The following is a 57,671-nucleotide window of genomic DNA, read 5'->3' as shown; positions in this document are numbered from 1 at the left end:
CGTTCAAGAGCGGAAGCTGAAACGAAAGCAGGGTGACGTGATGCAGGGTGAGGCGAGGGATGTGAAGCGGCTGTTGTCGGACGATGCTGTCGCGATGTTCGACGCGCTGGCCCAGTCGACCCGGCTCGACGCCTTCCGCCTGTTGCTGCGCTACGCGCCCTTCGGGTTGAATGCGGGGGATGTCGCCCGCCTGCTGGCGGTCCCGCACAACACGATGTCGACCCATCTGGCTCAATTGGAGCGGGCGGGACTGGTGGCCTCACGCCGCGAAGGGCGGTCGATCATCTATTCGGCCAGAGCCGGGCGGGCGGCGTCGATTCTTGATCTGCTGCTTGGGGAATTGCCGAGGTCGGCGGACGAAGGGGCGGGATTTCCGCGCTTGCGACCGGGCGAGCCGGCGGAGCGGCGCTACAATGTGCTTCTGGTGTGCTCGCATAATTCGGCGCGCTCGATCATGGCGGAGGCGGTGCTAAACCGCGAGGGACGCGGGCGTTTCCGTGCTTTCTCCGCGGGCAGCGTCCCACGCGGCGCGCCGCATCCGCTGGCGCTCGATCTGCTGCGCTCGCTCGGCTACACGACCGAGGATCTGCGTTCGAAGGGCTGGGACGAGTTCGCCGGCGGCGCCGTCGAGCCGATGGATTTCGTGATCACTGTCTGTGACGCGGCCGCCGGTGAAAGCTGTCCGGTTTTTCCCGGCCATCCGCTGACGGCACATTGGGGTCTTGCCGATCCCACCGCATCGGGCGGCACCGAGGCGCAATTGCGTGCCGCGTTCCTGGCCACCTATCGGCAGATCGCGGCCCGCATGTCCGCCTTCGTCAATCTTCCCCTGGACACCCTTGATCTCACCGCCCTGAAGGCCCGCCTCAGCGATATTTCGGTGATGGAAGGCGCCACCGAGATGACATTGGCTGCGCGTGGGACCTAAGCGCAGCGACCGGTAAAAACTCGGCCCTGTTGGCATCTACAGAGTGTCGCCATCGAAGATGCTTGATCCGTGTCCATATGTCGGATATCGTCGACATATGGACACGGATCAAGCTCTCATAGCCTTCGCGGCACTCGCGCAGTCGACTCGGCTCGATGTTTTCCGGCTGCTCATCGCGCATGAGCCCGAAGGCATGCCGGCCGGCGAGATCGCGCGTCGGCTTGATGTGCCGCACAACACGCTCTCCGCCCATTTCGGCATTCTCGCCCGCGCCGGTCTGATCGTCGCGGAGCGCCGGAGCCGCCTCATCATCTACCGCGCTCGACTGGACGCGGTGCGTCATCTCGCATCCTTCATCCTGAAGGATTGTTGCGGCGGAAAGCCGGACATCTGTGCCCCGCTGATCGCCGATCTTCAGCCCTGCTGCCTGGCAGGAGCCAATGCCGCCAAGGAGGCGTGCCATGTCTGACACGACGTCGCTCGGTCACATCTACAACGTCCTGTTTCTCTGCACCGGCAATTCCGCCCGTTCGCTGATGGCGGAATCAATCCTCGCCAAGGACGGCCACGGCCGCTTCCGGGCTTTCTCCGCCGGCAGCCAGCCCAGGGGCAGCGTGCACCCGCTGACACTGACGACGCTGCGCAGCCTGGATTATCCGGCCGATGGTCTGCGCTCCAAGGGCTGGGATGAATTTGCCGCCCCCGACGCGCCTGTGATGGATTTCGTCTTCACCGTCTGCGACAGCGCGGCGGGCGAGACCTGCCCGGTCTGGCCCGGCCAGCCGATGACCGCGCATTGGGGTATCGAGGACCCCGCCGCCGCTGAAGGTACCGAGATCGAGAAGGAGGCCGCCTTCGCCCGCACCTTCCGCTATCTCAAGAACCGGATCTCCGCCTTCACCGCCCTGCCGATCCGCAGTCTCGATACACTGACACTGGGAGCTCGGCTGCACGAAATCGGTCGCGGCGAGGGCGCCACCAGTCCCCGGCGCGATGTCGCCTGAGGGGGCGTGCCATGTCACCTGAGAGTGCCGACGTCACGATCTATCACAACCCCGCCTGCGGCACGTCACGCAACGTGCTGGGGCTCATTCGCAATGCCGGCCTCACTCCGACGGTGATCGAATATCTGAAGACCCCGCCGAGCCGCGCGGACTTGGTGTCGCTGATCGCCCGCATGAGCATTCCCGTGCGCGCTCTGCTGCGGGAAAAAGGCACGCCTTATGCCGAACTGGGGCTCGGCGACCCCGCACTCAGCGAGGAAACGCTGCTCGACGCGATGATGGCGCATCCGATCCTGATCAACCGTCCTATCGTTGTCACCGCGCGCGGCGTTCGGCTCTGCCGGCCGTCGGAGACCGTGCTCGACCTGCTCGACGCCCCCCAGCGCGGCGAGTTCCGCAAGGAAGACGGCCAGTTGGTCGTCGACTCCCACGGCACGCGCGCCGCCTGAAACCGAACTGGAGCCCTCATGTCACAGACCCTGGCGATCACGCCCCGGCTGGCCGCACGGCTGTCCTTCCTCGACCGTTATCTCACCGTGTGGATCTTCGCGGCGATGGCGCTCGGCGTCGTGCTGGGCACGGTGTTCACGGGCCTGCCGGAGGCGCTGAACACACTGGCGGTCGGCTCCACCAATATTCCGATCGCCATCGGCCTGATCCTGATGATGTACCCGCCGCTCGCCAAGGTGCGGTACGAGGAACTGCACCGGGTGTTCGCCGACAAGCGCGTGCTGGTGCTCTCGCTGGTGCAGAACTGGCTGATCGGCCCGACGCTGATGTTCGCGCTGGCCGTGATCTTCCTGCGCGACCACCCGGAATACATGACCGGGCTGATCCTGATCGGGCTGGCGCGCTGCATCGCCATGGTGCTGGTGTGGAACCAGCTGGCCAAGGGCGACAACCAGTATGTCGCCGGGCTGGTGGCGTTCAACTCGATCTTCCAGATCCTGTTCTTTTCAACCTATGCTTGGCTGTTCCTCACCGTGCTGCCGCCGCTGTTCGGGCTGGAGGGCAGCGTGGTCGATGTCAGCTTCTGGACCATCACCGAGGCGGTGCTGATCTATCTCGGCATTCCGTTCCTCGCCGGCTTCCTTACCCGCCGCATCCTCATCGCTCGGAAGGGTGCGGACTGGTACGAGAACGTCTTTCTGCCGAAGATCAGCCCGATCACGCTCGGCGCGCTTCTGTTCACCATCGTCGCGATGTTCAGCCTGAAGGGCGGCGATCTCGTGCGCCTGCCGATGGACGCGGTGATCATCGCCATTCCGCTGACGATCTATTTCATCGTCCAGTTCCTGATCAGCTTCGCCATGGGCAAGCTGATCGAGGCGGATTATCCGCGCACCACGGCGATTGCCTTCACTGCCGCCGGCAATAATTTCGAGCTGGCAATCGCGGTGGCCATCGCCGCCTTCGGCCTCGCCTCGCCGGTGGCGTTCGCCGCGGTCATCGGTCCGCTGGTCGAGGTGCCCGTGCTGATCTTGCTGGTACATGTCGCCCTGCGGCTCGGCAAAAAATGGTTCCCCGCGACGGCGCCCTCAGGCGCGGGTTCGTGAGTGGGTTCGATCCGGCGCCCGGGGCGCTGCGGCCTGAATTTCGACAATTGTCGAAATAGGGATTGACCGTTGGCCGGAGCGGCCTTTATCGTATTTCCATGAATCTCGAAATAGCCTCTCGCCAGCTCGAAGCACTGGGCAATCCGACCCGTCTGCAGATCTACCGGACGCTGGTCCGGGCGGGGCCTGCCGGCCTGCCGGTCGGGGGCTTGCAGGAGCGGATCGGCATCGCCGCCTCGACGCTGTCGCATCATCTGAAACGCCTTGTCGAGACCGGGCTGGTGACGCAGGAGCGCCACGCCACGACCCTGATCTGCCGCGCGCATTATCCGGCGATGAATGCCCTGATCGGCTATCTCGCGGACGAATGCTGTGCCGACGCGGGATGCGTCACGGCCGATGCCGCCGCCGGCGGAGTATCGACGTGAGCGAGAATTTCCTTCTGTCCGGCGCGCGCGAACATCGCCCGCCTGGCGCGCGCAGCCTGTTCGTCACCGGCCTGGGTATCGGGCAGGTCTGCTCCTGGGGCTCGCTTTATTACAGTTTCCCGCTGATCGCCGAGGCTATGGGACATGAGCTCGGCTGGTCGAAAAGCGTGCTTTATGGTGCTGCGACGCTCGGCCTCGCTCTGGCAGGTGTGGCGGCCTATCCGATCGGCGCCGCCATCGACCGTGGCCATGGCCGCGCGATCATGACCATTGGCTCGGTGCTGGCCGGCTTGCTGCTCGTGCTGTGGTCGCAGGCCGAGAGCATGGCGCTGTTCTATGTCGCGGTGGCCGGCATCGGCGCGCTGCAGGCGGCGACGCTTTACGATCCGGCCTTTGCCGTCATCGCCCGCCGCTCCGGTCCCTCCCATGCGCGGGCCGGGATCACAGCCCTGACATTATGGGGCGGCTTCGCCTCGACCGTGTTCATCCCTCTGGTGCAGGTGCTGCTCGATACGATTGGCTGGCGCGACGCGCTGATGGTGCTGGCGGCGATCAACATCCTGATTTGTGCCGGCTGCTATTGGTCGGTGATCGACCCCGCCGCCGATGCGCCGATGCATCGCGGTTCAAGCGGCCTGCCGGCGCTGAGCGGGAGGGCAGCGGTGGCCTGGGCGGCGCGCCAGCCGGTGTTCTGGGCGCTGGCGGTGGCTTTCACCGCCTATTCGGCGGCGTTCTCGGCGTTCACCTTCCATCTCTATCCCCTGCTGGTGGAGAAGGGGTTCGAGGTATCTTCCGTGGTCGCGGCCATGACGCTGATCGGCCCGGCGCAGGTGGCGGGACGCATCGCCATCTGGCTGTTCGCGCCGCGCGCGCCGGTGCGGGTGATCGGCTCGGTCACGGTGGCGGTGTTCCCGCTGGCGCTGGTCGCGCTCGATGTGCTGCCACCAAGCTTCCTGCTGATCGCCGTCGTGGCGCTGCTCTACGGTGCGGCGAACGGCATCACCACCATCGTGCGTGGCCTGTCCGTGCCGGAAATGCTCACCCGCGAGGCCTATGGCGCGGTGAACGGAGCCATGTCGGCGCCCAGCACGATTTCGCGCGCGGTGGCGCCGCTGGGCGCGGCGGTGATCTGGTCGATGTCGGGCTCCTATGATGGCGTGCTGCTCGCCATCATCGTGCTGACGCTGCTGCTGGCGTGCGGCTTCTGGCTCGCCGCTTTCCTGTCACGCCAGGCCGCACTCTCCGCAAACTGAGGCTCCCACCGACTCGCTCGCCCAGTCGGGATGCGCGAGCTGCGGAAGGCGTCTGGGACGGCGCAGAATCTCTCTGCGTCGAATAGTCTCGAAATAATGACGATTTGGAGTGCCAGTCGGATGATGTGCTCGACGCATGCCTGCGGCGTCGTTGCTGTGTCTGCACGTTGCTGTGCTCCCGGAGGGGGAGGCTGCCCGGAGAGTATGCGTCGAAAAATGTCACTGAAGTGTCATTCAAGCCTGTTACCGGCGGCTGGTGAGTGTCGCGCTGGATAGCAGCGCCCCATGACGAGACAGGCGCGGCTCGGATGAAGCCGTTGCGTTGCGCCCCGCAGCCTTAGGAGCAGGACGGATGAGAGTCGGCATTAGCGGCATGGGGCGGATCGGGCGGCTGGCGCTGCGGGCGGCGATGGGGGCTGCCGAACGGCAGTCCAGCGATCCGCGTGCCGGCAACCGGCTCGACGTGATCCACTTCAACGAGATCAAGGGCGGTGCTGCGGCCACCGCGCATCTGCTCGAGTTCGACAGCGTGCAGGGCCGCTGGCGCGCTCAGATCGAGACCGCCGGGGAAGATGCCGTCATGATCGACGGCAAGCGCATTTCCTTTTCCGCCCATGCCGCGCCGGCCGATATCCCGTGGGGCGATCTGGGCGTCGATGTCGTGCTGGAATGCACGGGCAAGTTCCTGACCCCGGCCGTCCTGCAGGGGCATCTTGACCGCGGCGCCAAGCGGGTCATCGTCGCCGCGCCGGTGAAGGACCCTTCGGTCCTCAATGTCGTCGTCGGCGTCAACGAGCACCTCTACGATCCGGCTGTGCATCCTATCGTGACGGCGGCGTCCTGCACCACCAACTGCCTCGCCCCCGTGGTGAAGGTGGTGCATGAGGCGATCGGCATCCGCCACGGGCAGATCACCACGATCCACAACCCGACCAATACCAATGTCGTGGTCGACGCACCCCACAAGGATCTGCGCCGCGCCCGCTCCGCCATGCTGTCGCTTCAGCCGACTACGACGGGCAGCGCCACCGCCATTGCGCTGATCTATCCGGAACTGAAAGGCAAGCTCAACGGCCATGCGGTGCGCGTGCCCGTGCTCAACGCCTCGCTCACCGATGCGGTGTTCGAGATGCAGCGCCCGACCACGGTCGAGGAGGTGAACGAGCTGTACCGTATCGCCGCCGAAGGCCCGCTCGCCGGCATTCTCGGCTACGAGCCGCGCCCGCTGGTCTCCGCCGACTATGCCCGCGACACCCGGTCCTCGATCGTCGACGGCCTGTCGACCATGGTCACTGATGAGACGCTGCTCAAGGTCTATGCCTGGTACGACAACGAGATGGGTTATGCCTGCCGGATGGTCGATCTCGCCTGCCACATGAACGAAGTCGGGATCTGAACATGGCGGGCTCATCGGCCGGCGGGCTGCGCAACTACGCCATCGTGACGGCGGCCTATTGGGGGTTCACCCTCACCGATGGCGCCCTGCGCATGCTGGTGCTGTTCACCTTTTTCCAGCTTGGCTACTCGCCGTTCACGCTCGCCTTCCTGTTCCTGCTCTATGAGGCGGCGGGCATCGGCGCGAACTTCATCGGTGGCTGGCTGGCGGCGCGCTACGGCATAACCCGCATGCTGACCGTCGGGCTGGTCACGCAGATCGCCGGCTTCCTGCTGCTGTCCGCCGCCTCTCCCGAATGGGGTAGCACGCTGCTGGTGACCTGGGTGCTACTGGCACAGGGCGTGTGTGGCGTCGCCAAGGACCTCACCAAGACCGCCTCCAAGTCGGCGATCAAGATCACGGAATCGCAGGCTTCCGGCGAGGCGGAGGGCCGGCTGTTCAAATGGGTGGCCTGGTTCACCGGCTCGAAGAACGCGATGAAGGGCGTCGGCTTCTTCCTTGGCGGGCTGCTGCTGCAACTCGTCGGCTTCCGCTATGGGCTGTGGCTGATGGCGGGCGCTCTGTTCCTGGTGATGCTCGGCGTGGTGTTCTCGCTGCCGGCGATGATGGGCAAGGCCAAGGCCAGCCGCAGCGCGCGCGAGCTGTTCGCCAAGTCCAAAGGCATCAATCTTCTGGCCGCCGCGCGCGTCGCCCTGTTCGGCGCGCGGGACGTATGGTTCGTTGTCGGCGTGCCGGTGTTCCTCTATGCCAATGGCTGGACCTTCACGATGGTCGGCGCCTTCCTGGCGCTGTGGACCATCGGTTACGGGCTGGTGCAGGCGGCGGCGCCCTCGCTCGTTGCCCGCAGTGCCGACGGGCTGTCGCGCGAGGTGCCGGCCGCGCGCTGGTGGTCGCTGGCGCTGGCCGTCGTGCCCGTGCTGATCGCTGCGGCGCTGGTGCTGGCCCCGCCTGACCCGACCCTGGTGCTGGTCGTCGGGCTCGCGGTGTTCGGTATCGCCTTCGCGGTGAATTCTTCGGTGCATTCCTATCTGGTGCTCGCCTATGCGGGCTCGGAGAAGGCGGCGGAGGATGTCGGCTTCTATTATGCGGCCAACGCCGCGGGGCGCTTCATCGGCATTCTCGCCTCCGGCTTCCTCTACCAGTTCGGCGGCATCTATGCCTGCCTCATCGGTTCGGCGGTGATGCTGTTCATCTGCTGGTTCGTGACGCTGGCGCTGCCGACGCGGGCTGATACGTCATCGACGGTTCGCACCGTCGGGTGACGCTGTATCGGCGGATGCCGGTTCAATCCGCGGCAGCGGGGCAATTGGAGGCGGCGGGCTGACCCGAGAAGCGGTCCGTCAGCCACTTCACGGCCATGTCGGCGCCACGGCGCGCGGCGGTCCCGTGGTCGACGCCGGCCATCTCGACATAGGTGACACGCCGGCCGCTCTCGCACAGCCGCTTGACGTAGCGCCGTGTGATGGGCGCCTCGACGATCTGGTCGACGCCGCCCTGAAGGATCAGGAGCGGCACATCGCGTGGCGTCTCGGGGGCGCTGTTCTTCGCGATCAGGCGGCCCCAGATGGTGGAATCGCTGGGTTCGGATTTCAGGAAGCCGCTATGCGGGAAGGCCAGGCTGTCGAGCCCAAGCTGAAGATTTTCGAGCGCATTGAGGCTGCAGACCCGCGCAACGCCGTCGATGACCGACATCGTCTTCGCATCAGCAATCTCCGCGACAGGGGCCCCGTAAAAACGCTGCCACGACCAGATGGCATAGGCGGCGATGACACGCCCCGCCGGAGTTTGCGCGTCGGCCCGGAGCAGACGGCGCAGTTGCGTGGGCGCGGAGGCGGCGGCGCTGCCTACCAGGGTCAGTTCCGGGGCGTAGCTTTTGGCGATCGACGCGACGAACAACGCGCCGTGACCGCCCTGCGAGAACCCCCAGGCCGCATAGCGGGAGCCCGCATGGGCCCGCGCCAACTGCCGCACGGCACGCACCGCGTCGATCATCGCACGGGCGGCGCTGATGCCGTCCAGATAGGGGTGGACGCCGGGCGAACCGAGGCCGGGATAATCGGTGGAGACCACCACATAACCCTCCCGCAGCAACGGCTTGAGGCCAAGCGTCTCGCCCATCGCCCTGTCTGCGTTCAGGGATGGCGCGCAGTCATTGGCGACCCCGGTCGTGCCATGGCCCCATGAAACGACGGGCCGTCCCGCCGCCGGGGCCGGTCCATCCGGGATCATGACGAGACCGGAGACGATGACCGGCGTGTTCCGCGATGTGCTCGAGCGATAAAGGATACGGTAGACCGACCCATATCGGCCGGCGCCCGGAATTTCCGTCGCCTGGAGGAGCGCGCCGCGCCGCCCGCCGCCCGGGCCGGACGCGGAGGCAGGTATGGACATGAGCACGGCGAGCACCGCCGCCGCGCACAGCCGCAAGTACCATTTCCAGTTCATTGTGTGCTCTCGCTTGCCGTGCCGCTGATCCAAATCGGGATAGGAACCCGCGTCAGGAGCCGGTATTCCCGCCATAGGCGCCGGCCTCATGCCGTGTCTTGCCGCGGAAGACCCAATAGGCATGGGCCTGATAGGCCAGCACGATCGGGATGATCACTGCGATGCCGACCGAGACGAAGGCCAACGATTGCGGGTCGGACATGCCGTCCCACACCGTGACGTGGCGGGGCACGAGATAGGGCCAGAGACTGACGATCAGCCCGATCAGCCCGAGCGCAAACAGCGACAGGGCCAGCAGGAAAGTGCGGGGCTGCGCGCCCTCCCAGATGCCGCGCCAGATCGCGGCGATGACGGCGAGCGTCGCCAGCGGCACGGGGGCGAGCATCAGCAGATTGGGAAGGGCGAACCAGCGCGCCGCCACTTCCGGTACACTCCATGCACTCCATGCGCTGACCAGAGCCATCATCGCGCCCGTGAGGATGAGCGCGGCATGGGCGATCTCGCGGGCGAAGACCTGCGTCGCGCCGTCGGTTTTCCAGATCAGCCAGCCCGCGCCGATCAGCGCATAGCCGCCGACGAGGCCAGCCCCGCACATAATGCCGAGCAGGCTGAGGAAGCTGAACGGCCCGCCCGCAAACATACCGTTCTCGACCGGCACGCCATTGATCAGCCCACCCAGGATCAACCCCTGGCAGAAGGTCGCCAGCACCGAGCCAGCAAAGAAGGCGATATCCCACACCAGACGGAAGCGCGCCGCCTGCAGGCGGAAGCCGAATGCCACGCCCCGGAAGATCAGCGCGAACAGCATGAACATGATCGGCAGATAGAAGGCCGGCAGCAGGATGTAGTAGCCGGCGGGAAAGGCGGCGAACAGCAGCGTGCCGCCCATCACCAGCCAGGTCTCGTTGCCGTCCCATACCGGCTCGATCGAGGCCATCATCAGGTCGCGGTCGGCGTCGCGCGGGGCGGCGAGGAACAGGATGCCGACGCCCAGATCCAGCCCGTCGGCCAGCACATAGACCGTGACGCAGAACACCGCGACGGCGGCGAAGATCAGCGGGATATAGTCCGCCTGCATAAGCTCGGTCATGGTCAGGCCCTCGCTTGTTCGATGCCGCGCGCGGGCGACGGGATGGGGGACGTGGCAAAGGCGTCGAGCGTGCTGCGCTCGATACCGGGGCGCTCACGGGTCGGCGGCGAGCTGTCGATCGGCCCCTTCAGAGCGACGCGCCCGGCAAACCAGACGAAGGCCAGCAGCAGTACATTGTAGACGGCGAAGAAGATGAGCAGGCTGGTCGTCACCGCGCCGGCCGTGACCGGCGCCGCCGCATCGGCGGTGCGAAGCGCGCCATAGATAATCCAGGGCTGCCGCCCAGCCTCGGTCACGGTCCAGCCAGCCAACACGGCAAGGAAGCCGAGCGGGGTTGTCGCCATGGTGACGAACTGGAACCAGCGCGTAGTGAATAGCTTTCCCCGCAGCCGCAGGACGAAGCCGGTGATCGCGGTCGCCAGCAGAACCACGCCGATGCCGGCCATGATGCGGAAGGCGAAGAACACGATTGGCACATTGGGCTGGTCGGCTTCCGGCACGGCCTTGAGGCCCTGCACCTCTCCGTCCCAGCTATGGGTCAGGTACAGGCTGGCAAGATGAGGAATCTCGATGGCAAAGAGGTTCTTCTGCGCTTCCATGTCCGGCCAGGCGATCACCGTCATGGCGGGGCCCTTGGTGGTCTCCCACAGGCCTTCCATGGCGGCGAGCTTGGTCGGCTGTTCGACCATCGTGTTGCGGCCGTGCATGTCGCCGATGAAGATCTGCAGCGGCGCCAGAATGAGCGCCAGCCCCAGCGCCATGGAGAAGGCCTTGCGGGAGGCGGCGACATGCTGGCCGCGCCAGATATGGAAGGACGAGACCCCGGCGATCACGAAGGAGCAGGTCAGGAAGCTGGCGCACACCATGTGCGCGAGGCGATACGGGAAGGACGCGGTGAAGATGACGTCCCACCAGCTCGCCACATGATAGATGCCCTCGGCATCCGCCACCGCACCGGCCGGCGTCTGCATCCAGCTATTGGCGGCGATGATCCAGGTGGAGGAGATCAGCGCGCCGGTCGCCACCATCAGGCAGGCGAAGAAGTGCGCGCCCTTGGATACCCGGCCCTCACCGAACAGCATGATGCCGATGAAGCCGGCCTCCAGGAAGAAGGCGGTCATGGTCTCATAGGCGAAGAGCGGCCCGAGCACATTGGCAACGGAGCGCGAGAAGCCGGCCCAGTTGGTGCCGATCTCGTAGCTCAGCACGATGCCGGTGACGACGCCCATGCCGAAGCCCAATGCGAACAGCCGCATCCAGAAGCGCATCAGGTCGCGATAGACCGTGTTACCGGTGCGCCACCACAGCGCGCTCAGCACCGTGACGAACCAGGCGGTGCCGATGGTCAGAGTCGGCCACAGGATGTGAAAGCCGATGGTGAAGGCGAATTGCAGGCGGGAGAGGGCGACCGCGTCCATGTCAGTTGGCTCCCTGCACGGTGGAGGACTTCACGAGGCGGACCGGCACGGCCTTCGACGAGGGGGTGAAGCTCTGCGGGTCATGCGCGTAGAGCGGCACGAGCGGGTTGGTCTCGGGGTAGTAGGCGGCGCAGCCACCATCCGGGAAGCTGTAGGGCACCACCTTGAAGCCGCGCACGGCGCGCTCGATGCCGTCCTGCGACAGGGTCACGATGTCGACCCGGTCATCCGCCTTCAGACCGCGCTTTGCCATTTCCTGCGGGTTGAGGAAGATCACATCGCGCTGGCCATAGACGCCGCGATAGCGGTCGGAGAGTGAGTACAGTGTGGTGTTGTACTGGTCATGGCTGCGCACGGTGGTCAGCCACAGCGCCTCGGGATCCGTGACGCTGGGATCCTCGCAGAGCCCTTCACAGACCAGCAGGTTCGCCTTGCCGGAAGGGGTAGCCCAGATCCGCTCGCGGGCGAGCGAGGTGAGGTGGAAGCCGCCGGGCTCCTCGATCCGGGCATTGTAGCCCTGGAAGATCGGGAACACCGCCTCGATGTCCTCGCGGATCAGTGCGTAGTCGGCGGTCAGCTTCTCCCAGTCGACCTTGGAGCGCGCGCCGAGCGTTGCGCGCGCCATGCCCGCGATGATGGCGGGTTCGCTCTTGAGGTGCTCCGAGGCCGGCTTGTTGTGGCCGCGCGAGGCATGCACCATCGACATGGAGTCTTCCACCGTCACCGCCTGCGGGCCGCCGGCCTGCTCATCCAGCTCGGTACGGCCGAGGCACGGCAGGATCAGCGCCTCGCGGCCATGGACGATGTGGCTGCGGTTCAGCTTGGTGGCGATGTGAACGGTGAGGTCGAGCCGGCGCATCGCCGCCTGGGTCTGCTCCCAATCGGGAATGGCGGCGGAGAAATTGCCGCCCAGCCCGATGAAGACCTTGGCATCGCCGCGCACCATGGCTTCCAGCGCGGTGACGACGTTGTGGCCGGGCGCGTGGGGAGGCGCGAAGCCGAAGCGCGCCTCAAGCGCGTTGAGTAGCGCGTCGCTGGGAACTTCGGTGATGCCGACAGTGCGATCGCCCTGCACGTTGGAATGACCGCGCACCGGGCAGATGCCGGCGCCCTCGCGGCCGATATTGCCGCGCAGCAGCGCGAGGTTGGCGAGCTGCTGAACGTTCTGTGTGCCATGGCGATGCTGGGTGATGCCCATACCGAAAACGATGATCGCCCGCTCGGCTTTCATGTAAGCGTCGGCGGCGACCGCGATATCGACGCGCGCGATGCCGGATTTGCGCTCGATATCGGCCCACTGCGTCGCCTTCAGATCGGCGATCAGCGCCTCAACGCCCGCCGTGTGGCCGTGGATGAAGTCCCAGTCGAGTACCGGGGCGCCCCCGTCGCGACGGGACGCCTCATCAGCCTCGACCATCAGCTTCATGATACCCTTGATGAGCGCGACATCGCCGCCGACCTTGACCTGAAACAGGCGCGAGGAGATCGGCGTGGAGGTGAGCGTCGCCATCTCCACCGGGTTCTGCGGGGCCTGGAAACGTTCCAGTGCCCGCTCGCGGAACGGGTTGAACGACATGATGGTGGCACCGCGCCGCGAGGCGTTGCGCAAATCCGTCATCATCCGCGGCGAATTGGTGCCGGGGTTCTGACCGAAGATGAAGATGCAGTCGGCCTTCTCGAAATCCTCCAGCAGCACCGTGCCCTTGCCGACGCCGAGCGACTGCGGCAGCCCGACGCTGGTGGCCTCGTGGCACATGTTGGAGCAGTCGGGGAAATTGTTGGTGCCGTATTCGCGGGCGAACAGCTGGTAGAGGAAAGCGGCCTCATTGGAGGCGCGGCCCGAAGTGTAGAAGTCCGCCATATTGGGATTGGGCAGCACGTTGAGATGCCGCGCCACGATGGCGAAGGCTTCCTCCCAGCTCACCGGCACATAGCGGTCGCTGTAGGAGTCGTAACGCATCGGGTGCGTCAGCCGTCCCTGCATCTCCAGCTCGAAATCGGTGAAGGCTTCAAGCTCGCTCACCGTGAAGGAGGCGAAGAACTCCGGCGTGCACCGTTTCGTCGTGGCCTCCCAGGCCACCGCCTTGCCGCCATTCTCGCAATACTCGAATGGCGAGGGATTCTTCGGGTCGGCCCAGCCGCAGCCGGGGCAATCGAACCCGCCGTGCTGGTTCATGCGCGACAAGGTGGCCATGCCGGAAATGGCAATGTCCTGCTCGGCGAGGGCCGTGCCCATCGCCTTGAGCGCCCCCCAGCCGCCGGCTGGCTCGTGATAGGGGCGGATGGTCTTGACGATGCCCATGGCGGTCTCCTGTCGCGAGAAGCTCGAGAGGCCGGCCATTGCAGAATTGGCCGGTTGGGAGCCGCCGCATTGGAGAAAAACGCCGGATCACCCGACGGGATTTAACGTCGAGGTCAGGCTTCAGATAAATGATCTGCCCATATGCGCTGGACATACATAGGTATGCGGACCGGCAATCTCTTGCGGAGCATGATGCGTGAAGATCCCGAGGGGCTTAAAATTGACCCTGGCAGCTTCATTCGTTGTCCGTGTGAACGGTTTGATCTGACGTGTTTAGTCTTGAATTTTTATAATATAAAAGCGTATTTTGGTGCCGTTGGGCGTGCCTATACTATGGAGCATTTGACCGTGGTCGATGGGATGGCGTAAGCGGGTGCGGGGAGCCTTCGGAAGGCTCCCGTCGTCAGGAGGCACCGCTTGAACCCGCCGCTCATGTCACCGCTGGCCGCTGCGATCGATGAGGTCGCCGCGCCGCTGTTCGATCTCGACAGCGTCTCCTTTGCCGTGCCCGGGCGGGTGCTTCTCGAACCGCTGACCCTGTCGCTTCCGGCTGGTCGAGTCATCGGACTGATCGGGCATAATGGCTCGGGCAAGTCGACGCTGCTGAAGATTCTCGCGCGGCAGCAGCCAGCCTCGGCGGGCGTGGTGCGATTTGGCGGCCGCTCCCTTGGTGACTGGAATGATCGCGGTTTCGCCCGCAAGCTCGCCTATCTGCCACAGGCCACGCCTCCGGCGGCGGGATTGCTGGTGCGCGAGCTGGTGGCGCTCGGGCGCTATCCCTGGCACGGCGCGCTTGGCCGCTTTTCCGACATTGACCGGCGCAAGGTGGAGGAAGCCATCGAGCTGACCCGGATCGCGCCCTTCGCTGATCGCCTGGTCGACACGCTCTCCGGCGGCGAGCGCCAGCGGGCCTGGCTCGCCATGCTGGTGGCGCAGGACGCCGAATGCCTGTTGCTCGATGAGCCAACCTCGGCGCTCGATATCGCCCATCAATTGGAGGTGCTGACGCTGGTGCGGCAGCTTTCCCATGTCAAGAAACTGAGCGTTGTCGCGGTTCTGCACGACATCAACATGGCTTCGCGCTTCTGCGATGAGATCCTCGCCCTGAGCGGAGGGCGCCTCGTAGCGCGCGGTGCACCCGACGATATTCTCACGCCGCCCCAGTTGGAGGCGATCTATGGCGTGCGGATGGAGGTGTTGAGCCGAGTGGGCGGAGGCCGGTTCGCCGCGCCTCTTTAACGATAGCCTGCGCTCGCTTATCGCGCGTTCCGAAGGTCGTACGCACAGTCGCTGATGTGCCCTCAATCTTGTCGCCCGGCGAGGCTTTCTGCCGTCGGGTTTGGCCTGTCGCTCGCCCGTGCAGTGCGTCACGCGCGAGCGGTGCGCCGACAGCGGCGGCAGTATCGTTTTTCTCCCTCATTTCACCAAGAGAGACGTGGGCTTCATGGGTCGGCGTCGCCGCAATGCGGTCATGTTTTGTTGCGTTGCATCTAAACGAAAGTTCGATTCTTTCGGAATTTCCGCTATTGCCCACCCTTTGGCTTTCATATAGCGTTTATGTGAAGATAAAAACGAAAGTGCTCCTGACCAAAAGGAGCCGTCATTGGGAGGCGCCGCGTGGACGCTCGCACGCTCGATCCGCTTTACGATCTTGCCGTCATCGGCGGCGGGATCAATGGCTGTGGCATTGCCCGCGACGCCGCAGGGCGTGGCGCGTCCGTCGTCCTGTTCGAGCAGGGCGATTTTGCCGGTGCTACCTCTTCGGCCTCGACCAAGCTGATTCATGGCGGTCTGCGTTACCTCGAACATTACGAGTTCCGGCTGGTGCGTGAGGCGCTGATGGAGCGCGAGGTGCTTTGGCGCATCGCACCCCACATCATCTGGCCGCTGCGTTTCGTTCTGCCCCATCACAAGGGATTGCGGCCCGCCTGGCTGCTTCGGCTTGGCCTGTTCCTTTATGACCATCTCGGCGGGCGCAAGCTGCTGCCGGCGACGCGCACGCTGGACCTCACTCGCGACGAGACGGGCAAGCCGCTGCGCGACGGCTATAGCCGCGGCTTTGAATATTCCGACTGCTGGGTCGAGGACAGCCGCCTCGTCGTGCTGAACGCGCTTGATGCCGCCGAGCGCGGGGCGGACATTCGCCCGCGCTGTCGCGTCCTCGGGGCGAGCCGAGTTGGCGATCACTGGCAGATCGATGTCGAGCAGGATGGCGAGCGCGCGAGCGTTCGGGCGCGTGTTCTGGTCAACGCCGCCGGCCCCTGGGTGCATGAGGTGCTGGCGCAGGTGGTGCGGGTCAATTCTCCCGCCAATGTCCGTCTCGTGCAGGGCAGCCACATTGTGGTTCCCAAGCTGTATGACCATGACCGGGCTTACATCTTCCAGAACGCGGATGGGCGGATCATCTTCGCCATCCCCTACGAGCACGACTTCACGCTGATTGGTACGACCGATCGCGATTTCGGCCAGACCCCCGGTCGCCCGGTCGCCAGTGCCGAGGAAATCGCCTATCTCTGCACTGCCGCGAGCGAGTATTTCCGCTCGCCGGTGACGCCCGAGCAGGTCGTCTGGACCTATTCCGGCGTGCGGCCGCTCTATGATGATGGCGCGTCCAAGGCTCAGGAAGCCACGCGCGACTATGTGCTGGAGATGGAGGAAGGAGAGGGGCGCCCGCCGCTGCTCTCGGTCTTCGGCGGCAAGATCACCACCTATCGCCGCCTTGCGGAACACGCGCTGGAGAAGCTCGGAGCTTTCCTGCCCTCGGCGTCGAAGGTGTCCTGGACAGGCAAGGAACCGCTGCCGGGCGGTGATTTTCCGGTCGGCGAGCCGGTGCGTATCGTCGCTCAGTTGAAGCGCGCCCATCTCTGGCTCGACGAGGCTTTGGCCCGTCGCCTCGTCATGGCCTATGGCACGCGCGCTCTCCGGCTGCTCGATGGCGCGCGCAGCGCCGCCGATCTCGGCCGGGTGTTCGGCGCCGATCTAACCGAAGCGGAGGTGCTTTATCTCATGCGCGAGGAATGGGCCCGCACGGCCGAAGATGTGCTCTGGCGCCGCTCGAAGCTCGGTCTGCGTTTCTCGGCCGAGCAGATCGAGGCGCTCGACATGTTCATGCGGGAGAAGGTGCAGCTGCGTCCCATGCCGGCAGTGGTTCAGGGAGGCGCAGCGTGACGCTCGAGCTTGAAAAAGTCAGCCGTGCTGTCGCCGGCGTCACCCATATCCACGACGTGTCGCTGCGTCTGGAGCGCGGCAGTCTCAACGTGCTGCTCGGCGCCACCCTGGCCGGTAAGACCAGTCTGATGCGCCTGATGGCCGGCCTCGATGCCCCGACCTCCGGCCGGGTGCTGGTGGACGGGAAAGATGTCACCGGCTTCACGGTGAAGAAACGCTCGGTGGCGATGGTCTACCAGCAGTTCATCAATTACCCCGCGCTGACGGTCTACGAGAACATCGCCTCGCCCTTGCGCGTGGCGGGTCTGCCCCGATCCGAGATCGAGGCCCGCGTCGCGGAGGCGGCACGACTGCTCAAACTCACCCCTTATCTTCAGCGCCGGCCGCTGGAAATGTCCGGTGGCCAGCAGCAGCGTTGCGCCATCGCCCGCGCCTTGGTGAAGCGGGCTGATCTGGTGCTGCTCGACGAGCCGCTGGCCAACCTCGACTACAAGCTGCGTGAGGAACTGCGCGAGGAACTGCCGCGCATCTTCGCCTCCACCGGCGCGGTATTCGTCTATGCGACCACCGAGCCGATGGAAGCCCTGCTGCTCGGCGGCAGCACGGCAACGCTGCGCGAAGGCCGCCTGACCCAGTTCGGGCCGACGGCGGAGGTCTATCGCCGTCCGGGCGATCTCGCCACCGCCCGCGTCTTCTCCGATCCGCCGCTCAACACGCTTCAGGCCACCAAATCAGGCGGCACGGTGCGGCTGCAAGCCGGCGGATCCATTCCGGTGGCGGGTGCCTTCGCCAGCGTGCCGGATGGCAGCTACACGATCGGCGTGCGCGCGCATCACCTCCAGGTGGAAGCCGGTGAAGGGCATGAGGCGGCGCCATCGATCAATGGTGTGTTCCGCCTGCGGGCCAGCGTCACGGTCGCCGAAATCACCGGCTCCGAGACCTATCTGCATATGGAAGCTGGTGAAACGCCGCTGATCGCGCTGCTGCCGGGTATTCGCGGCCTCGAGCCGGGGACGGCGGTCGATGTGCTGGTTGATCCCGGCCAGATCCTTCTGTTCGATTCTGCCGGCGCGCGCGCCGGCCGCGCGCTCGACGCGGCAGCCTGACGGAGACGCGCGATGGCCAGCATCACCCTCGATCATCTCGCCCATGCCTATCGGCCCAATCCGCAGGGTCCGCAGGATTATGCGCTGAAGGAAATCAACCATGTCTGGCGGCAGGGCGGCGCCTATGCGCTGCTCGGGCCGTCCGGTTGCGGCAAGACCACGCTGCTCAACATCATTTCCGGGCTGGTCATACCGACCAATGGCCGCATCCTGTTCGACGGCCGCGACGTTACCCATCTGCCGACGGAAGCACGCAATATCGCGCAGGTGTTCCAGTTCCCGGTCGTCTACGACACGATGACCGTCCGTCAGAACCTCGCCTTCCCGCTGAAGAACCGGGGGGTGCCGCGCGAAGATATTGATCGCCGCGTCGAGGAGATTGCTGGACGGCTCGACATGAGTGCGGTGCTGGACCGCAAGGCGCAGAACCTCACCGCCGATGCCAAGCAGAAGATCTCGCTCGGGCGGGGCCTCGTGCGTTCGGACGTCGCCGCCATCCTGTTTGACGAGCCGCTGACCGTCATCGACCCGCATCTGAAATGGCAGTTGCGCTCCTCGCTGAAAGAGCTGCACCGCTCGCTTGACCTGACGATGATCTACGTCACCCACGACCAGACCGAGGCGCTCACCTTCGCCGACACGGTGGTGGTGATGCATGACGGCGCCGTGGTGCAGACCGGAACGCCCGAGGAACTCTTCGTGCGACCGGCCCACACCTTTGTCGGCCATTTCATCGGCTCGCCGGGCATGAATGTGCTGCCGGCCTCGGTGGAAGGGCGCACCGCTCACGTCGGAGGCGCGGGCGGCGTCGCCATTCAGCTCGCGCGTGGTTATTCCGCCCTGCCGGCCGGCGCCCGTATCGAACTCGGCGTACGGCCCGAATTCGCCCAGCTGGCACCGGCCGGCGCCGGCGTGCCGGTCGTGGTGAAGCGGATCGACGATCTTGGTCGCACCCGCATCGCCCGGATCGAGATTGCCGGCCATCCGGCTTCTGCCCTTGTTCCGGAGGGCGTTCATCTGAATGGTGACCAGGCCGGGCTCATGCTCGATCCGCAGCAGATCCATATCTACGCCGACGGCGCTCTCGTCGCGGGCCAAGGGGGCGCATGATGGAAAAGCCGCTGAACAATCGGGCCTGGCTGCTCGTTGCGCCGGTGTTCCTCATCGTCGCCTTCTCGGCCATCCTGCCGATCATGACGGTCGTGAATTATTCGGTTCAGGACACGTTCGGGAACAACCAGTTCTTCTGGAACGGCCTCGGCTGGTTCCAGGAATTGCTCGATCCCTCGACCGAGCTCGGCGGGCGGTTCTTCGACGCGCTGTGGCGCAACCTGATGTTCTCCGCGATCATTCTCGCCATCGAGGTGCCGCTCGGCATCCTCGTGGCCCTGTCCATGCCGCGCGACGGCTGGAAGGTGGCGGCGACGCTGGTGCTCATGGCGCTGCCGCTGCTGATCCCGTGGAACGTCGTCGGCACCATCTGGCAGGTCTTCGCCCGCGCCGATATCGGCCTCGCAGGCTGGGCACTGAACGCGCTGGGCATTCCCTATAACTACACCGGCGACGTCATCTCGGCCTGGGTCACCATCGTGGTGATGGATGTCTGGCACTGGACCAGCCTTGTCGCGCTGCTGTGCTATGCGGGCCTCAAATCGATCCCTGACGCCTATTATCAGGCCGCGCGGATCGATGGCGCCTCGCGCTGGGCAATCTTCACCACCATCCAACTGCCGAAGATGAAGCGCGTGCTGCTGATCGCCGTGCTGCTGCGCTTCATGGACAGCTTCATGATCTACACCGAGCCCTTCGTGCTCACCGGTGGTGGCCCCGGCAATGCCACCACCTTCCTCTCCATCGACCTCGTCAAGCTTGCTCTGGGGCAGTTCGACCTCGGCAAGGCGGCGGCGATGTCCCTCGTCTACAACCTCATCGTGCTCGCCGTGTGCTGGGTCTTCTACACCGTGATGACCCACGCCGGCACCGAGCGCCCGGTCCGGGAGATCGCGTCGTGAACTCCTCCTCGCGCGGCGGCACCTTCGTCATGGTGCTCTATCTCGTCTTCCTGATGCTGCCGATCTACTGGCTCGTGAATATGAGCCTGAAGACGAATTTCGAGATCAACACCACGGTCTCGCTGTGGCCCCGTGACATCACCTTCGAGCACTACATCAAGATTTTCACCGATTCGAGCTGGTATTCGGGCTATATCAACTCGCTGACCTATGTGGTGCTCAACACCATCATCTCGATCAGCCTGGCGCTGCCGGCGGCCTACGCCTTCTCGCGCTACACCTTCGTGGGCGACAAGCACCTGTTCTTCTGGCTGCTGTCGAACCGCATGGCCCCGCCGGCGGTGTTCGCGCTGCCCTTCTTCAATCTCTATTCCGCTATCGGCCTGTTCGATACGCCCTGGGCCGTGGCGCTGGCGCATTGCCTGTTCAACGTGCCGCTCGCGGTCTGGATCCTGGAAGGCTTCATGTCCGGCGTGCCGCGCGAGATTGACGAGACCGCGGCGATCGACGGCTATTCCTTCCCGCGCTTCTTCGTGAAGATCTTCATGCCGCTGATCGCGAGCGGCATCGGCGTCGCCGCCTTCTTCTGCTTCATGTTCTCCTGGGTGGAACTGCTGCTCGCCCGCACGCTTACCGCCACCAACGCCAAGCCGATCGCGGTGACGATGACCCGCACGGTCTCGGCGGCCGGTATGGACTGGGGGCTGCTCGCGGCGGCGGGCGTGCTCACCATCATTCCCGGTGCGCTCGTGATCTGGTTCGTGCGCAACTACATCGCCAAGGGCTTTGCCCTTGGGCGGGTCTGAGGGAGGTTGCGATGGAAGAGACCACCAGCCACCTCGCCGAGAACCTCGCCTGGATGGCGTGGACCTGGCAGACCGGCGTGTTCTTCGCCGTCATCGCCAGCCTTCTGGTCATCCTGACGGTCATTGCGGTCTGGAAGCCTGAGCGCGCCCGCGTCGGCGTTCTCGGTATCCCGACGACGCGCGGCGACCGCTTCTTCATCACGCTGCTGGGCAGCGCCTTCATCAATCTCGCCTGGCTTGCCCTGGTGGGACCCGAACTTGGCTGGGCGCTGGCGCTCTGCCTTGTCTACGCACTGGCGGTGTTCCGCCTCGTGTGACGCACAAAAGCGGCGAAGGCCGCAATTTCTCGGAGAGACGGGAGGAAGCAATGAAGCAGATGTCACGCCGGACAAGATTGCTGGTCGCAGCCAGTACCATGGTGCTGTTCGCCTTCGCGCCACCCGCGCGCGCGGATGAGGCTGCTGCCAAGAAGTGGATCGACGCGGAGTTCCAGCCCTCGACGCTGTCGAAGGACGAGCAGCTGAAGGAACTCCAGTGGTTCATCAAGGCGGCCGAGCCCTTCAAGGGCATGGAGATCAACGTCGTCTCCGAGACCATCACCACCCATGAATACGAGGCCAAGGTTCTCGCCAAGGCGTTCTCGGAAATCACCGGGATCAAGCTCACCCACGACCTCATCCAGGAAGGTGACGTCGTCGAGAAGATCCAGACGCAGATGCAGTCGGGCAAGAACATCTACGATGCGTGGGTGAACGATTCCGACCTCATCGGCACGCATTTCCGCTACAAGCAGGCCGTGCCGCTGACCGACTGGATGGCCGCCGAGGGCAAGGACGTCACCTCCCCGACGCTCGACCTCAAGGACTTCATTGGTCTGTCCTTTACCACCGCGCCGGACGGCAAGCTCTACCAGCTGCCCGACCAGCAGTTCGCCAACCTCTACTGGTTCCGCTACGACTGGTTCACCAACCCGGACTACAAGGCCCGCTTCAAGGCCAAGTACGGCTATGATCTCGGCGTGCCGGTGAACTGGTCGGCCTATGAGGACATCGCCGACTTCTTCACCAACGATGTGAAGGAGATCGACGGCGTCAAGGTCTATGGCAACATGGACTATGGCAAGAAGGATCCCTCGCTCGGCTGGCGCTTCACCGATGCGTGGCTGTCCATGGCCGGCAATGGCGATCGCGGCCTGCCGAACGGCAAGCCGGTCGACGAATGGGGCATCCGCATGGAAGGCTGCCGCCCGACCGGCTCCTCGGTGGAGCGCGGTGGCGACACCAACGGCCCGGCGGCGGTCTATTCGATCGTCAAGTATATCGAGTGGCTGAAGAAATACACGCCGCCGCAGGCGCTCGGCATGACCTTCTCCGAGGCCGGCCCGGTGCCGGCGCAGGGCACCATCGCCCAGCAGATGTTCTGGTACACTGCCTTCACCGCCGACATGGTGAAGCCCGGCCTTCCGGTGATGAACGCCGACGGCACGCCGAAGTGGCGCATGGCCCCGTCGCCGAAGGGCGCCTACTGGAAGGACGGCATGAAGCTGGGCTACCAGGACGTCGGTTCCTGGACGCTCTTGAAGTCCACCCCGGTGGACCGGCGCAAGGCGGCCTGGCTCTACGCCCAGTTCGTGACGTCGAAGACCGTGTCGCTGAAGAAGAGCATGGTGGGCCTGACCTTCATCCGCGAGAGCGACATCTGGTCGCCGGCGATGACCGAACGGGCGCCCAAGCTCGGCGGCCTCGTCGAGTTCTACCGCTCGCCGGCCCGCGTGCAGTGGTCGCCGACCGGCTCGAACGTGCCGGATTACCCGAAGCTGGCGCAGCTGTGGTGGCAGAACATCGGTGACGCCTCCTCCGGCGCCAAGACCCCGCAGGCGGCGATGGACGCCCTCGCGGCGGCGCAGGACTCGGTGATGGAGCGCCTGGAGCGTTCCGGCGTGCAGGGCGAGTGCGGCCCGAAGCTGAACGCCAAGAAGCCGATGGAGTACTGGGTCGAGCTCGCCAAGAAGGAAGGCAACCTCGCCCCCCAGCCCAAGCTCGCCAACGAAAAGCCCAAGGGCGAGACCATCGACTACGACGCCCTCATCAAGTCCTGGCCGGCAACCCCGCCGAACAAGAACTGATCCCGCAACAGCCCGATTCCGCCCTCTCCCCACGCGGGGGAGGGCGGCGTCTTGTGCTGCGGGAAGACTTTTCCCTTCGATCATGGCACGTGGTGGCTGGGCTGAAGTGCCCGCAGCCTTCGAGGTGAGACGCCGTCATGAGTTCCTATCTCCTCGCCATTGACCAGGGCACGACTTCCTCCCGTGCCATCCTGTTCCGGCCCGACACCTCCCCTGCCGCCATGGCGCAGCAGGAATTTCCTCAGCATTTTCCGGCCTCTGGCTGGGTCGAGCATGAGGCGGAGGATCTGTGGCAGACCACTCTCGCCACCTGCCGCGAGGCCATCGCCAAGGCCGGCGCCACCGCCGCCGACATCGCCTCCATCGGCATCACCAACCAGCGTGAGACCACCGTGGTGTGGGATCGCCGCACCGGAACCGCGATCTACCGGGCCATTGTCTGGCAGGACCGGCGCACCGCCGAGCTGTGCGCCAGGCTGCGCGCCGAGGGGCATGAACCCTTGGTGAGCGAGCGCACCGGCCTCATTCTCGATCCTTATTTCTCCGGCACCAAGATCAGCTGGATTCTCGATCACGTCCCCGGCGCCCGCGCCCGCGCCGAGCGGGGCGAACTCGCTTTCGGCACTGTGGATTCCTGGATTCTGTGGAAACTCACGGGCGGCGAGGTCCACGCGACGGATGCCACCAATGCGGCGCGCACCCTGCTGTTCAACATCCGCACCGGCGAATGGGACGAGGACATGCTGGCGCTCCTGCGGGTGCCGCGCTCGATCCTGCCGGAGGTGAAGGATTCCGCCGCCGCCTTCGGGACCACCAAGCCGGAATTCTTCGGCGGCGCCATCGCCATTGGCGGCATGGCCGGCGACCAGCAGGCGGCGACCGTCGGGCAGGCCTGCTTCCTGCCGGGCATGATCAAGTCTACCTATGGCACGGGCTGCTTCGTCTTGCTCAATACCGGCGACACGCCGGTCGCCTCGTCCAACCGGCTGCTCACCACGATCGCCTATCAACTCGCCGGCAAGCGCACATATGCCCTTGAAGGATCTATCTTTGTTGCCGGCGCCGCGGTGCAGTGGCTGCGCGACGGGCTGGGCATTATCGGCACCTCGGCGGAGAGCGAGGCGCTCGCCGAGACGGCGGATCCCGCCCAGCAGATCTATCTCGTGCCGGCCTTTGTCGGCCTCGGCGCGCCGCATTGGAACCCGGATGTGCGCGGCGCGCTGTTCGGCCTGACGCGCGCCACCACGCGAGCGGAATTCGCCCTCGCGGCGCTGGAAAGTGTTTGTTATCAGACATCTGACCTCCTGGAGGCGATGCGGGCGGACTGGAAACAGGCGTCCGGCAAGGCGGCGGCGCGGGCCACTGTGCTGCGCGTCGATGGCGGCATGGCGGCCTCGAATCTGGCCATGCAACGCCTCTCCGACCTGCTCGCCGCGCCGGTCGACCGGCCGGTGGTGCGCGAGACGACGGCCCTCGGCGCGGCCTATCTCGCTGGTTTTCAAGCGGGAATCCTGCCGGCGCCGGAGCGGTTCGCCGATAGCTGGCGGCTCGACCGGCGCTTCATGCCGAGCATGGCGCCGGAAACCCGGACCACCAAGCTGGCCGGTTGGCAGGACGCGGTGCGCCGCCTGACGATGCCCTGACACAGGGCTTTTTCCCCCGCCGGGGTGGCGGATCGTCAGTGCAGTGAGGTGGAGCATCAGGCCAGTGTGTGCGGGTGAGGCCATCCATCGGGCATGCCTCCGGCCGTGCCGCCAGGCGCCTCGCGCTGACGGCGCGGGGTGGCGGTTGCAGCGCGGCTTGGCTATTGCAAGGGCGAGCTGACATCGGACGTCCCTGTCCCATCCCCCGCCCCGTTCCCTGCCGAGGAATCCCCCCGCCGTGCCCGACCTCGACCAGACCGTTCGTGACATCGCCGAGGAAATGCGTGCCCGCCCCGATCGCGGCGAGGTGGCGACCTATATTCCCGAACTTGCCAATGTCGATCCCGGCGCCTTCGGCATTGCCGTGGTGGATGCGGAGGGCCATGTCGCCGCCGCCGGCGATTGCGACATGGCGTTCTCGATCCAGAGCATCTCAAAGGTGTTCACCCTGACGCTGGCGCTGGGCAAGATCGGCGACCGGCTGTGGCGCCGGGTCGGGCGCGAGCCCTCCGGCAGCGCGTTCAACTCGATCGTGCAGCTGGAGGCCGAGCACGGCATTCCGCGCAACCCGTTCATCAATGCCGGCGCCATCGCCGTCACCGACGCGATCCTGTCCGGCCACCAGCCGCGCGAGGCGCTGGGCGAGATCCTGCGCTTCCTCCAGTTCATCGCCGAGGACCCGAACATCTCGATCGACGAGAAGGTGGCGGCCTCCGAGCAGCGCACCGGCTTCCGCAACCGGGCGCTGGCCAATTACATGATGGCGTTCGACGTGCTGGAGAACCCGGTCGATTACACGCTGGGGGTCTATTTCCACCATTGCGCGATCGCCATGACCTGCCGGCAGCTGGCCATGGCCGGGCGGTTCCTGATGCATGGCGGGCGCAACCCGTCGACCGGCTTTTCGGTGGTGTCGCCGGAGCGGGCGCGGCGCATCAATGCGGTGATGCTGACCTGCGGCCATTATGACGGCTCGGGCGAATTCGCCTATCGCGTCGGCCTGCCGGGCAAGAGCGGGGTGGGCGGGGGTATTCTGGCGGTGGCGCCGCGCAAGGCGTCGATCGCGGTGTGGTCGCCGGGGCTGGATGCCAGCGGCAATTCCCATCTCGGGCGCATCGCGCTGGAAATGCTGACGCAGCGCATGGGCTGGTCGATCTTCGGCTGAGGGCGGGCGGCCCGGCAACGCCTGAATGCGGCGCAGAAACAAAGAGGGCCGGACGCTAGATCGCCGGCCCTCTGGAAACGTCGTGCTTGGAGCGCGGAGCGCGTGACATGGTCATCATCCCGATGATGGCCGCTGTCAGTTCTTGCGCCCCGTATCCTCTTTGATGGCTTCTTCATGATACCAGCTGCCGAACGAGATGGCGGGGAGCTGGGCGGCGGCTTCGCGCCGGGCCTTGTCGTCGAGACGCGGGTTCGCCGCATTCGCCCGGCCACCGACCGGGAACTGGTAGATCGTCGCGCTTTCGCGATGGACGCTGGCACTCATTCTGTTTCTCCTTGATGGGCTGCGCGTTCCCGCATCAGCCGTTGACGGCAATCTAGCACGTTCCGCATGGCGTTGGTGCAAAATGCACATTTTACGATCACAAGAAGATCAGAAATTGTGCAGTGCCGAACGAGCCTTAGCCCTCCCGGCGTTAACGGCGATGCCGGCACTTTAGTTGCCGCGGCTTTTGCGGGGCTGCCTTGCGTAAGGACAGGCCGGCACGGGCCTGACGCGCGGCCGGGGGTGCCGCCCGCCTTTCGGGGCGGCGGCAGGGTGTCGCGCTTCGTTCACATCCCGCGTGAGGAGGGCGCGCACAGCGCCTTTCGGCGCCAGTTGGCACGGCTCCTGCTTGTGCTTTTGCAGCCGTTGGCGGTCGACCGACTTCTCGCGCGGCCGGCGAAGCGACCGGGGGGCCTGCGGCACCGGTCTTAGCTTGTGAGAGATACGCAATGACGAAGTACAAACTCGAGTACATTTGGCTCGACGGCTACAAGCCGACGCCGAATCTGCGCGGCAAGACGCAGATCAAGGAATTCGACCACTTCCCGTCGCTCGAGGAACTCCCGCTCTGGGGCTTCGACGGCTCGTCCACCATGCAGGCCGAGGGCCGTAGCTCCGACTGCGTGCTGAAGCCGGTTGCGATCTACCCGGATCCGGCCCGCAAGAACGGCGCGCTGGTGATGTGCGAAGTGATGATGCCGGATGGCGTCACCCCGCATGCCACCAATGCCCGTGCCACCATCCTGGACGATGAAGGCGCCTGGTTCGGCTTCGAGCAGGAATACTTCTTCTACAAGGACGGCCGTCCGCTCGGCTTCCCCGAGCATGGCTATCCCGCGCCGCAGGGCCCGTATTACACCGGCGTCGGCTTCAAGAATGTCGGCGACGTCGCCCGCGAGATCGTGGAAGAGCATCTTGAGCTCTGCCTCGAAGCCGGCATCAACCATGAAGGCATCAACGCGGAAGTCGCGAAGGGCCAGTGGGAATTCCAGATTTTCGGCAAGGGCTCCAAGCGGGCTGCTGACGAAGTGTGGATGGCCCGCTACCTGCTGCTCCGCCTGACCGAACAGTATGGCGTGGACATCGAGTTCCACTGCAAGCCGCTCGGCGACACCGATTGGAACGGCTCGGGCATGCATGCCAACTTCTCCACGAAGTACATGCGTGAAGTGGGCGGCAAGGAATATTTCGAGGCGCTCATGGCGGCCTTCGAGAAGAACCTCGACGACCACATCGCCGTCTATGGCCCGGACAACCATCTGCGCCTGACCGGCAAGCACGAGACCGCCCCGTGGAACAAGTTCTCCTACGGCGTGGCTGATCGTGGCGCCTCGATCCGCGTTCCGCACAGCTTCGTGCGCAACGACTACAAGGGCTATCTCGAGGATCGCCGCCCGAACTCCCAGGGCGACCCCTATGCGATCGCCTCGCAGATCCTGAAGACGGTCTCGGAAGTGCCCACCAAGGCCGCCGCGGCTGCGTGATCGCCTGAGCCGGGCCCGCGGGCGAGAGCCCCGGGCCCGGTTTTCCGGCATCGCTTTACGGCATTGTTTCCGGTGCCTGCCCCGGCAGGCGCCGGCCAAGCTCCCGAGATGACAGGCTCGCGAAACGCTGGGCTTCTATAAGTTTCACGCTTTCGGAACGCTTTGCCGTCTCCCCCTCAAGCCAGCCCCTCGGGGCTGGTTTTTTGTTTGCGCGGCGCGATGCGTGGAATTGCGCGGGGGCTGGAGCCGGACAGGGAGCGCGCGGGAGGGGGGCAAGCCGGCCCCGCCGGCGCTTACAGATAGGGCGAGGCGAGCCAGATGGCGCGGTTGCGCAGCCGCGTGAGGAAAGGCCGGGCCTTCAGGCTCTCCAGCGTCTCGGGCGCGCCCGCGCCCATCATCGCGCCGATCCGCGCCTCCACCGCCCCGGCAATGGCGCTGTGGTAGAGTTCGAGATCAAGCTCGAAATTCAGCCTGAGGCTGCGCGGATCGAGATTGGACGAGCCGACATAGGCCCAGCTCCCATCCACCGCCATCAGCTTGGAATGGTCGAACATGCCGCCGGCGCGCCAGACCCGGCACTCGCCTTCCAGCACCTGGTCGAGCTGGGCGGTCATGGCGTAGTCGACCAGCTTCAGATTATTCGCGGCGGGGATGACGATATCCACCTCCACGCCGCGCCGCCCGGCCACCACCAGCGCGCCGATGAGCTGCTGGTCGGGCAGGAAATAGGGCGAGCAGATCCGCACCCGGCTCTGCGCCATGGCGAGCGCGCCCATGATCATGCTGTGAGCGCAGGCGATGTTGCGATCGGGGCCCGAGGGCACGAGGCGCACCGCCACCTCGCCGCGCGGCGGGCTCTCCGGCGCCTCGTCCCAGGCCGGGCCCTCCAGCACCTCGCCGGTGGTGAAGGACCAGTCCTGGCAGAACACGGTGAGTAATTGCTCGACCGCCGGACCCTCGACGCGGAAATGCGTGTCGCGGGCCGGGTCGTCGGCGCCGTAGCGGCGGGTGAACTGGGCGCGGATGTTCATGCCGCCGGTGAAGGCGAGATCGCCGTCGACGATCAGCATCTTCCGGTGGCTGCGCAGATTGGCATAGGGCAGGCGCAGGCCGATGAGATTGCCCATGAACAGCGCGTTGACCACGCCGCCCTGGCGCAGCCGGCCGACGATGGAGGGGCGCGAATAGCGCGCGCCGATGGCGTCGATCAGCACCCGCACCACGACGCCGCGGCGCTGCGCGGCGATCAGCGCCTCGGCGAATTCCGCGCCCACCGGGTCATTGTCGAAGATGTAGGTGGACATGGCGATGTGGCGCCGGGCGGTGCGGATCGCCGCCAGCATGTCCGGGTAGGCCTCGTCGCCGCTGTCGAGCAGGCGCACGGCGTTGCCGGTGGTCAGCGGGAAGGCGCTCACCCGGTCGCCGAGCCGCTTCATCGCCGAGAGGTTGGGCGACAGGGTGATGGCGATCGGCGGGCGCGCGTGATGCTGGCGCCGCTGCTGGCTGGCGCGCCGCCGCCCGGCCGCGCTCTGGCGGATCCGGTTGATGCCGGCGACCAGATAGAGGAAGGCGCCGATCACCGGCGAGAGCAGGATGACGCCGACCCAGCCGATGGCGGCGCGCACATCGTCCTTGGTCATGGCGGCATGGATCGCCGCGACAAGGCCGATCACGGTGGAGACGACGAGGAAGATGTGCGGCCAGTAGGTCGACCAGAAGCTGGACATGCGGCAACCCGGATAGGCCGGCGGCGAGACGCGCCGGCCTCTAGGCTGTAGCCGGTAACGGCGCCGCCGTCATCCGGCCCGCGGCGCCCGCTCAGCCTGCCGCGCGCAGTGGCGCGGCCTCGCCGGCCGTGGCGTCCGCCGCCGGCTCCAGCGCATTGGCGATGGCGTCGTCCACCTTCTCCAGCCAGACGAACTCCAGCCGGTCGCGGGCGTCCGTGGGGATGTCGTCATAGTCGCGCCGGTTGCGGGCCGGCAGCATGACGCGGGAGAGACCGGCACGCGCCGCCGCCACCACCTTCTCCTTGATGCCGCCGACCGGCAGGACGAGACCGCGCAGCGAGATTTCCCCGGTCATCGCCGTGTCCTTGCGCACGGTGCGGCCGGACAGCAGCGAGACCAGCGCCGTGACCATGGCGACGCCCGCGCTCGGCCCGTCCTTCGGGGTGGCGCCGGCCGGGACATGCACATGCACGTCGTTGCTGGCGAACACCGCCGGGTCGATGCCGAATTCGGCGGCCCGGCTTTTCACCAGGCTCATCGCCGCCTGCGCGCTTTCCTTCATCACGTCGCCGAGCTGGCCGGTGAGGATCAGCCCGCCGCGACCGGGAATCTTGGTCGCCTCGATGAACAGGATGTCGCCGCCGACCGATGTCCAGGCAAGGCCGGTGGCGACGCCTGGCACGGAGACGCGCAGCGCCACCTCGTCCTCGAAGACCGGCGGGCCGATCAGATCGGGCAGGGTGGCGGCGGTGATGTGCGCCTGCGTCGCCGTGCCCTCGGCGATGTCGACCGCGACATGGCGCACCACACGCCCGACCTCGCGCTCCAGGTTGCGCACGCCCGCTTCCCGCGTATAGGCGCGGATCAGGGCGGCGAGCGCGTCGTCGTCGATCTCCACCTGCTCGGGGCTGACGCCGTTCGCCTCGAGCTGCCGGCGCACGAGGTAACGCTTGGCGATCTCCAGCTTCTCGCTGTCGGTGTAGCCCGACAGGGTGATGATCTCCATGCGGTCGCGTAAGGGGCCGGGAATGGTGTCCAGCATGTTGGCGGTGGCGATGAAGACGACGCGCGAGAGGTCGAAGGGCAGGCCGAGATAATTGTCGCGGAAGGTGCCGTTCTGCTCGGGATCGAGTACTTCCAGCATGGCGGCCGAGGGGTCGCCGTGAACGCCGGAACCCATCTTATCGATCTCGTCCAGCATCATCACGCAGTCGCGCGTGCCGGCCTTGCGGATGCCCTGGATGATGTTGCCGGGCAGCGCGCCGACATAGGTGCGCCGGTGGCCGCGGATCTCCGCCTCGTCATGCACGCCGCCAAGCGAGACGCGCACGAATTTGCGGCCCATGGCGCGGGCGATGGACTGGCCGAGCGAGGTCTTGCCGACGCCGGGCGGGCCGGCGAAGCACAGGATCGGCGCCTTGCCGTTGGGCGCGAGCTTGCGCACGGCGAGATATTCGACGATGCGGCGCTTGATCTTGTCGAGGCCGAAATGGTCGGCGTCGAGCACCTTGCGGGCTTCCGCGATGTCGATCGGCGCCGTCTCCGGCAGCTTCCACGGCAGGGCGATCAGCCAGTCGAGATAGGTGCGGATCATGCCGTGCTCGGCCCCGGCATCCGGCATGCGGCGCAGCCGGCCCAGTTCCTTGCGGGCCATCTGCTCGACATCGGCCGGCATGCCGGCTTCCGCGATCGCCGCTTCCAGATCGGCGATCTCCTGCGAATTGCCGTCATCCTCGCCGAGCTGCTTCTGGATCGCCGCCATCTGCTCGCGCAGCAGCACCTCGCGCTGGCGCTCGTCCAGCGAGGCGCGGGTCTGCTTGCCGATCTCCTGCGACAGCCTGAGCACCTCGATACGGTGCGCCAGCAGGCGCGAGACCTTGTTCATGCGCGAGACGATGTCGACCGTCTCCAGCAGTTCCTGCTTCTCGTCCGGCGAGATGTCGAGATAGGCGGCCACGAGGTCGGCAAGACCGGCCGGGGAATTGGCGCCGCGCACGGCGGCCATCAGTTCCGGCGGCACCTGCGGCAGCAGTTCCAGCGCCTCGGCGGCCTGGCTCTGGAGATGGACGAAGCGCGCCTCGATCTCCGAGGTGGGCTCCACCGCCTCGTCGATGCGGGTGACGCGGGCGGTGATGAAGGGCTTCTCGCGGGCGAACTCGTCGACGCGGAAACGCTGCTCGCCCTGGCAGACGAGGTGATGCGTGCCGTCCGGCGCCGTCACATAGCGCAGTATGTTGGCGACCACGCCCATGCGGTGCAGGTCGGTCGGGCCGGGCTCGTCGGTCGCGGCGTCGCGCTGCATGAGAATGCCGACCGGCCGGCCCTCGCGCGCGGCCTGCTGGGCGGCGGCGATGGAGGAGGGGCGGGCAATGGCGACCGGCATCACCACGCCGGGAAACAGCACGACGCTGCGCACCGGCAGGATGATGAGCTGGTCGGCCGGCACGCTGAGGCCGGCGCCGCCATTATTCGCCGGGGGGATGTCACCCGCCGTGCCGCCGGCATCGGCCATGCGGAGCGGGGCGAAACGATCAAAATCGGGATGTGTCATGTCGTGTTCCCCCTCAAACCTTGCGCAGCACGATGGCGAGGCAGCCATTGACCACGCGCGGGCGGGCCACCTCGTAGCGGCCGGCCGGCAGGGCCAGATGGCGCTCGAAGCGGCCCTGCGGCAGCTCCATGCGGTGAATGGTGGCGCGGTGGAATTCGGCGGGAAGGATGCGCTCGCCGGCAATGGTGAGCACGCCGTTCTGGATGGTCGCGGTCATGCGCTCGGGATCGACGCCGGGCAGCGCCGCCAGCACGATCAGTTCGCGCTCGGTCTCCAGCACATCGACCGGTGGCTCCCAGCAGGGCACGCGCTGGCGCGCCGGGGCTTCCGCCAGCCGGGCCGGCTGGAACATCTCGCGGTGCATCCGCTCGGCGCGATTGAGCATCTCGATCGCGTCCGACCACATCCAGGCGCGGGGGTCAGATTTCGTCATGAGGTTCTCCTGGGCATGCCCTTGGGGCCTGCCTTGCGCTGATATGGGATCGGATCGCGCCGCCGCCAGAGAAAGGCACGGCGGCTGTGGCGATGGCGCCGGCGATGGGGCGTATCGGCAATTCCGCCTTCCCGGCGGCGTGCCGCGCCAGTTGTGGCGGGCGCAGGGCCGGACGGTGAGAGCTTTGCGGCGGTGAGCCGCCAAGCTGCGCGTGTCGCGCATGGCAGCCAACTTCGGCCGGCGGTAGTCGGCGCGGCATTGCCGCTGGGGCATTAATGAAATATTACCCAAACAGTTCTAGCCTTGGCGTGATCAGCTTCCCGCAAGGTCGATGACCGACACGGGCGGGGGCTGTTCGCGACCGTGGATGACCTGTACAGTCCAGGCGTGACCTGGGCCGGGCCTGCTCGTCGCCTGTATCGCCATGTGAGTAGAGACGCCTGATGCGGCTTGTCGGAACCTTCATCCTCGGCTCTGCCAGTTTCATCGCGGTGGCGGTGGCGGCGGCCTGGGTGTCCAACGTGTTCGTGCCGACTCAGGCCGATGCTGCGCGCGTCGAGCCCGAGCTGCGGATGCAGCCGGCCGCGCCCGCCCCCTTCGCCGTCGCGGTCGAGGATGTGCCGGTGGTGGCGCCGGTTCACACGGTGACCGACATCAGCAATTTCTATTCGTCCGGCCAGATCCCGCAATCCGAAGGCTGGCTGTTCCGGCCCGCCATCATGCCGGTGCGTCCGTCCCTGCTCGCCGTGGCCCCGGTGCCCGCGCCGGAGGACGAGCCGACGGTCGAGACCGTCGTCACCGTGCCGCTGCCGCCGGCCAACCCGCTATTTTCCGGCCGCATGACGCCGGGCGACGAGCCCGAACAAAGCTTCAGCCTCGCGCCGCTGCCGCCGAAGAAGCCCGGCCCGCCGGCGCAGGTCGCCATGCTGCCGCCCTCGATGCCCGAGGACGAGGCGCCCGAATCGGCGCCTGAGGCCGCGCCTGAGACGCCGGCCGACACCCAGCCGCAGGTCCGGGACGAGCTGCGCTACCCCTCGGCCGAGGACCGCTTCGCCATTTACGACATCCGCGCCAAGAAGCTCTATCTGCCGAACGGCAAGAAGCTGGAGGCGCATTCGGGCTATGGCGACAAGTTCGACGATGCGCGCTACGTGCATGTGAAGATGTACGGCCCGACCCCGCCCAACCGCTACAAGCTGCGCATGCGCGAGGCGCTGTTCCACGGCACCGAGGCGGTGCGCATGACCCCGGTCGGCGATGGCAAGATGTATGGCCGCAACGGCTTCCTGCTGCATCCCTATCTGCTCGGCCCGCGCGGCGATTCCAATGGCTGCATCTCGCTGGCCGATTACGACGCCTTCCTCGCCGCCTTCAAGAAGGGCGAGGTGAGTGAGGTGATCGTGGTCGAGTCGATGCCGAAGTCGGCCGAGCCGGCGAGCCCGCTGATCTCCTGGCTGACCGGCAAGCGAAGCTGATCGGGCGGGAGCCGCGCCCGCCCGTCTTTGGTCGAACCCCGAATCCTGAAGCCGGCTCTTGAAACCGCCCCCCTGCTGCTGCCATGCTTGTGCAGTGCAGCAAGGAGGCCGAGCCGTGAGCGAACCCGATTTCAGCGAAGGCGCCGCCTATGTGCGCGGCCGCTTCGTTCCCCTTGCCGAGGCGGCGGTGCCGCTCACCGACTGGGGTTTCAGCCGCTCCGACGTGGTCTATGACGTGGTGCACGTCTATCGCGGCGGCTTCTTCCGCCTCGCCGACCATCTCGACCGTTTCCACCGTGCCATGGCCGCGCGCCAGCTCGCCCCGGCGGAGAGCCGGGAGCAGATGGAGGCGGTGCTGCACCGCTGCGTCGCGCTGACCGGGCTCGACGACGCCTATGTGTCGATGATGACGCTGCGCGGGCGCCCGCGGGTGCGCGGCTCGCGCCGCCCGGCCGATTGCGACAATCATTTCATGGCCTATGCCGCGCCGTGGATCGACGTGATCCCGCCCGAGGTGCAGGCGCGCGGCGCGCATCTGATGATCGCCTCCAATCCGCGCATCCCCGATGCCAGCGTCGATCCCACGGTGAAGAACTTCCAGTGGGCCGACCTCACCACCAGCGTGCTGGAGGCGCACACGAATCATTACGACACCTCGGTGCTGTGCGACGCCGAGGGTTTCGTCACCGAGGGGCCGGGCTTCAACGTGTTCATCGTCCAGGACGGACGGATCGTGACGCCGGATCGCGGCAGCCTGCAGGGCATCACCCGCCGCTCGGTGCTGGAGATCTGCGCCGAGCTCGGCATCGAGGCGGCGATCGCTCCCGTCACCCGCGAGATGCTGGAGAACGCCGACGAGGTGTTCGCCGCCACCACCGCTGGCGGCGTGATGCCGGTCGCGCGGGTCGGCACGGCGTCCGGCGTGCGCATTCTCGGCAATGACCGGCCGGGGCCGATCTCCGCCCTGCTGCGCGAGGAATACTGGAAGCGCCACGAGGCCGGCTGGCACATGACGCCCGTGCGGCGTGAACTCGCCGAGCTGCCGGTACCGGTGTAGGAAGGTCGCGGGTCCCGCCGCACAAGGTCGCCTCATGTCCACGCTCCACGCCGGCTATTTCACCGACGGCCTCGACGCCGACCCGGAACTCGCGCGCGCCTTGCGCGGCGAACTCACGCGCCAGCAGGAGGGGATCGAGCTGATCGCCTCCGAGAACATCGTCTCCCGCCTGGTGCTGGAGGCGCAGGGCTCGGTGCTGACCAACAAGACGGTCGAGGGCCTGCCCTACGCGCGCTATTATGGCGGGGCCGAATATGCCGACGCCATCGAGGCGCTGGCGGTGGAGCGGGCCACGCGCCTGTTCGGCTGTCGCTTCGCCAATGTGCAGCCGCATTCCGGCTCCAACGCCAATGCCGGCGTGTTCCTCGGCCTGCTCAAGCTCGGCGACACCATCCTGTCGATGGACACGGCGGCGGGCGGGCATATCAGCCATGGCCATCCGGCGACGCTGACCGGGCGCGACTACACCATCGTGCGCTATGGGGTGAGCCGGGAGACCGAGCGCATCGAGCTCGACGCGCTGCGCCAGCTCGCGCTGGACCATCGGCCGAAGATGATCGTCGCCGGCGGCTCGGCCTATCCCTTCGCGCTGGATTTCAAGGGCATGCGCGCCATTGCCGACGAGGTGGGCGCGCTGTTCATGGTCGACATGGCGCATTTCGCCGGGCTGGTGGCGACGGGTCTCTATCCCGACCCGGTGCCGCACGCCCATGTGGTGACCTCGACCACCTACAAATCGCTGCGCGGCGCGCGCGGCGGGCTGGTGCTGTGGAACGATCCCGCGCTCAGCGACCGGATCAATTACGGCATCTTCCCGGGCGTTCAGGGCTCGGTGATGATGCATGCGGTGGCCGGCAAGGCGGCCTGTTTCGGCGAGGCGCTGCGGCCGGAATTCGCCGCCTATAACCGGGCGGTGCTGGACAATGCGCGGACGCTTGCCGCGCATCTGGCCGAGGCCGGGCTGCGCATCGTCGGCGGCGGCACCGATTGCGGGTTGATGCTGGTGGACCTGTCGCCGCTCGGCGTCACCGGCGATGTCGCGGCCAAGGCGCTGGAAAAGGCCGGGCTGGCGGTCAACAAGAACCTCATTCCCTTCGATGCCCGCCCGCCCGAGGCGCCCTCGGGGCTGCGGCTCTCCGCCAATGCCGGCACCGCGCGCGGCTTCGGCCCGGATGAGTTCGCCACCATCGCCGGCTGGATCGCGGCAATCTGCCGCGCGCCGCAGCACGGGGCTCTGCTGGCGCGCCTGCAGGACGAGGTGCGCGCGCTGTGCGCCCGCTTCCCGATCTATTGAGGTTTAATCCCGCGCCAGCGCCACCACCGGATCGAGCTTGGAGGCGCTGCGCGCCGGCAGGAAGCCGAAGACGATGCCGATCAGGCTCGAACAGGCCACCGCGGCGATGATCGAGGTGGATGAATAGATCAGGCTGAACATCGAGCCGGCGACCAGGTTGAAGGCGAAGCCGAAGCCGAGCGCCAGCGCGATGCCGAGCATGCCCCCGAGCAGGCACACCATCACCGCCTCGGTGAGGAACTGCTGCAGAATGTTGTTCTGCCGCGCGCCGACCGCCATGCGCACGCCGATCTCGCCGACCCGCTCGGAGACCGAGACCAGCATGATGTTCATCACGCCGATGCCGCCGACCACGAGCGAGATGACGGCGATGGCGGCGATCAGCAGGGTCAGCGCCTGCGTGGTGCTGGTGATGGTCCGGCGGATGTCGTCGGTGTTGATGATGAAGAAGTCCTTGGTGCCGTGGCGCTGGGTGAGGAAGGCCGTCACCGCCTGCTCGGCATAGGCGCTCTCCACCTCGTCATGCACCTTGAGCGTGATCGAGCGTAGCGAGGTGCTGCCGAGAAAGCGCGTCTGCACCGTCGTATAGGGCAGATAGAGCGACAGGTTCTGGCTCGAGCCGAAGCCGCCCTGCTGGGTCTGCGTCACTCCGATGACGCGGGCGGGCACGCTGCCGATGAAGATCACTTGGCCGAGCGCCGACAGGCCGACCTCGTCGAACAGGGCCTTGCGGGTGTTCTCGTCGACCACCACCTCGAGCGCCCGGTTTGCCACGTCCGTCGCGTCGAAGAAGCGGCCGGAGGCGAGCTTGGTGCCCTTGGCGGCGAAATATTGCTCGCTCACCCCGTTCACCAGCGCGCTCGCCTCCTTGGCGCCGAAGCGGACGGTGCTGGAGGTGGAGACCGTGGGCGTGGCGGCCGCGACATAGGGCTGGCGGGCGAGTTCGCGCGCATCCGCCACCACCAGCGTGGTGATCTTGCCCGAGCGGGTGTCGCCGAAATCCTTGCCGGCGAAAATCTCGATCGTGTTGGTGCCGAGCCCGGAAATATTGGACAGCACCTTCTGCCTTGAGCCTTCGCCCAGCGCCACCACGCACACCACCGAGGCGATGCCGATGACGATGCCGAGCATGGTCAGGCCGGTGCGCAGGCGATGCGCGTTCATCGAGCGCAGCGCCATGCGGAACGCCTCGCCGAACTGGTCCAGCCCGCTGTGCCAGGAGGAGGGCGCGGCGCGGGCGATCCGTGCCGGTGCGGGCTGCGGGGCGGAATCCGGCGGGTGATCGGCCGGCGCGGCGGCGGCGGGCGCTGGGGCGGCTTGCTCGGGCGTGGCTTGCTCGGTCCGCCGGTCGGCCACGACCAGCCCGTCGCTCAGCTCGATGATCCGCCCGGCGCGGGCGGCGACATTCATGTCATGGGTGACGATGATGACGGTGCGGCCTTCGGCGTTCAGCTCGCCGAGGATCTTCAGCACCTCCTCGCCGCTCTGCCGGTCCAGCGCGCCGGTCGGCTCGTCGGCGAGGATCACCTCCGCCCCGTTCATCAGGGCGCGGGCGATCGAGACGCGCTGCTGCTGGCCGCCGGAGAGCTGGCCGGGACGGTGCCGCAGCCGATCGCCCATGCCGAGCCGGCCGAGCAGGGCGGCCGCGCGCGCCTGCCGGTCCCGCGCGCTCCAGCCGGCATAGATGGCCGGCATCTCGACATTGCCCAGCGCGGTCAGCTCGGAGAGCAGATGGTAACGCTGGAAGATGAAGCCGAAATGCTCGCGCCGCAGCGCCGCCAGCTCGTCCGCGTCCAGCTCGGAGGTCTCCTTGCCGGCGACGCGGTAGTGGCCCGCGCTCGGCCGGTCGAGGCAGCCGAGAATGTTCATCAGGGTCGATTTGCCGGAGCCGGAGGCGCCGACGATCGCCACCATCTCGCCCGCCTCGATGGTCAGGTCGATGTCCTTGAGCACGGTGAGCGTGCCCTCGCCGGCCTGGAAATCGCGGCGCAGGCCTTCGAGGACGATCAGGGGTTCGGCCATGGCGCCCTCACATGCCCATCGGCGGCGGGCCGCCCATGCCGCCGCTTACGGCGCCGGCGGTGCTGGTGGTATCGCCGGTCACCACGCGCTCGCCTTCCGACAGGCCGGCGCGGACTTCCGCGATGGTCTTGTCGTTGAGGCCGATCTCCACCTGCCGGGTCTCGACCTGCCCGTCGGGCGTGACCACGCGCACGCTGGTCCGCCCCTCGGCATCGCGGGCGCCGAGCGCCATGGAGGGGATGGTGAGCACGCCCTTCGCGGCGCCGGTGACGATGTGCACCTCCGCCGTCATATAGGTGCGCAGCTTGCCGTCCTGGTTCGGCACTTCGAGGATGCCGTTGTAGTAGATCGCTGAGGACGAGGTGGAGGAACTCGACGACGAACTGCTGCTGCTGCTGGTCGAGGTGCTGAAGCTGTCGTCGCTCTTGATCGATTCCGGGGCCGGCTCGATGGACATCAGCGCCGCCTCGTAGCGCCGGTCGCGGTCGCCGAGAATGGTGAACCAGGCCGGCTGGCCCGCTTGCGCGCGCACCACATCGGCCTCGGAAATCTCCGCCCGCACCAGCATGGTGTCGAGCTGGCCGAGCACGACGATGGTCGGGGCGGACTGGCTGGCATTCACCGTCTGGCCCTGCTGGCTGACGATGGCGAGCACGGTGCCGTCGCTGGGCGCGGTGATGCGGGTGTAGCCGAGATTGGCCTGCGCGGTCTCGACCGCGACCTGGGCCTCGATGATCTGGGCCTTCAGCGCGTCGATCTGCGCCATCGTCGCCTTCACATCGGCATCGGCGGCCTCGAAATCGGCCTGCGAGACGATTTTCTGCGTCACCATGGACCGCTGGCGCGCCAGGATCGCCTGATCGCGGTAGAGCAGCGCCTCCTTCTCGGCGAGCTGGGCGCGCACATTGGCGAGCGAGGCCTCGGCGGTGCGCAGCGAATTGAGCTGGGTGACGGAATCGATCTCGGCCAGCAGGTCGCCGGCCTTCACCGTGTCGCCGAGCTTGACCAGCACGCGGGTGATGCGGCCGGAGGCCTGCGAACCGACGGCGACCAGGTTGACCGGTTTCAGCGTGCCGCTGGCGAGCACGGCCTCCTCGATGTCGCCGCGCGTTACCGTGGCGGTGAGCAGCGTCGCCGTCGGATCCTGCGCCGTATAGCGCGCCACGCCGACACCCGCCGCGGCGAGCGCCGCGACGGCGAGGATGACGAGAATGATCTTCCTGATGCGCGACATAATTCTTCCGTCAGTGCGGCCGAAGCCCTCGGGTTGCCGCAACATGTAGGGAGAAAGTGTTGCTCGCGTAGTTCCGGACGTGGCTGGTGGTCGTCCGAAGGGGCCATATTATGGCTGAATATTGCTAGCCCGGCCTTGGCAATGCTGGGTTGCGAAATTCTTCGGCAACCCGCGACACGTCCGGCTAAAGGGGGACCATGACGGACATGATCAAAGCCGAGGCCGAGACCGGCCCCCATATCCTCGTCGTCGATGACGATCAGGAGATCCGCAAGCTGCTCGGGCGCTACCTGACCGGCCAGTCCTTCCGCGTCACCCTGGCGGAGACCGGACGCGAGGCGGAGCGCCAGCTCGCCAATGGCCGGTTCGACCTGATCGTGCTCGACCTCATGCTGCCCGATACTTCCGGCCTCGAACTGTGCCGCAGCTTCCGCGCCCAGTCGCATATCCCGATCATTCTTCTGACCGCGCTGAAGGAGGATGTCGACCGCATCATCGGGCTGGAGATCGGGGCCGACGACTATCTCGGCAAGCCGTTCAACCCGCGCGAGCTGGTGGCGCGCATCCGCGCGGTGCTGCGCCGCACCCATCTGCGCGACGAGCCGGCCAGCGAGGCCCGGCCGGGGCGGCTGCGCTTCGCCGGCTTCACCGCCGACCCGACGCTGCGCCGGGTGTGGGATGCGCAGGGCGAGGAACTGATCTTCACCGGCGCGGAATTCGACCTGCTGCTCGCCTTCATCGAGCGTCCGGGCCGGATGCTCTCGCGCGAGCAACTGCTCGACATCACCCAGGGGCGCGGCTCCAGCGGCTTCGACCGCTCGATCGACGTGCTGATCAGCCGGCTGCGCCGCAAGCTGGGCGATGCCGGCAATTTCCAGATCATCAAGACCCTGCGCAATGGCGGCTACCAGCTCGCCGCGCGGGTGGAGGCGGCGCCGGGCTCGGACGTCGAGGCGCCATGAACACGATCCGTACCCGGCTGATCGCGCTGCTGGTCGGGGCGGTGCTGACCGTCGTGGCGCTGGCCACCGCGCTCTCGCTGGCGCTGCTGCCGCCGCCGCCGATCCGCGAATTCGACGATGCCGTGGCCGGGCAGATCGCGCTGATGATCGACCTCGCCATGCGCTCTCCCGCGGCGATGCCGGACCTCGGCAATGCCCGCATCGCGCTGGCGCCGGTCGAGGGGGAACCGATCCCCGGCCCGACGGAGGGCATCGGCGGGGCGCTGGCGCGGCGCGGCGTCGTCACCAGCCTGCGCGTCGCCAATGTGCACGGGGAACCCTGGCCGGTCGTCTCGGCCAAGCTGGCGGATGGCCGCTGGCTGGTCATGTCCATGCCGATGCCGCCGATCCAAGGCAATGAATGGGTGTTCGTGGGCTGGATACTCATCATCACGCTCGGCACCACGCTGGTCATCGTCGCGGCCGTGCGCCGCCTGACCCAGCCGCTCGCCCTGCTGGAGAGCGCCGCCGCCGCCATCGGCCCGGATGGCGAGCTGGCGCCGCTGGAGGAGAAAGGCCCGACCGAGGTCCGGGCCGCCGCGCAGGCGATCAACCGTCTTTCGGCACGGCTCAAGGAAGCGATGGAGAGCCGGATGCGCCTCGTCGCGGCGGCCGGTCACGACCTGCGCACGCCGATGACCCGGATGCGGCTGCGCGCCGAATTCCTGGCCGACGAGGAGCGGGCCGCCTGGGTGGCCGATCTCGACGAGCTGGACCGGATCGCCGACAGCGCGATCCGTCTGGTGCGCGAGGAAGTGGCCGGCGGTGGGGGCGAGCCGGTGCGGCTCGACGCGCTGGTGGCCGAGGTCGCCACCGAACTGGGCGTGCTCGGCGTGCAGGTGCAGTGCGGCGTGCTGGCGCCGGCGACCATCATGGGCCGTCCGCTCGCGCTGCGGCGCGCCTTGCGCAACCTGATCATCAATGCCGCCACCCATGGTCGGGGCGCCACGCTGCGCCTGCATGCCGACCAGACGCGCGCCATCATCGAGATCGAGGACCGGGGTCCGGGCATTCCCGAGGCGCTGCTGCCGCGCGTGTTCGAGCCGTTCTTCCGCATCGATCCCGCGCGCACCGCGCCGACCCCCGGCGCCGGCCTCGGCCTCGCCATCGCCCATGAGATCATCATGCGCCACGGCGGCACGCTGACCCTGCGCAATATCCGGCCGGGGCTGCTCCAGACGGCGGTGTTTCCCCTGAGCGTCGAGTCGTGATCGGCCTGATGGCCGCGCAGATTGTGCGGCGCGCGCGGGGCGGCTAGAGGTTCAACGGTCCCGTCCGTAGCGCCGAAAGAGCCTGCCGCATGCACGAGAACAGCCCGGCCACCGATGCCGCCGCGCAGCTTGGCGCGCGGATCGAGGAAAAAAGCGCCGTCATCGGCATCATCGGTCTCGGCTATGTCGGGCTGCCGCTGGCTCTGGTGGCGGTGGAGGCTGGCTTCCCGGTCATCGGCCTCGACATCAACCCGCGCCGCGTGGCGGAGATCGCGGCCGGCCGGCAGGTCATCAAATACATTCCCGCCGAGCGGATGGAGGGCGCGCTGGCCACCGGCCGCTTCAGCGCGACCACCGACTTCGCCCGCCTCGCCGACTGCGACGCCATCATCATCTGCGTGCCGACGCCGCTGACCCGCCAGCGCGAACCGGACCTCTCCTATGTCGCCGACACGGCCCGCACCATTGCCCGCACGCTGAAGGCCGGGCAGCTCATCGTGCTGGAATCCACGACATGGCCGGGCACCACGGTGGAAGTGGTGAAGCCGATTCTGGAAGCGGGCGGGCTGGTCTCGGGCCGCGACATCTTCCTCGCCTTCTCGCCGGAGCGCGAGGACCCCGGCAATGCCAGCTTCTCGACCGCCACCATTCCCAAGGTGGTCGGCGGAGACGGCGCGGCGGCCGGTCGGCTGGCCGAAGCACTGTACCGCCCGCTGGTCAGCAAGGTGGTGCCGGTGTCCTCGACCCAGGTCGCCGAGGCCGCCAAACTCACGGAGAACATCTTCCGCTCGGTCAATATCGCCCTCGTGAACGAGCTGAAGACCGTTTACGCGGCGATGGGCATCGACATCTGGGAGGTGATGGAGGCGGCGGCGACCAAGCCGTTCGGCTTCATGCCGTTCTACCCCGGTCCCGGGCTGGGCGGGCACTGCATCCCGATCGATCCGTTCTATCTCACCTGGAAGGCGCGCGAATTCGACATCGAGACGCGCTTCATCGAACTGGCCGGCCAGATCAACACCCGCATGCCCTACATCGTCATCGACCGTCTGGCCGAGGCGCTGGACCGGCATGCCGGTCGCGGCCTCGCCGGGGCGCGCATCCTCGTGCTGGGCGCGGCCTACAAGAAGAATGTCGACGATGTGCGCGAGAGCCCGGCGCTGAAGCTGATGGAGCTGATCGACGAGCGCGGCGGGCTGTGCGAATTCCACGACCCCTTCGTCGCCGCCCTGCCGCCGACCCGCCGCCACGCGCAGCTCAACGGCAAGGCCTCGCAGGAACTCACCGCCGAGCTGGTCGCCGGCGTCGATGCGGTGCTGGTCGCCACCGATCATGACGAGGTGGACTATGCGCTGGTGGCCACGCATGCGCGGGTGGTGGTGGACACGCGCAACGTTTTCGCCCGGCACGGCCTCGCCCCGGCGGCGCTGGTTAAGGCGTGATAGATTTAGCTTGCCTAGGGATATTTTAGTTTCATTGTCGATGGTATAATTTGGGAATGATTTTAAATTTCAATTGTTGAGGTTCGAATGTCCAAATTTAAAATATCTAAAGATGCGACGTTGGAAACGGTGTTAGGTACTCTGAATAAACCCGAGAATTATATTGTCGGAATTTTTCATCATATGCACGAGTGCAAGCGACTTCATGGCTCATCAATAGTTCGTATCGGTGTGATGGGTGAAGGGAAAGCCCCAAATTATCGTATTGAGTATGATGACGAGCAGGATTATTGTCCAAATACAGTATACGGGGCGCTTGACGGAAAGAGTCACAAAATTCTTGTCGAAGAAGATGTTCTTGTGGACTTTAATTGGAGTATTTCTTTGATGTCTTATTCTGAGGTGCAGGCCCTCCTAGGAAGGATACGCAATTTCACAAAAACATCGTCGGACAGTACCAAATAGGCTGCCCGGTGGGAAACACAGCGCAGTCCTTTCAAGGAATAAGCGCGGTGCTCGTCGTCACCTTGGCGCAGGTCTCGGCCGGAGCCACATCGGTGCAGGCCGGGCCGCGGCGGAAATCGTCGTAATAGAGCCGCCAGATATTGTCCCGCCCGGCGCGGTAGGGGCCGAACTTGAAATAGAGATGGTCGCCGAGGCCCGGCCCTTCATGGCCGATCTTGCCCTCGACTGTGGCGATCCACTGCCCGTTGGTGATGATCTCGATCCGCCCGTCGCCCGTGGGGCCGGGCTTCACCAGAAAGACGAAATCCACCCAGCCGGATGAGAGCGCGGGCAGGGTGCCGCCGCGCGGCGTCACGATGAGGTCGGGCGTGCAGCCGGGAAAGCCGGCGTCCGCCGCATCGCGCCCACCCGGCTCGACGGCGACCAGCGCGCGGAACTGGTTGTACTCGTCCGGCAGGGCGGCGGCGGCCTCGCCCGGCCGGCAGCCGGTGGCGCGCTCTCCCGTGCCGGTCTCGGCAAAGGCGCCGGTGTCGGTGTCGATGGTGACGGCGAGCTTGCCTTCCATGAGGCGCAGCGCCAGCAGCGGGCTGTAATCGCCCATCGCGCCGGGGTCGATCTCGCGCTTCCACTGCGCCATCACATAGCGGTGGCGCTCGGCCGGGATCGGCTCGGCCATCTTCATGGAGAAGGCGTACCAGACCGGGTCGCCATAGCGCACGAGGATGTCGGGCTTCTCCCACACCTCGGCCCGCTCGCTGCACAGCTCGTTGTCGGCCGGGCATTGCGGGCGCACCGACAGATCGAGCGCGCCCTTGCCGGAACGCACGACGTCGCTTTGGAAGGCGTGGCTGCCGGCGCCCTGCTCGTGATTGTTCTTGTAATAGAGGCCGCCGCCGGGGGCGAAGTCGGTCCCCTCGAAGCCGTCCTCCAGCACGAGGTTCTGCCCGTCCGCATCGCTGGCATGGCCGGGAGAGGAAAAAGATGCCAGGACCAGCAGGGCCGTGCCGGCCGCGGTTCGAACCAATGGAAAGCCGAGCGTGCGCAGGGACTTCATGCTAGCCTGTCATCATTCTGTGATCGCCGATGCGCGTGAGAGGCGGCGCACCTATTTATGACGGTCAAAATCTTAGGCTTTCCACACGAAGGGCGTAAAGGCCTTGGCCGCTAACTTCTTTCGGTATGTCTGGCGGCACAGCCGGCGCGAGCAGCTCATCGTGCTGTGTTTCGTGCTGTTTTCGCTGCCGTTTTACTGGTGGTCGCTCGATGTGCCCAAGCGCATCGTCAACGAGGCGATCCAGGGCGATGTCTTCGCCCATGGCGAGACCACTGCCCGCCTGTTCGACATCACTTTGTCCCTGCCCGATTTCCTCGGCGGCTGGAGCTGGCATGTCACCGATGGGCTGATGCTAGCCCAGGTGCCCTATCTGTTCGCGCTGAGCATGGTTTTCCTCGTGCTCACGCTGATCAATGGCTGGTTCAAATACGTCATCAACATCCGCAAGGGCGTGCTCGGCGAGCGGATGCTGCGGCGCCTGCGCTTCGAGCTGTTCGCGCTCGCCATGCGCTTTCGCCCGGAGGATGTGCGCACCACCAAATCGGCCGAAGTCACCTCGATGATCAAGGACGAGGTGGAGCCGATCGGCGGCTTCTTCGGCGAGGCCTTCATCACCCCGGCCTTCCTCGGCACCCAGGCGCTGACCGCCATGGCCTTCATCCTGGTGCAGAATCTGTGGCTGGGAACGCTGGCGCTGGCGCTGATCCTGGTGCAGGGCATCGTCATCCCGCATCTGCGCCGCGAGCAGATCCGGCTCGGGCGGATGCGGCAGATCGAATCGCGCGTGCTGGCCGGGCGCATCGGCGAGATGATGGAGGCGGTTCCGGCGCTGCATGTGTTCGGCGTCACCGGCTTTACCGCCTCGGAGATCGGCAAGCGGCTCGGCACGCTGTTCGACATCCGGCTGCGGCTCTACCGGCGCAAATTCGCGGTCAAATATCTCAACAACCTGCTGGCCCAGCTCACCCCCTTCGTCTTCTACACGCTGGGCGGCTATCTCGCCTTGCAGGGCCGGCTCGACATCGGCCAGCTGGTGGCCGTGATCGCCGCCTATCGCGACCTGCCGACCCCGATCAAGGAACTGATCGACTGGGACCAGCAGCGGGCCGACGTGACGGTGAAATACGAGCAGGTGGTCGGTGCCTTCTCCAAGGAATTCATGATGCCGGAGGAGCCGGCCGAGCCGCCGGCGCCGATCCCTTCGGAGACACCGATCACCCTGGTCGGGCTGCGCGTGGTGAACGGGCGCGGCATGGTACAGGTCGACCGCATGTCCGCCGCCATCGCCCGCCCGGCGCGGGTGGCGCTGGTCGGCTCGACCGGGAGCGCGCGCGACGTGCTGCCCAAGGTGCTCGGCCGCCAGATCACCGATTATCAGGGCAGCGTCACCATCGGCAGCCACGAGATCGGCACGATGACCGACGCGCAGGCGAGCGCGGTGATGCTCTATGTCTCCGGCGAGCCCTACATCATGTCCGGCACGATCCGCGACAATCTCTGCCTGGCGCTGCGCCGGGCGGCGCCGCCCGAGGAGGAGCCGAAGGACGTCTGGGCCCGCTACTGGCGCGACGAGGCGCGGATGACGGACAATCCCACCGTCTCCCCGGATGCCGACTGGATCGATTATCGCGGCTTCGGCATCGAGGGGCCGCAGGCGCTCAACGGCGCGATCATTGAGGCGCTGCGCGTCGTGCGGGGCTATGAGGACATCTTCCGGGTGGGCATGAGCAGCCGTCTGGGCGACGAACTCGACGAGGGCGTGGCGACCCGGATGCTGCAAGCCCGCACGGCGATCCATGCCCGCTTCAACGAGCGCGGCATGGGCAGCTATGTCGAGACCTTCACCCCGAACCAGTTCAACACCAGCGCCTCGATCGGCGAGAATCTGCTGTTCGGAGTCTCGATCGGCAAGCGTTTCGCGCCGGAAAACCTCGCCAATGACCCGTTCGTGCGCTCGATCATCGCCGCCGAGGCGCTGGTCGGCCCGCTCACCGGCATCGGCCTGAAGATGGTGGAGACGGTGGCGGAAGCCTTTCAGGGCCTCGCCGCCGACAACCCGCTGCGCGAACGCTATTCCTTCATCGACGAGGCGGAGCTGGGCGATCTGTGGCCGCAGGTGCAGGTCGCCTGGCAGCGCGGCCAGCGGCGCCAGTTCTCGGCGGAGCTGCGCGACAAGCTGGTCGGCTACGCGCTGATGTATGTCGAGCCGCAGCACCGGCTCAATCTGATCGACGACCAGCTGGTCGCGCGCGTGCTGCGGGCGCGGGCCAGCTTCCGCGAATTCCTGCCGGCGGCGGATGCGGGGGAGATCGAGTTCTACGATCCCGGCCGGCTGATGCCCGCCGCCTCGATCCGCGACAACCTGCTGTTCGGCCGCGTGCGCTACGGCAAGGCGCATATGCGCGACAAGATCGTCGTCGCGGCGGCGGAGATGCTGGGCGAACTCGATCTGGAGGCCTTCGTGGTCTCGCGCGGCCTCGACCAGGAGGCCGGGCCCGGCGGCCGGCTGCTCTCGCCGCAGCAGCGCGTCACCGTCCAGCTGGGGCGCGCCATGCTGCGCCGGCCGGACATTCTCATTCTCGATGGCGCCCTCTCTAGCTTCGGAGCGGCAGAGGCGCATATGATCATGAGTAATATTTTCGAGGCGATGTCCGGGAAAACCGTCATTGCCGCGCAGTCGAACGATGATGATCTAAGTGCGTTCGATCTGGTGATGACGTTCGAAGGGGCGAAACTCACCGGAATCGAGCGCAGGGGCGCCGCCGAGGCGACGGCGCCCGAACAGAGCGTGGAGACGCCCGTCCCGGCGCCGTCACCTCAGGAGGCCGTGAAATGACCATCGAAGATGAAGTCCGGTCGCTCCAGAAGTTCCGGATGTTTCATAAGGTTGAGAGCTCCAAGCTCAAGCTGCTGGCGATGATCGCCGACCGCGTGGTGTTCCACCCCGGCGAGGTCATCTATGCGCAAGGCGATACCTCCGATGCCGTCTATGTGGTGCTGGAGGGCCAGTTCAAGGTCTCGCTCAACACGGTGAACGGCGTGATCGACTTCGCCGAGCATGTGCGCGGCGCGCTGCTGGGCGAAGCCGGCGTGCTGTGCGACCAGAACCGGATGGCCACCATCACCGCCGAGACCACCATCACCGCGCTGCGGATCGACCGCGAGCCGTTCCTGCAGCTCCTGCGGGAATCCGCGCCGTTCAACCATGCGGTGATGAGCGAGCTTGGCCGGCAGATCATGGATCTGAACAATATCTGCGCCCAGCTCGTGCAGCGTCTGCCGACCGGCACGCCCGCGGTCGATGCGGGCCGCAAGATCGCCGCGCCGGCCCCCTCTTCCAATACGCCCGTTCACTGACGGCGCACCATGTCGCTGACCTCGACCAGCCCTTCACGCCACACGGCCGTCGAGGCACGCGGCGATCTCCGCGATCTGCCCTGGGCGTGCATGGCACGGCTGTGGTCGGGGATCATCCTGTTCGCCTTCGTGCTGACGCATCTGCTCAACCATGCCGTCGGCATCTTCGGCGTGGGCGCGATGGAATATGCGCAGCACTGGCGCTGGCTGCTCTGGCAGTCCTGGCCGGGCACTGTGCTGCTCTATGGTGCCGCGCTCACCCATATGGTGCTCGCCTCCTACCGCATCGCGCTGCGCCGGACCTGGCGGATGCCGAAGGATGAGGCGTGGCAGATCGTCTCCGGCCTGGCGATCCCGCTTCTGGTCGCCGGCCATGTGCTGAACACGCGGGTCGCCAGTTCCTGGTTCGACGCGGACATCAGCTATCACGCCATTCTGTACAACCTGTTTCCCGCCGCGCTGTTCTCGCAGTCGATGCTGCTGGTCGTCTCCTGGAGCCATGGCGTCATCGGGATGCACCACGCGCTGCGCTACATGCACTGGTACCGCAATGTGCGGGTCGGCGGGCTGGTGCTGGCGGTGCTGATCCCGGTCCTTGCCCTGGCGGGCTTCGTCGCCGGCGGCCGCGAGGCGATACACCGCCCGGCGCCGGCCGCGCGCACGCCGGAACAGATCGCCGGCCTCGATCGCGCGAGCACGCTGGTCTACAGCGGCGTGGCCGGTTTCGCGCTCGGCTTTGTCGGCCTGATCGGCGTCTTCTACATTCGCCGGCGGGTGGTCCACACCGTGACCGTCACCTATCGCGGCTATGGCCCGGTGGAGGTGCCGTGCGGCACCTCGCTGCTGGAGGCGAGCCGCATGTATCACATACCGCACCCGTCCACCTGCCGCGGGCGCGGGCGCTGCTCGACCTGCCGGGTGCAGATCCTCTCCGGCGCCGAGACCCTGCCCCAGCCCTTCGGTGCCGAACGCGCGGTGCTGGCCAGCATCGGCGCGCCGGGCAGCGTGCGGCTCGCCTGCCAGATCCGCCCCGAGCACGATCTGTCGGTGCGCGTGCTGATGCCGGTGCTCGGCCGGCAATTGGGCGGCGATCAGGACGCGGAGGCGCGGGAATGGGCCATCGAGCGCGACGCCACCGTTCTGGTGCTGGACCTGCGGGCCTTCAGCACGCTCACCCATAACCGGCTTCCCTATGAGATCGCCGTGCTGGTCAATCGCTTCTCCTCCGAGATGACCCAGGCGGTGGAGAGCCATGGCGGGCGCATTGACCAGATGTATGGCGACGGGCTGATGGCGGTGTTCGACGCCTCCGACAAGCGGGCCGGCGGCGCCCGCGCCGCGCTGCGGGCGGCACGGGACATGACCCGCGTGCTGGAACTGCTGAATTCGGAGATGCGCGGGGCGCTGCCGATCCCGGTCCGCGCCGGTATCGGCATCCATACCGGCTCCATCGTGCTGGCCCGTGTCGGCGACGGGGTCTCTGACAATCTGATCCGAGCGATCGGCAATACGGTGGCGGTGGCGGTCGCGCTTGAGGCGGCGTCGAAGGAGTTCGTGGCCGACTATGTGGTGTCGACGGAGACGGCGGAGGCTTCCGGCTTTGATTTTTCGCATCTGACGAAGCGCGAGATGACGCTGGATTCGAACGGCATGAGTGTCTCCGCCTATGCGATACCGGACGTGACCACGCTCGACGCGATCATGGCAGGCAAGCTAAGGCTGGGCATGCTCAATCCCGCGCACTCCTGACGCGCGGCGCGAGGGCAGGGGGAGTGCGGGAAACGATGCAGGACGTGGGGCGGGCGATCCGGCCGGAAACAAGGCCGCCGGGCACGGACGGGCTGCGCACGGACGTTCTGCGCACAGATGTCCTGCGCATCGAGGATCTTCACCTCTCCTTCGCCACCCATGGCCAGCTCACCGAGGTCGTCAAGGGCATCTCGCTGCGTGTGCCGGCCGGCAAGACGGTCGCGCTGGTCGGCGAGAGCGGATCGGGCAAGACCGTCATCTCGCAGGCGGTGATGGGCCTGCTGCCGCGCAACGGCGTGATCGAGGCCGGCCGCATCCTGTTCGCCGATCCCGCCAAGGCGGGCGCGGGCGTCGACATCGCCACCCTGCCGCGCGACGGGCGCGCCATCCGCAAGCTGCGCGGCGGGCGGATCGGCATGATCTTCCAGGAGCCCATGTCCTCGCTCTCGCCGGTGCACACGATCGGCAACCAGATCGAGGAGGCGCTTCAGCTTCACCAGCGCAAGCCACGGCGGGAGGCCCGGCGGGTGACCGAGCACATGCTCGGCCTTGTCGGCTTCCGTGATCCGCACCGCTCCTATGACCAGTACCCGTTCGAGCTGTCCGGCGGGCTGCGCCAGCGCGCCATGCTGGCCATGGCGCTGATCTGCCAGCCGGCGCTGCTGATCGCCGACGAGCCGACCACCGCGCTCGACGTGACCATTCAGGCGCAGGTGCTGAAGCTGATGAAGCAGCTTCAGGCCGAGATGGGCATGGCGATCCTGCTCATCACCCATGATCTCGGCGTGGTCGCCAACATGGCCGACGAGGTGGTGGTGGTCTATCGCGGGCAGGTGATGGAGGCCGGCACGGTGGACGACGTGTTCCGCCGCCCGCAGCATCCCTATCTCAAGGCCCTGCTGAAGGCCTCGCCCGATTTCGACATGAAGCCGGGCGAGCGGCTGGTCGCGCTGCGCGAGGTGGCGCCGGTGCTGCCCCAGAGCCTTGCCCGGCGCGAGATCACCGCCAACACGCCGCCGCTGCTCAGCGTGCGGAACCTGCGCAAGAGCTATGGCGCGAAGAATAACCGCGTCGTCGCGGTGGAGGATGTAAGCTTCGACGTGGCGCGAGGCCAGTGCCTCGGGCTGGTGGGCGAGAGCGGCTCCGGCAAGACCACGGTCGGTCACATGCTGATGCGCTCGCGCAGCGCCGATGCCGGCTCGGTCGTGTTCAATGACGGCACGGGTCCGGTCGATGTGCTGGCGCTGGGCGAGGCGCAGCTGCGCGCCTTCCGCCCGCGCATGCAGATGATCTTCCAGGACCCGGTGTCCTCGCTCTCGCCGCGCATGACGGTGCTCGACATCATCCGCGAGCCGATGATCATCCAGAACCGCCTGTCCGACACTGAGCAGAAGCGCCGGGCGATGGAACTGATGGAATGCGTCGGGCTCGATCCGCGCTTCCTCAGCCGCTACCCGCATAGCTTTTCCGGCGGGCAGCGCCAGCGCATCGGCATCGCCCGCGCGCTCGCGCTCAACCCGGATCTCATCATCTGCGACGAGCCGGTCTCCGCGCTCGACGTGTCGGTGCAGGCGCAGGTGCTGAACCTGCTGAAGGACCTTCAGTCCTCGCTCGGGCTGACCTATTTCTTCATCTCGCACAATCTCGCCGTGGTGCACTACATGGCGGCGCGGATCGCGGTGATGGCGCGCGGGCGCCTCGTCGAGATCGGCCCGCGCGAGGCGATCTTCACCCGGCCGGCGCATCCCTATACGCGCACCCTGCTCAAGGCCGTGCCGCTGCCGGACCTCGACCGGCGGCTCGATTTCGCCAGCTGCGTGCCGACCGGCGGCGCCTCCGATCCGGCCAGCTGGCCGGAGGAATTCCGCCCCGCCGCGCCCGGCCGCCTCGGCCTGATCGACCTCGGCGGCGGCCATTGCGTGCTGGCCGACGCGGGCTGCACCGCCCGCGACCTGACGGCGGCGTGAGGGCGGACATGATGGCGCGCTGGCTTCTTTCGCTGCTTTTCCTGATTGCCGCCATTGTGGGTGTCGAAGCGCGCGGGCGCGACCTCTCGCTTGAGCCGCCGGTCTTCGTGCGGGCCATTCTCGAAGGGCGCCTGCCGCCGCTTGCCGAACGGCTTCCCGAACATCCCCGCGTGATCGACCTGCCGGCGATGGGTCGCGAGCCCGGCCATTATGGCGGCACGCTGCGCATGCTGATGGGCGACCAGCGCGACATCCGCTTCATCACCATCTACGGCTATGCCCGTCTGGTGGTGTTCGACACCAAGGGCAATCTCGTCCCCGACATACTCGAAAGCGTCGATGTCGAGGAGGGGCGCATCTTCACCCTGCATCTGCGCAAGGGGCACCGTTGGTCGGACGGGCATCCCTTCACCGCCGAGGATTTCCGCTACTGGTGGGAGGACGTCGCCAATAGCGAGCGGCTCAGCCCCGGCGGTCCGCCGCTGCAGATGAAGGTTCTGGGCGAGCCGGCGCGCTTCGAGGTGATCGACGAAACGACGGTCCGCTACAGCTGGTCGACGCCCAATCCCGGCTTCCTGCCGGCGCTGGCCGGCGCCCAGCCGCTCGTCATCGCCATGCCCGCCCATTACATGAAGCTGTTCGACCAGACATACGCCGATCCGCTGAAGCTGTCGGGGCTCATCAAGCTGGAGCGGGTGAAGGACTGGACCGCGCTGCATGACCGCATGGCGCGCTCCTACCGGCCGGAAAATCCCGAGCTGCCGCTGCTCGGTCCGTGGATTCCGCTCACCCGGCCGCCGGCGGAATTCTTCGTGTTCCGCCGCAACCCATTCTATCACCGGGTCGACGAGGAAGGGCGGCAACTGCCCTATATCGACGAGATCACCATGTCGATCGGCACCTCCTCGCTGATTCCGGCCAAGGTGGCGGCGGGCGGCTCGGATCTGCAGGCGCGCTACATCTCCTTCGCCGACTACACCTTCCTCAAGGCCAGCGAGGCGCGCGGCCATTACAAGGTGCGGCTGTGGGAACGGGGCGAGGGGGCCTTTGTCGCGCTGATCCCCAATCTCAACGTGAAGGACGAGGTCTGGCGCCGGCTGCTGCGCGACGTCAATGTCCGCCGCGCCCTTTCCGTCGCCATCAACCGGCACGACATCAATCAGGTGATCTTCTTCGGGCTCGGCCATGAAGGCGCCAACACCGTCATCCCCGCCAGCACGCTCTACAAGGAAAAATACGACCGGGCCTGGTCGCAATATGATCCAAAGCTCGCCAACCAGCTGCTCGACGCCGCCGGGCTGGACAAGCGCGACGACGAGGGCTTCCGCCTGCTGCCGGACGGGCGGCGGGCCGAGATCACGGTCGAGACCTCCGCCGACAATATGGAGGAGACCGACATCCTCGAACTCGTCGGCTTTGACTGGGCGAAAATCGGGATCAAGCTGTTCGTGCGCGGCACGCAGCGCGACCTGCTGCGCCGGGGCGTCATCGCCGGCAATGTGATGATGGCGGTGTGGCCCGGCATGGACAACGCGCTTCCCGGACCGGACATGTCGCCGGAGGCGCTGGCGCCGGCCAATTCCATGCAGTTCCAGTGGCCGCTCTGGGGGCAATATGTCGACAGTGCCGGCCGCGAGGGCGAGAAGCCCGACCTGCCGGCGGCGCAGGAACTGATCGCCCTGGCCAAGAGCTGGCGCCACTCCGTCACGACCGAGGAGAGGGCCAGCATCTGGTCGCGCATGCTGGAGATCAATGCCGAGCAGGTTTTCACCATCGGCATCGTCAATCGCCTGTCGCAGCCGGTGATCGTCAGCGACAAGCTGCGCAACGTGCCCGATGTCGGCATCTACAGCTTCGAGCCCGGCGCCTATTTCGGCATCTATCTGCCGGACACGTTCTGGCTCGATGACGGTGTGTCCAAGCTCGATGTCATGAGAGACTGACGATGCTGCTGCGCTACATCCTCCGTCGCATCCTCCTCATGATCCCGACGCTGCTCGTGACCAGCGCGCTGATCTTCACCGTCATGGAGCTTCCGCCGAGCGACTATTTCGAGACCTATGTGGCGGAAATGGCTGCCCAGGGCGAGAAGGCCGATACCAGCCGGATCGAGTTCCTGCGCCGCGAATATGGCTTCGACAAACCGATCATCGAACGGTATTTCCTCTGGATCACCGGCTTCGTGCAGGGCGATTTCGGCTACTCCTTCGAGTATGAAATGCCGGTGCGCGATGTCGTGGGCGAGCGCCTCGCCCTCACCGTTCTGGTGTCGGTCTGCACCATCCTGATGACCTGGATCGTCGCCTTTCCGATCGGCATCTATTCGGCCACCCACCAATATAGCTGGGGCGATTACGGGCTGACCTTTCTCGGCCTGCTGGGCATCGCCATCCCGCATTTCCTGCTCGCCCTGATCTTCATGTATTTCGCCAATGTCTGGTTCGGGCTCTCCATCGGCGGGCTGATGGACCCGGTCTATTTCAACCAGCCGATGAGCTGGGAGAAGGCGCAGTCGATCCTCGCCCATCTGTGGATACCGGTGATCATCATCGGCGCCGGCGGCACGGGGACCATGGTTCGCGCCATCCGCGCCAATCTGCTCGACGAGTTGCAGAAGCAGTATTACGTGACCGCCAAGGCCAAGGGCCTGCCGCCCGGCAAGGCGCTGCGCAAATACCCGCTGCGTATGTCGCTCAACTTCTTCGTCTCGCATATTGGCGACGTTCTCCCGAGCATCGTCTCGGGCTCGGAGCTCACCGCCGTCGTGCTCTCGCTGCAGACCACCGGGCCGCTGCTGCTGCGCGCCTTGCAGAGCCAGGACATGTATCTGGCCGGCTCGTTCCTGCTGTTCCTGTCCTGCCTCACCGTGGTCGGTGTGCTGATCTCCGACATCGCGCTCGCCTTTCTTGATCCGCGCATTCGGCTTCAGGGGGGCAGCACGAAATGAGCATGCCCGTTTCCCCCGACGTGCCGGCCCTGCCGCCGCCCGGCGCGCCGCTGGCGCATTATGTCGCCACGGGTCCGTTCGACCCCAATGCGATGGAGCCGATGACGCGGCAGCAGGAGCGGGTGCACCTCGCCTCCCAGCTCACGCTGATGTGGTGGAAGTTCAAGCGCCACCGTCTTGCGCTCGCCTCCGGCATCTTCCTGGCGGTGCTCTATGCGTCGATCCTGATCTGCGAGTTTCTCGCACCCTATAATTATCAGGAACGCCACATCGACTTCATCCGCAGCCCACCGCAGGCGATCCACCTGTTCCATGAGGGCAGCTTTGTCGGGCCGTTCACCTATGGGCTGAACTACCAGCTCGACATGAACACGCTGCGCCGGACCTATAGCGAGGACACCGCCCGGATCTATCCCGTGCGCTTCTTCTGCCGCGGCGACAGCTACCAGTTCTGGGGGCTGATCGAGGGCAATGTGCATCTGATGTGTCCGGGCGAGGGGGGCACGCTGTTCCTGCTCGGCACCGACCGTCTCGGCCGCGACATGCTCTCGCGCCTCATCTATGGCGCGCGCATCTCGCTCACCATCGGCCTCATCGGCATTGCCGTGAGCTTCTCGCTGGGCGTCGTGATCGGCGGCTTGGCCGGCTATTATGGCGGCCTGTTCGATCTTGTCGTGCAGCGCGCCATCGAGGTGGTGCAGTCGCTGCCGCATATCCCGCTCTGGCTGGCGCTCTCCTCCATAATGCCGCCGAGCTGGAGCCCGATCCTGGTCTATTTCGGTATCACGGTGATCCTCGGGCTGATGGACTGGACCGGGCTCGCCCGCGCCGTGCGCTCCAAGCTGCTGTCGCTGCGCGAGGATGATTATGTCGTCGCCGCCCAGCTGATGGGCGCGCGCACGCCGCGCATCGTGTTCCGCCATCTCGTGCCCGGCTTCATGAGCCATCTCATCGCCATGGCGACCATCGCCATTCCCTCGATGATCCTCGGCGAGACCGCGCTGTCCTTCCTCGGGCTCGGCCTGCGTCCGCCCATCACAAGCTGGGGCGTGATGCTGAACGAGGCGCAGAACATCAATATCGTCGTGCTCTATCCCTGGCTGATCCTGCCGGTGGTGCCGGTGATCGTGGTGATCCTCGCCTTCAATTTCCTCGGCGACGGGCTGCGCGACGCCGCCGATCCCTATCGCTGAGGCCTTGATCCCGACCGATGTCCGACCTGTCACGCCTTGAGAAGACGCTGTACCGCCTGGAGGCGCAGCACGCCTGCCTCGCCTATGCCTTCGCCGCCATTGCCGACCGGCCGGGGCCGGTGGTGGAGCTGGGGCTCGGTCTCGGGCGCACCTTCGATCATCTGCGCCGGCATCTGCCGGAGCGGGAGATCTTCGTCTTCGACCGGGTGAACAAGGCCTATCCCGACTGCCAGCCGGCTCCCGATTATCTCATGCTCGGCGAGATCGAGCAGACGCTGCCCCCGCTCGCCCCGCGCCTTGCCGGGCGCGTGGTGCTGGCCAATGTCGATCTCGGCTCGTTCGACCGCGAGAGCAACCGGCAGGTCGCCGCCATGTCGGCACGCCTGCTGCCGCCGCTGATGGCGGCCGGCGGGCTCGTCATGTCCGACCTGCCGCTGGAGCTTGCCGGCTGCGAGGGCGTGGCGCTGCCGCCCGGCGCCCGCGAGGGGCGCTATCATCTCTACCGGCGCCCGGCCTGAGCGGCGATCACCGCGCGGGCCGACACGAAGCGCGCGGCACCGGAGGCGAGAAGCCGGTCGATCATCTCGTCGAGGAAGCGGTCGATCCAGCCATCATGAACGAGATGGTGGGTGAGCAGGCCGATCGGCTCCAGTTCGCCCGGCGCGGCCGCGAGTTCCCCGGCGATCAGATCCGTCATCAGGTCGATCAGCCCGGCTTCGTCGGCGAGCCCGCCGCCGCCCTTCCAGTCGATCGGGTCCCAATGGGTGTTGAGGGCGAGGAGGCCGGGCGCGGCCTCGCGCGCGGTGCGGCGCCGGAAGGTCGAGACGGCCTGATAGCCCACGCCGGGAAGTGCCGGCAGCAGGTCCGGGGCGATGCGGTTCCAGGGCGGTACGAAGACCGGGAGGAACTGGCTTCCGAACAGCTCTTTCAACTGCTCGCACGCGCTCTGCGCCTCGACAATCATCACCTCGGTGAGGCGGTGGGCGCCGAACTCGGCCTTCTTGTCCGTCGGGGGGGCGTGGTTGGCATGGGCGAAGCCGTGCACCGCCACATCCACCCTGTCGATCTCGGACAGCCGGGCGGCGAGCGCCGGCTGGGCGCGGGCGGGAATGACGGCAAGAGTCAGCGGGGCCTGCCAACGGGCGGCGCGGGCAAGCAGGCTCTCCAGAGCCGGGGTCGGCGCCATCGCATCGTCGTCACGCCACCACAGGTCAATCATGCGCCCCAGCGCGCGGGCCTGCGCCAGCACGGCATCGAGCCTGCCCCATGCCGCGTCCACCGCGCGGCGCCGGGCGAGCTGCTCCGTCAGCACCTGCGCGGTGCGCGCCGCCCCGTCGCGGCCAATGGCGGACCAGTCCGGCCGGGGCGCGGCGAGGCGTTCGCGGGCGGCCTCCGCCAGCGCCGGCGCCGTCAGCGTCTCCAGCGCCAGCACGCGGGCAAGGCCGCGCTGGGCGAGTTCGCCGGCGCGCAGGGTCTGCTCCTTCTCGGCCCCTTCCGCGAAGGGCACGAGGATGGCGCGGGCCTGTGCCGCGGCGAGGTCGAGCACCGTGTTGTAGCCGGCCTGGCTTACCGAGAGCGCGGCGCGGGCGAGCACGGCGGGAAAGTCCGGCCGCGCCCGCTCCACCGTCGCATGGGCGGGAGCAAGGCGATTGAGCGCCGCGAAGGCCTCGGGCGAGACGGCGGTGCCTACCAGCACCCGCCAGCGCCGTTCCGGCAGGAGCGTTGCGGCCTGCAGCGCCAGCCGCGCGAGCGGCAGACCGGCCGCCGAACCGCCGCCGGAGACGAGGATCTCGTCGGTCCCGTCCGTCCCGCTATCGGCCTCGGCGCCACGCGCGCCAT

At 66.7% G+C, this 57,671-nt stretch carries 47 protein-coding genes (1 of these 47 only partly in view); 35 read left to right on the top strand and 12 right to left on the bottom strand.

The window, feature by feature from the left end; translation table 11 throughout:
• Window positions 1-61: 61 nt before the first annotated feature.
• The 9 genes from KIP89_RS08115 (at window position 62) to arsJ (ending at window position 7,827) form a co-directional block, all read left to right on the top strand.
• Window positions 62-928 carry a metalloregulator ArsR/SmtB family transcription factor gene (locus tag KIP89_RS08115; protein ID WP_369807078.1) on the top strand — a complete coding sequence of 289 codons (867 nt, stop codon included), beginning with the start codon at window positions 62-64 and terminating at the stop codon, window positions 926-928.
• 97 nt (window positions 929-1,025) lie between these two features.
• Window positions 1,026-1,397, top strand: coding sequence for an ArsR/SmtB family transcription factor (locus tag KIP89_RS08110; RefSeq protein WP_213754880.1), 372 nt, complete (start codon window positions 1,026-1,028; stop codon window positions 1,395-1,397).
• Window positions 1,390-1,932, top strand: coding sequence for an arsenate reductase ArsC (locus tag KIP89_RS08105; protein ID WP_213754879.1), 543 nt, complete (start codon window positions 1,390-1,392; stop codon window positions 1,930-1,932). The genes KIP89_RS08110 and KIP89_RS08105 overlap by 8 nt, the downstream gene beginning before the upstream one ends.
• Window positions 1,933-1,943: 11 nt before the next feature.
• Window positions 1,944-2,381 (top strand): arsenate reductase (glutaredoxin), encoded by a 438-nt coding sequence (gene arsC, locus KIP89_RS08100; RefSeq protein ID WP_213754878.1) that lies wholly within the window; start codon window positions 1,944-1,946, stop codon window positions 2,379-2,381.
• Between the two features lie 18 nt (window positions 2,382-2,399).
• Window positions 2,400-3,488: an ACR3 family arsenite efflux transporter gene (arsB, locus tag KIP89_RS08095; protein WP_213754877.1), complete on the top strand. Its 1,089-nt coding sequence runs from the start codon at window positions 2,400-2,402 to the stop codon at window positions 3,486-3,488.
• A gap of 98 nt (window positions 3,489-3,586) precedes the next feature.
• Window positions 3,587-3,916 carry an ArsR/SmtB family transcription factor gene (locus tag KIP89_RS08090; RefSeq protein WP_213754876.1) on the top strand — a complete coding sequence of 110 codons (330 nt, stop codon included), beginning with the start codon at window positions 3,587-3,589 and terminating at the stop codon, window positions 3,914-3,916.
• A complete protein-coding gene (locus tag KIP89_RS08085) occupies window positions 3,913-5,169 on the top strand; it encodes an MFS transporter (protein ID WP_213754875.1) in 1,257 nt (418 codons plus the stop codon). The genes KIP89_RS08090 and KIP89_RS08085 overlap by 4 nt, the downstream gene beginning before the upstream one ends.
• Before the next feature lie 352 nt (window positions 5,170-5,521).
• On the top strand, window positions 5,522-6,565 hold the full coding sequence (locus tag KIP89_RS08080; protein WP_213754874.1) for an ArsJ-associated glyceraldehyde-3-phosphate dehydrogenase: 1,044 nt from the start codon (window positions 5,522-5,524) through the stop codon (window positions 6,563-6,565).
• A 2-nt stretch (window positions 6,566-6,567) separates the two neighbouring features.
• Complete coding sequence (gene arsJ / locus KIP89_RS08075; protein WP_213754873.1) at window positions 6,568-7,827, top strand: organoarsenical effux MFS transporter ArsJ; 1,260 nt, start codon at window positions 6,568-6,570, stop codon at window positions 7,825-7,827.
• Window positions 7,828-7,849: 22 nt separating this feature from the next.
• Here arsJ and KIP89_RS08070 read toward each other — a convergent pair whose 3' ends face one another.
• The 4 genes from KIP89_RS08070 to KIP89_RS08055 form a co-directional block, all read right to left on the bottom strand.
• Window positions 7,850-8,992: an alpha/beta fold hydrolase gene (locus tag KIP89_RS08070; protein WP_250152278.1), complete on the bottom strand. Its 1,143-nt coding sequence runs from the start codon at window positions 8,990-8,992 to the stop codon at window positions 7,850-7,852.
• A gap of 70 nt (window positions 8,993-9,062) precedes the next feature.
• Window positions 9,063-10,100 (bottom strand): cytochrome d ubiquinol oxidase subunit II, encoded by a 1,038-nt coding sequence (gene cydB / locus KIP89_RS08065; RefSeq protein WP_213754872.1) that lies wholly within the window; start codon window positions 10,098-10,100, stop codon window positions 9,063-9,065.
• Window positions 10,101-10,102: 2 nt separating this feature from the next.
• Window positions 10,103-11,518: a cytochrome ubiquinol oxidase subunit I gene (locus KIP89_RS08060; RefSeq protein ID WP_213754871.1), complete on the bottom strand. Its 1,416-nt coding sequence runs from the start codon at window positions 11,516-11,518 to the stop codon at window positions 10,103-10,105.
• A 1-nt stretch (window position 11,519) separates the two neighbouring features.
• The gene (locus KIP89_RS08055) at window positions 11,520-13,820 is read right to left on the bottom strand and encodes an FdhF/YdeP family oxidoreductase (RefSeq protein ID WP_213754870.1); all 2,301 of its coding nucleotides are present in this window, start codon (window positions 13,818-13,820) and stop codon (window positions 11,520-11,522) included.
• A 432-nt stretch (window positions 13,821-14,252) separates the two neighbouring features.
• Between KIP89_RS08055 and KIP89_RS08050 the strand changes: the two genes are divergently transcribed.
• The 10 genes from KIP89_RS08050 (at window position 14,253) to KIP89_RS08005 (ending at window position 25,845) form a co-directional block, all read left to right on the top strand.
• Window positions 14,253-15,059, top strand: a complete 807-nt coding sequence (locus KIP89_RS08050; RefSeq protein ID WP_213755443.1) for an ATP-binding cassette domain-containing protein — start codon at window positions 14,253-14,255, stop codon at window positions 15,057-15,059.
• A gap of 378 nt (window positions 15,060-15,437) precedes the next feature.
• On the top strand, window positions 15,438-16,988 hold the full coding sequence (gene glpD, locus KIP89_RS08045) for a glycerol-3-phosphate dehydrogenase (RefSeq protein ID WP_213754869.1): 1,551 nt from the start codon (window positions 15,438-15,440) through the stop codon (window positions 16,986-16,988).
• Window positions 16,985-18,094 (top strand): ABC transporter ATP-binding protein, encoded by a 1,110-nt coding sequence (locus KIP89_RS08040; protein WP_213754868.1) that lies wholly within the window; start codon window positions 16,985-16,987, stop codon window positions 18,092-18,094. Before glpD ends, KIP89_RS08040 begins: the two co-directional genes overlap by 4 nt.
• Before the next feature lie 12 nt (window positions 18,095-18,106).
• Window positions 18,107-19,204 carry an ABC transporter ATP-binding protein gene (locus tag KIP89_RS08035; protein WP_213754867.1) on the top strand — a complete coding sequence of 366 codons (1,098 nt, stop codon included), beginning with the start codon at window positions 18,107-18,109 and terminating at the stop codon, window positions 19,202-19,204.
• A complete protein-coding gene (locus KIP89_RS08030; protein ID WP_213755442.1) occupies window positions 19,204-20,106 on the top strand; it encodes a carbohydrate ABC transporter permease in 903 nt (300 codons plus the stop codon). Before KIP89_RS08035 ends, KIP89_RS08030 begins: the two co-directional genes overlap by 1 nt.
• Before the next feature lie 29 nt (window positions 20,107-20,135).
• Window positions 20,136-20,912, top strand: a complete 777-nt coding sequence (locus tag KIP89_RS08025) for a carbohydrate ABC transporter permease (protein ID WP_213755441.1) — start codon at window positions 20,136-20,138, stop codon at window positions 20,910-20,912.
• A gap of 11 nt (window positions 20,913-20,923) precedes the next feature.
• Window positions 20,924-21,229, top strand: coding sequence for a DUF2160 domain-containing protein (locus tag KIP89_RS08020; RefSeq protein WP_213754866.1), 306 nt, complete (start codon window positions 20,924-20,926; stop codon window positions 21,227-21,229).
• Window positions 21,230-21,288: 59 nt separating this feature from the next.
• Window positions 21,289-23,037, top strand: a complete 1,749-nt coding sequence (locus tag KIP89_RS08015; RefSeq protein ID WP_369807113.1) for an ABC transporter substrate-binding protein — start codon at window positions 21,289-21,291, stop codon at window positions 23,035-23,037.
• A gap of 137 nt (window positions 23,038-23,174) precedes the next feature.
• Window positions 23,175-24,680, top strand: coding sequence for a glycerol kinase GlpK (gene glpK, locus KIP89_RS08010; protein WP_213754864.1), 1,506 nt, complete (start codon window positions 23,175-23,177; stop codon window positions 24,678-24,680).
• 238 nt (window positions 24,681-24,918) lie between these two features.
• Window positions 24,919-25,845, top strand: coding sequence for a glutaminase (locus tag KIP89_RS08005; RefSeq protein WP_213754863.1), 927 nt, complete (start codon window positions 24,919-24,921; stop codon window positions 25,843-25,845).
• 135 nt (window positions 25,846-25,980) lie between these two features.
• Here KIP89_RS08005 and KIP89_RS08000 read toward each other — a convergent pair whose 3' ends face one another.
• Window positions 25,981-26,169: a DUF2735 domain-containing protein gene (locus KIP89_RS08000; protein WP_213754862.1), complete on the bottom strand. Its 189-nt coding sequence runs from the start codon at window positions 26,167-26,169 to the stop codon at window positions 25,981-25,983.
• A 449-nt stretch (window positions 26,170-26,618) separates the two neighbouring features.
• On the opposite strand from KIP89_RS08000, the gene KIP89_RS07995 reads away from it, so the two are divergent.
• On the top strand, window positions 26,619-27,653 hold the full coding sequence (locus KIP89_RS07995; protein WP_213754861.1) for a glutamine synthetase beta-grasp domain-containing protein: 1,035 nt from the start codon (window positions 26,619-26,621) through the stop codon (window positions 27,651-27,653).
• 293 nt (window positions 27,654-27,946) lie between these two features.
• Here KIP89_RS07995 and KIP89_RS07990 read toward each other — a convergent pair whose 3' ends face one another.
• The 3 genes from KIP89_RS07990 to KIP89_RS07980 all read right to left on the bottom strand — a co-directional run bounded on the left by KIP89_RS07990 (window position 27,947) and on the right by KIP89_RS07980 (window position 32,364).
• Window positions 27,947-29,380, bottom strand: a complete 1,434-nt coding sequence (locus KIP89_RS07990) for a phospholipase D-like domain-containing protein (protein WP_213754860.1) — start codon at window positions 29,378-29,380, stop codon at window positions 27,947-27,949.
• A gap of 91 nt (window positions 29,381-29,471) precedes the next feature.
• Window positions 29,472-31,931, bottom strand: coding sequence for an endopeptidase La (gene lon, locus KIP89_RS07985; RefSeq protein WP_213754859.1), 2,460 nt, complete (start codon window positions 31,929-31,931; stop codon window positions 29,472-29,474).
• Between the two features lie 13 nt (window positions 31,932-31,944).
• Complete coding sequence (locus KIP89_RS07980) at window positions 31,945-32,364, bottom strand: Hsp20/alpha crystallin family protein (RefSeq protein WP_213754858.1); 420 nt, start codon at window positions 32,362-32,364, stop codon at window positions 31,945-31,947.
• A gap of 443 nt (window positions 32,365-32,807) precedes the next feature.
• Here KIP89_RS07980 and KIP89_RS07975 point away from each other — a divergent pair, with 443 nt between their 5' ends.
• The 3 genes from KIP89_RS07975 to glyA all read left to right on the top strand — a co-directional run bounded on the left by KIP89_RS07975 (window position 32,808) and on the right by glyA (window position 36,190).
• Complete coding sequence (locus tag KIP89_RS07975; RefSeq protein WP_213754857.1) at window positions 32,808-33,839, top strand: DUF2778 domain-containing protein; 1,032 nt, start codon at window positions 32,808-32,810, stop codon at window positions 33,837-33,839.
• 115 nt (window positions 33,840-33,954) lie between these two features.
• A complete protein-coding gene (locus KIP89_RS07970) occupies window positions 33,955-34,896 on the top strand; it encodes an aminotransferase class IV (protein ID WP_369807077.1) in 942 nt (313 codons plus the stop codon).
• Between the two features lie 34 nt (window positions 34,897-34,930).
• Window positions 34,931-36,190: a serine hydroxymethyltransferase gene (glyA, locus tag KIP89_RS07965; RefSeq protein ID WP_213754855.1), complete on the top strand. Its 1,260-nt coding sequence runs from the start codon at window positions 34,931-34,933 to the stop codon at window positions 36,188-36,190.
• 3 nt (window positions 36,191-36,193) lie between these two features.
• Here glyA and KIP89_RS07960 read toward each other — a convergent pair whose 3' ends face one another.
• Window positions 36,194-38,212: a MacB family efflux pump subunit gene (locus KIP89_RS07960; protein ID WP_213754854.1), complete on the bottom strand. Its 2,019-nt coding sequence runs from the start codon at window positions 38,210-38,212 to the stop codon at window positions 36,194-36,196.
• Between the two features lie 7 nt (window positions 38,213-38,219).
• Window positions 38,220-39,446, bottom strand: coding sequence for an efflux RND transporter periplasmic adaptor subunit (locus tag KIP89_RS07955; RefSeq protein ID WP_213754853.1), 1,227 nt, complete (start codon window positions 39,444-39,446; stop codon window positions 38,220-38,222).
• Window positions 39,447-39,643: 197 nt separating this feature from the next.
• On the opposite strand from KIP89_RS07955, the gene KIP89_RS07950 reads away from it, so the two are divergent.
• The 4 genes from KIP89_RS07950 to KIP89_RS07935 all read left to right on the top strand — a co-directional run bounded on the left by KIP89_RS07950 (window position 39,644) and on the right by KIP89_RS07935 (window position 43,565).
• The gene (locus KIP89_RS07950; RefSeq protein ID WP_250152276.1) at window positions 39,644-40,408 is read left to right on the top strand and encodes a response regulator; all 765 of its coding nucleotides are present in this window, start codon (window positions 39,644-39,646) and stop codon (window positions 40,406-40,408) included.
• Window positions 40,405-41,658, top strand: coding sequence for an ATP-binding protein (locus KIP89_RS07945; RefSeq protein ID WP_213754852.1), 1,254 nt, complete (start codon window positions 40,405-40,407; stop codon window positions 41,656-41,658). Before KIP89_RS07950 ends, KIP89_RS07945 begins: the two co-directional genes overlap by 4 nt.
• 89 nt (window positions 41,659-41,747) lie before the next feature.
• Window positions 41,748-43,100: a nucleotide sugar dehydrogenase gene (locus KIP89_RS07940; RefSeq protein ID WP_213754851.1), complete on the top strand. Its 1,353-nt coding sequence runs from the start codon at window positions 41,748-41,750 to the stop codon at window positions 43,098-43,100.
• Window positions 43,101-43,187: 87 nt separating this feature from the next.
• Window positions 43,188-43,565, top strand: coding sequence for a hypothetical protein (locus KIP89_RS07935; protein ID WP_213754850.1), 378 nt, complete (start codon window positions 43,188-43,190; stop codon window positions 43,563-43,565).
• Window positions 43,566-43,596: 31 nt separating this feature from the next.
• On the opposite strand, the gene KIP89_RS07930 is transcribed toward KIP89_RS07935, so the two are convergent.
• Window positions 43,597-44,619, bottom strand: coding sequence for a polysaccharide lyase family 20 protein (locus KIP89_RS07930; protein ID WP_213754849.1), 1,023 nt, complete (start codon window positions 44,617-44,619; stop codon window positions 43,597-43,599).
• A 103-nt stretch (window positions 44,620-44,722) separates the two neighbouring features.
• Between KIP89_RS07930 and KIP89_RS07925 the strand changes: the two genes are divergently transcribed.
• Genes KIP89_RS07925 through KIP89_RS07890 form a run of 8 tightly spaced genes read left to right on the top strand, consistent with a single transcriptional unit; the run spans window position 44,723 to window position 56,350 of the window.
• Window positions 44,723-47,455, top strand: a complete 2,733-nt coding sequence (locus KIP89_RS07925) for an ABC transporter transmembrane domain-containing protein (RefSeq protein ID WP_213754848.1) — start codon at window positions 44,723-44,725, stop codon at window positions 47,453-47,455.
• Between the two features lie 38 nt (window positions 47,456-47,493).
• Window positions 47,494-47,976 carry a cyclic nucleotide-binding domain-containing protein gene (locus tag KIP89_RS07920; RefSeq protein WP_213754847.1) on the top strand — a complete coding sequence of 161 codons (483 nt, stop codon included), beginning with the start codon at window positions 47,494-47,496 and terminating at the stop codon, window positions 47,974-47,976.
• A 9-nt stretch (window positions 47,977-47,985) separates the two neighbouring features.
• On the top strand, window positions 47,986-49,725 hold the full coding sequence (locus KIP89_RS07915) for a 2Fe-2S iron-sulfur cluster-binding protein (RefSeq protein ID WP_213754846.1): 1,740 nt from the start codon (window positions 47,986-47,988) through the stop codon (window positions 49,723-49,725).
• A 35-nt stretch (window positions 49,726-49,760) separates the two neighbouring features.
• A complete protein-coding gene (locus KIP89_RS07910; RefSeq protein ID WP_213754845.1) occupies window positions 49,761-51,692 on the top strand; it encodes an ABC transporter ATP-binding protein in 1,932 nt (643 codons plus the stop codon).
• A gap of 8 nt (window positions 51,693-51,700) precedes the next feature.
• Window positions 51,701-53,635 carry an ABC transporter substrate-binding protein gene (locus KIP89_RS07905; protein ID WP_250152275.1) on the top strand — a complete coding sequence of 645 codons (1,935 nt, stop codon included), beginning with the start codon at window positions 51,701-51,703 and terminating at the stop codon, window positions 53,633-53,635.
• A gap of 5 nt (window positions 53,636-53,640) precedes the next feature.
• Window positions 53,641-54,639 carry an ABC transporter permease gene (locus KIP89_RS07900; RefSeq protein WP_213755438.1) on the top strand — a complete coding sequence of 333 codons (999 nt, stop codon included), beginning with the start codon at window positions 53,641-53,643 and terminating at the stop codon, window positions 54,637-54,639.
• Between the two features lie 20 nt (window positions 54,640-54,659).
• A complete protein-coding gene (locus KIP89_RS07895) occupies window positions 54,660-55,832 on the top strand; it encodes an ABC transporter permease (protein WP_213755437.1) in 1,173 nt (390 codons plus the stop codon).
• Window positions 55,833-55,849: 17 nt separating this feature from the next.
• On the top strand, window positions 55,850-56,350 hold the full coding sequence (locus tag KIP89_RS07890; protein WP_213754844.1) for a class I SAM-dependent methyltransferase: 501 nt from the start codon (window positions 55,850-55,852) through the stop codon (window positions 56,348-56,350).
• Here KIP89_RS07890 and KIP89_RS07885 read toward each other — a convergent pair.
• On the bottom strand, window positions 56,332-57,671 hold the 3' portion of the coding sequence (locus KIP89_RS07885) for a glycosyltransferase (protein WP_213754843.1). It continues 595 nt past the right edge of the window; the window shows 1,340 of its 1,935 coding nt (coding positions 596-1,935); the start codon falls outside the window, past its right edge; it ends in the stop codon at window positions 56,332-56,334. The two genes, KIP89_RS07890 and KIP89_RS07885, sit on opposite strands and share 19 nt — an antisense overlap.

Origin of the sequence: Ancylobacter radicis, from assembly GCF_018449475.1 — a bacterium.
GTDB lineage: Bacteria > Pseudomonadota > Alphaproteobacteria > Rhizobiales > Xanthobacteraceae > Ancylobacter > Ancylobacter radicis.
This window is presented reverse-complemented; position numbering and strand designations above follow the sequence as displayed.

Coding starts and splice junctions, on each gene's coding strand:
- arsC (WP_213754878.1), top strand. CDS start 1,944: ATGTCACCTGAGAGTGCCGACGTCACGATCTATCACAACCCCGCCTGC.
- KIP89_RS08110 (WP_213754880.1), top strand. CDS start 1,026: ATGGACACGGATCAAGCTCTCATAGCCTTCGCGGCACTCGCGCAGTCG.
- KIP89_RS07935 (WP_213754850.1), top strand. CDS start 43,188: ATGTCCAAATTTAAAATATCTAAAGATGCGACGTTGGAAACGGTGTTA.
- KIP89_RS07890 (WP_213754844.1), top strand. CDS start 55,850: ATGTCCGACCTGTCACGCCTTGAGAAGACGCTGTACCGCCTGGAGGCG.
- KIP89_RS07980 (WP_213754858.1), bottom strand. CDS start 32,364: ATGACGAAATCTGACCCCCGCGCCTGGATGTGGTCGGACGCGATCGAG.
- glpK (WP_213754864.1), top strand. CDS start 23,175: ATGAGTTCCTATCTCCTCGCCATTGACCAGGGCACGACTTCCTCCCGT.
- KIP89_RS07920 (WP_213754847.1), top strand. CDS start 47,494: ATGTTTCATAAGGTTGAGAGCTCCAAGCTCAAGCTGCTGGCGATGATC.
- KIP89_RS07910 (WP_213754845.1), top strand. CDS start 49,761: ATGCAGGACGTGGGGCGGGCGATCCGGCCGGAAACAAGGCCGCCGGGC.
- KIP89_RS07940 (WP_213754851.1), top strand. CDS start 41,748: ATGCACGAGAACAGCCCGGCCACCGATGCCGCCGCGCAGCTTGGCGCG.
- KIP89_RS07960 (WP_213754854.1), bottom strand. CDS start 38,212: ATGGCCGAACCCCTGATCGTCCTCGAAGGCCTGCGCCGCGATTTCCAG.
- arsB (WP_213754877.1), top strand. CDS start 2,400: ATGTCACAGACCCTGGCGATCACGCCCCGGCTGGCCGCACGGCTGTCC.
- KIP89_RS08030 (WP_213755442.1), top strand. CDS start 19,204: ATGGAAAAGCCGCTGAACAATCGGGCCTGGCTGCTCGTTGCGCCGGTG.
- KIP89_RS08090 (WP_213754876.1), top strand. CDS start 3,587: ATGAATCTCGAAATAGCCTCTCGCCAGCTCGAAGCACTGGGCAATCCG.
- KIP89_RS07950 (WP_250152276.1), top strand. CDS start 39,644: ATGACGGACATGATCAAAGCCGAGGCCGAGACCGGCCCCCATATCCTC.
- KIP89_RS07995 (WP_213754861.1), top strand. CDS start 26,619: ATGACGAAGTACAAACTCGAGTACATTTGGCTCGACGGCTACAAGCCG.
- lon (WP_213754859.1), bottom strand. CDS start 31,931: ATGACACATCCCGATTTTGATCGTTTCGCCCCGCTCCGCATGGCCGAT.
- KIP89_RS08000 (WP_213754862.1), bottom strand. CDS start 26,169: ATGAGTGCCAGCGTCCATCGCGAAAGCGCGACGATCTACCAGTTCCCG.
- arsJ (WP_213754873.1), top strand. CDS start 6,568: ATGGCGGGCTCATCGGCCGGCGGGCTGCGCAACTACGCCATCGTGACG.
- KIP89_RS07955 (WP_213754853.1), bottom strand. CDS start 39,446: ATGTCGCGCATCAGGAAGATCATTCTCGTCATCCTCGCCGTCGCGGCG.
- KIP89_RS08020 (WP_213754866.1), top strand. CDS start 20,924: ATGGAAGAGACCACCAGCCACCTCGCCGAGAACCTCGCCTGGATGGCG.
- KIP89_RS07945 (WP_213754852.1), top strand. CDS start 40,405: ATGAACACGATCCGTACCCGGCTGATCGCGCTGCTGGTCGGGGCGGTG.
- KIP89_RS08105 (WP_213754879.1), top strand. CDS start 1,390: ATGTCTGACACGACGTCGCTCGGTCACATCTACAACGTCCTGTTTCTC.
- KIP89_RS07990 (WP_213754860.1), bottom strand. CDS start 29,380: ATGTCCAGCTTCTGGTCGACCTACTGGCCGCACATCTTCCTCGTCGTC.
- KIP89_RS08035 (WP_213754867.1), top strand. CDS start 18,107: ATGGCCAGCATCACCCTCGATCATCTCGCCCATGCCTATCGGCCCAAT.
- KIP89_RS08080 (WP_213754874.1), top strand. CDS start 5,522: ATGAGAGTCGGCATTAGCGGCATGGGGCGGATCGGGCGGCTGGCGCTG.
- glyA (WP_213754855.1), top strand. CDS start 34,931: ATGTCCACGCTCCACGCCGGCTATTTCACCGACGGCCTCGACGCCGAC.
- KIP89_RS07905 (WP_250152275.1), top strand. CDS start 51,701: ATGATGGCGCGCTGGCTTCTTTCGCTGCTTTTCCTGATTGCCGCCATT.
- KIP89_RS08050 (WP_213755443.1), top strand. CDS start 14,253: ATGTCACCGCTGGCCGCTGCGATCGATGAGGTCGCCGCGCCGCTGTTC.
- KIP89_RS07915 (WP_213754846.1), top strand. CDS start 47,986: ATGTCGCTGACCTCGACCAGCCCTTCACGCCACACGGCCGTCGAGGCA.
- KIP89_RS08015 (WP_369807113.1), top strand. CDS start 21,289: ATGTCACGCCGGACAAGATTGCTGGTCGCAGCCAGTACCATGGTGCTG.
- KIP89_RS07975 (WP_213754857.1), top strand. CDS start 32,808: ATGCGGCTTGTCGGAACCTTCATCCTCGGCTCTGCCAGTTTCATCGCG.
- KIP89_RS07930 (WP_213754849.1), bottom strand. CDS start 44,619: ATGAAGTCCCTGCGCACGCTCGGCTTTCCATTGGTTCGAACCGCGGCC.
- KIP89_RS08025 (WP_213755441.1), top strand. CDS start 20,136: ATGGTGCTCTATCTCGTCTTCCTGATGCTGCCGATCTACTGGCTCGTG.
- KIP89_RS08055 (WP_213754870.1), bottom strand. CDS start 13,820: ATGGGCATCGTCAAGACCATCCGCCCCTATCACGAGCCAGCCGGCGGC.
- KIP89_RS08060 (WP_213754871.1), bottom strand. CDS start 11,518: ATGGACGCGGTCGCCCTCTCCCGCCTGCAATTCGCCTTCACCATCGGC.
- cydB (WP_213754872.1), bottom strand. CDS start 10,100: ATGACCGAGCTTATGCAGGCGGACTATATCCCGCTGATCTTCGCCGCC.